Here is a 57,671-nt window from a genome sequence, read left to right as displayed (position 1 = left end):
TCACCCTCCCAAACTCCGCCAATGCACAAAAACCTGTATTTAAAGAAGTCAGCGTCCATGACCCTTCCATCATTGAAACAAATGGCACTTTTTATGTTTTTGGATCTCATCTCGCTTCAGCAAAAACAAATGACCTCATGCAATGGCAGCAGCTGACCACCAGCGTAAGCAATGACAACCCACTGATTCCGAATGTCTATGAAGAATTAAAAGAAACCTTCGAATGGGCGCAATCCGATACTCTTTGGGCGGCTGACGTCACGCAGCTGGCGGACGGCAAATACTACATGTACTACAACGCCTGCCGCGGCGACTCGCCAAGATCCGCCATGGGTGTTGCCGTTGCTGACAACATCGAAGGCCCATACAAAAATAAAGGCATCTTTTTGAAATCAGGAATGGAAGGCACAAGCAACGATGGAACACCGTATGACGCAACCAAACACCCGAATGTCGTCGACCCGCATACCTTCTTTGATAAAGACGGCAAACTGTGGATGGTGTACGGATCATACTCAGGCGGCATTTTCATTCTTGAAATGAATCCAAAAACGGGCTTCCCGCTTCCTGGGCAGGGATACGGAAAAAAGCTGCTCGGCGGCAACCACAGCAGAATCGAAGGCCCGTATGTTCTCTATAATCCAGACACCCAATACTACTACTTATACCTATCATATGGCGGTCTAGATGCAACAGGCGGCTATAACATCCGTGTGGCCCGCTCCAAGAAACCAGACGGTCCTTACTATGATGCAGAAGGCAATCGAATGCTCGACGTCCGCGGCAAAGAAGGCACATTCTTCGACGACCGTTCCATCGAACCATACGGCGTCAAACTCATGGGCAGCTACACTTTTGAAACAGAAAATGAAAAAGGCACCGGGTACGTCTCACCAGGCCACAACTCCGCATACTATGATGAAAAAACCGGGCGTTCCTATTTAATCTTCCACACCCGCTTCCCGGGCAGGGGTGAAGAACACGAAGTCAGAGTCCACCAATTGTTCATGAACAAAGACGGCTGGCCGGTAGCAACGCCCTATCGTTATGCGGGCGAAACACTGAAAGAAGTAAAACAAAAAGATATCACAGGAACATACAAACTCATCCAGCACGGAAAAGACATCTCAGCCGACATCAAAAAAACCATCAACATCCAGCTCAACAAAAACCACACCATTTCCGGGGAAATGACCGGAACATGGAAGAAAACCGGAAAAAATACAGCCGACATCACGTTAGCGGGCAAGAAGTATAACGGGGTATTTTTACGCCAGTGGGATTCGGAGAGAGAGAAGAACGTCATGACGTTTAGTGTGTTGAATGGCAGCGGTGAGGCTGTATGGGGATCTAAATAAGATGGAGAAGCGCCTTCTAGAGAAGGCGCTTTTTTATGAGCTTTATTGACTATAAGAAATGGTTGAGCGAGAGAAAAAACAGAAGTGATAGCGGGGTTAAAGACCTAAACGAAAAGTCCCCATTATGATGATTCTCCCTCTTACAAAGATATGAAATTGAATTTTTAGCTATTTAGAACCGGGATAAAGTTCCTCAAGACAATCCTTTTTACCTATTTATCCAATATGACCCATCATGTAATATGAAAATAGTCTGTATTGTAAAGAATTGACACAGTTTGATAGAAACACGAGGTGTTGCGGCATGCATAGTGAAATGTTGTTACATTCGGTAAAAGCCGACTTACATGAAAAGCAGGAACAGATCCATCAATTAAAACGAGTGCTGCATGAAATCAGGCAAATCAAACACGAATTTTCAGAGGCCCAGCATCTCATTCACCGGCCTCATCTTAACCGGGAGGCATGGAGAGGAACACATGCTCAGCGGTTTGAAGATATTCGTGAAGGAATGAACAAAGCATATCAGCAAATCAAAAGCGATCAAGTCAGCGGAATCATCGAAAGCATCGAAGGGAAAATCCAATCATTAGAGGGTGATGTCTATTCCATAAGACGCCAAATTAAGAGGATAGAGCATGAAATAGAGAAGGAAAAACATAAAAAGTGAGGTGAGCACAAATGGCACAGGAAATTAAAATGGTGTATGGCACAGTGAAGCAAGGGCTTTCTCAGCTCAAGAATTCAGCTGAACTCAAGTCCTCCTTGCCCGGCCATCTCTCAGGCAGAAACCATTTGAATGTGGTAAAGTCCATCGAGCAATTAAATAAGGACATCAAAGAGCTCACTGAAGCATATGCGTCTGTTCTGGCCAAGCATATCGCACAAACGGAAAGCGCGGTAAACGCCATGAAGGAAACGGACGAAAACATATCATCTTCCATGAAATAAAGCGCGGGAGGACAAGGGATTGAAAACATTAGATGTCCACGCTCTTCACGAGGGCATTCAGCATACGATTGAGAAACTGGACAAGCAAAAACAACAGCTGGAGAAGCTGGAAAAAAGCGTTGAGCACCTGGCAGGCATGAAGGATGCGCTGAAAGGAAAAGGCGGAGATGCCATCCGGACCTTTTACGAGGAGTGCCACAAGCCTTTTCTCCTTTTCTTTGGCATGTTTATCGACGAATACAAAAAAGTGCTGAAACAAACACAGCATGCGATTTCCTCTGTAGAATCTGACTCCCACGGCATGATTGCAGAGGCTTTTCTCTCACACGATGCGAGACATGGGGTCAAGCATGCACGAGAAGTGACAGAGCAGCTCACTGATGCAGTCAATCGCCAGACATCGACCATAGATCACATCGTCAGCCTGCCGACAGTCAATGATTCCTTTTTTCGGATGGAAACAGAACAGGCTGAGCGGCTGATTACAGACACCCTGCATAAGCTCTTTCAATTTGACGGCCAGCAAACCCAAGTACTAGAAACCGCAAAATCAGATTTTCAAACGATGAAAAAATACATGGATCAGCTCGAAACGATGTACACAGGGCCGAAAATTGAAATCACAGGCTACAAAACCGGCTCTATTTTGAAATCACAGGAAGAAGAAAACATCAACCAAACCTTCGGCGCGATTAACCCGCAAATGAAGCAGGCGGATGATTCACCGATGGAGATGATGCTGAAGAAATTAGCCGAGAATGAAAAGTCTAAAGTGGATTCAGTTGTCAAAACGGGTCATTCTAAAAAGGTAAGTAAAAATATCATCGTTATCAATGGTAAAGTGTATAATACGAGTGAACATAGAGAACATATAAAAACTGATTTCTCAAATGCAGAGGTTAAGCAAGTCGTTTATAATGATACACTTTACAATGTATACATATCTGGTAATGACATGAAGCTTGAACCTGTCGTCTCGCTTTCGGACATTAAAGTGGATGAGAATGGATATGTGAAAATTTTAGAGACAGCTGTAGAACTTACCGGCGTGTATGATCTTTTTAAGGCAGCCACGGGCAGAGATCCGGTATCAGGCGAAAAAGTCACAGGGAAAGACCGTGTTGTTGCCTCCATAAACTCAGTACCATTTGCCAAAATAGCTAAGTTAGAAAAGTTAATAGATATTAATAAACTTATTAATGATGGGAAAAAGGCTAAGAAGGCTTCGGAAGTTAAAAACGTTGCTAAGGATAAAGGGAAAATTGCGAATGATGTAAGTGGATCTGCTAATAAAATTAATTCTGATTTAATAAAAAAGTATGCTAGAGATATAGAACAACGCACAGGTAGAGAATTACCTAAAAATCAAATAGATAAATTAAAGGAAGCATTAAGAAATAAAGAATATAAAAAAATGTCACCAATAGAGACTGCAAAACACAGGACTAAATTTGATAAAGTAAAAAATAAAGTTATAAAAGAATGGGAAGAAAACACTGGACAAAAATGGCCTGTTTATAAGGAAAATGTTGTATCTGAAAAAACAGGTAAAATTATTAGAAAAAAAGGGGATAAGTATGATGCTCACCATATAATTGAGAATACTTTTGGCGGAGAACATGAATGGTGGAATATGCATCCAGCAAAATTTCCTAACGAGCATCAAGCTGGGATTCATGGTACAGGCTCACCAGCAAATGAATTATTTAAAGGAGGCAAAAAAAAATGAGTTATAATTTTATAAAAGCAAACAAAGAAAATGATTTTTATCCAGTGAATCAAAGTGAGATTGAAGAGGTTGAAAAAAATTTAAACTTAAAATTACCTAGTGAATTAGTGAATTTTTATTTAGAAGTTGGCTATGGGTTTATTAAAGGATCAGAGTTTAATACTAATCGCATTTTGGATCCATATTCTGTAAGAGACTTTCGATTGAGGATAAATGACTTTGAATTTTATCCTGACATAGAAATATATGATGAGTTTGAGAATGATAAATTAATATTTTTTGAAGGTAGTGAATCGGCATTAATGTCAATTGAATTAAATGATAATAATAAAAATCCGATTTACTATTATGATATTCAAATTGCAACTTCTCTTACCGAGTTCTTAAGAAAAATAGAAGAGAATGATCAGTATTATCTTGATTTATTAGATGATGAATGATTTTAACATTATCCTGTTACCTCTCCCTTAAAGGAGCAAGATGACATGTTATTGATCAATAAACAGAAGGACCCTGTTTTTCAATTTTTAGCTGGGACTTTCCATCAGGATATTGAAACTCCTGATGACGCTATACAAGAGTTATTAACAGAGGAAAGTAAGGAATATTTGGAGGATGCTATTGTCTTTTTAACGGATTTTATTGAAAGTGAGCATTCAGAAAATGAGAAAAACGATTACATTCAATCTTGCGCAGATGGCGTGTATCTTCCTGCGTTTAATTTAGAACCAATAGATTGGCTAAAGAATGTAATAGTACAGATAAAGAAGTCTTTAAAAAAATTTAAACGGTAACGATTCATAACCTTGATTGGAAAAAATGCCTTTCAAGGTTTTTAATTACAATAATTTTTTATTGAAGTTAATACTAAGTTCAAACCTTTATGATTACTTTTGTTCTAGAAACGATAGTCAACACTCAAAAATGAAAGCGTTGACATCCCGCGAATCTAGTGCTAAAGTATACCTACAAACAAATAAAACGACCCGCCAGGATTGTTACTGCGAAAGCAGGCAAAACCTAAATGGTGCAGGTGCAGGAGGAGACTCTCGCAATCTGTGTCATTTAGGTTTTTTTTATTCTCTTTTAGGAGGTGATGCAGCATTTGATACAAAAAAAGCTGGTGAAAGGCGGCCACCTTTCATCCAGCAGTCCCCCATAAAAAGGAGGTATACACATGGATTATGATAAATTATCGAAGGACATATTACAACTCGTAGGCGGTGAAGACAACGTTCAGCGCGTGATTCACTGCATGACGAGGCTGCGTTTTAATCTTCATGACAATTCGAAGGCGGATCGCAGTCAGCTGGAGCAGCTGCCTGGAGTGATGGGCACCAATATCAGCGGCGAGCAGTTTCAAATCATTATCGGAAACGATGTGCCGAAGGTGTATCAGGCGATTGTGCGGCACAGCAATCTCAGTGATGAGAGGAGCGCTGGTTCATCCTCTAAGAAAAAGAATGTGCTGAGTGCGGTCTTTGATGTGATTTCTGGTGTGTTTACCCCGATTCTGCCTGCGATTGCGGGGGCGGGGATGATCAAAGGGCTTGTTGCGCTGGCAGTTACGTTTGGCTGGATGGCGGAGAAGAGCCAGGTTCATGTCATTTTGACGGCTGTCGGTGACGGCGCGTTCTACTTCCTGCCGCTCCTGCTAGCGATGAGTGCGGCGAGAAAATTCGGAAGCAATCCGTACGTAGCGGCAGCCATTGCGGCGGCGATTCTGCATCCGGATTTGACAGCCCTGCTCGATGCGGGGAAACCGATTTCCTTTATCGGGCTTCCTGTAACCGCTGCCACTTATTCGTCAACGGTCATCCCGATTTTGCTGGCGATTTGGATTGCTTCGTACGTAGAAAAATGGATTGACCGTTTTACACACTCGTCTCTGAAATTGATTGTGGTTCCGACATTCACGCTATTGATTGTCGTGCCGCTGACATTGATTACAGTCGGTCCGCTTGGCGCTATTTTAGGAGAATACTTGTCTTCTGGGGTCAATTATTTGTTTGATCATGCAGGGCTTGTGGCGATGATTTTGCTGGCTGGTACATTCTCTTTAATCATTATGACGGGCATGCACTATGCCTTTGTGCCGATCATGATCAACAACATCGCTCAAAACGGCCACGATTATTTACTGCCGGCTATGTTTTTGGCGAATATGGGGCAGGCGGGAGCATCATTTGCCGTCTTCCTTCGCTCCAGAAACAAAAAATTTAAATCACTCGCGCTTACCACAAGCATCACGGCGCTGATGGGGATCACAGAACCTGCGATGTATGGCGTGAATATGCGATTGAAAAAGCCGTTTGCGGCCGCTTTGATTGGCGGTGCAGCCGGTGGCGCGTTTTACGGCATGACGGGTGTTGCTTCCTATATCGTCGGAGGTAATGCAGGTCTCCCGAGCATCCCTGTCTTTATCGGCCCAACGTTTATTTACGCGATGATCGGCCTTGTGATTGCGTTTGCGGCGGGAACAGCAGCTGCGTATTTGCTTGGATTCGAGGATGTGCCTTCTGACGGCAGCCAGCAGCCGGCAGTGCATGAAGGCAGCAGAGAGATCATTCACAGCCCGATTAAGGGAGAAGTGAAAGCATTAAGTGAAGTCAAAGACGGAGTGTTTTCTGCCGGGATCATGGGAAAAGGATTTGCCATTGAGCCTGAAGAAGGAGAAGTGGTTTCGCCTGTTCATGGAAGCGTTACCACCATTTTTAAAACAAAACACGCAATTGGCATTACGAGTGATCAGGGAGCTGAAATACTCATACACATTGGATTGGACACGGTGAAGCTGGAGGGACAATGGTTCACGGCTCACGTCAAAGAAGGCGACAAGGTCGCACCGGGAGATCCGCTCGTGTCCTTTGATCTGGAGCAAATCAAAGCCGCGGGATATGACGTCATTACCCCGGTGATCGTGACCAACACAGACCAATATTCATTTTCGCCGGTAAAAGAGATCGGTAAAGTGCAGACAAAAGAAGCGCTGCTTGCTTTATCTTGAAAAAACTAATGGGGTGATCAATATGAGTTCAAACGCAAAACGATTTCCAGAAGGATTTTTATGGGGCGGCGCAGTTGCTGCCAACCAAGTGGAGGGTGCTTATAACGAGGGTGGTAAGGGGCTTTCGACAGCTGACGTATCGCCGAACGGGATCATGTCTCCATTTGATGAATCAATGACTTCCTTGAATCTGTATCACAACGGGATTGACTTTTATCATCGTTATAAAGAGGATATCGCCTTATTTGCAGAAATGGGATTTAAGGCGTTCCGCACATCGATTGCGTGGACGAGAATTTTTCCGAATGGCGATGAAGAGGAGCCCAATGAAGACGGCCTCAGATTTTATGATGATCTGTTTGATGAGCTGTTAAAGCATCATATTGAGCCTGTCGTAACCATCTCTCATTATGAAATGCCGCTCGGTTTAGTGAAAAATTATGGCGGCTGGAAGAATCGCAAAGTCATAGAGTTTTATGAACGCTATGCCAAAACGGTTTTCAAACGCTATCAACACAAAGTGAAGTATTGGATGACGTTCAATGAAATTAACGTGGTGCTCCATGCGCCGTTTACCGGAGGCGGTCTTGTCTTTGAAGAAGGAGAAAACAAATTAAACGCGATGTACCAGGCGGCACACCACCAATTTGTGGCCAGTGCTCTTGCTGTCAAAGCGGGTCACGACATCATTCCTGATTCGAAAATCGGCTGTATGATAGCGGCAACGACAACCTATCCGATGACTTCTAAACCGGAGGATGTCTTCGCGGCAATGGAGAATGAGCGCAAAACACTTTTCTTCTCAGATGTTCAGGCAAGAGGCGCATACCCGGGATATATGAAACGCTATCTGGCAGAAAACAATATTGAAATTGAAATGGCTGAAGGCGATGAAGAGCTCTTGAAAGAACATACGGTGGATTATATTGGGTTTAGCTACTACATGTCGATGGCGGCGAGCACAGATCCGGAAGAGCTTGCAAAATCAGGGGGCAACCTGCTGGGCGGAGTCAAAAACCCTTACCTCAAATCATCAGAATGGGGCTGGCAGATTGATCCGAAAGGCTTGCGCATCACGCTCAACACCTTATACGACCGTTATCAGAAGCCGCTGTTCATCGTTGAAAATGGCCTTGGCGCTGTAGACAAGGTTGAAGAGGACGGCACGATTCAGGACGATTACAGAATCAACTATCTGCGTGATCATTTAATTGAAGCGCGCGAAGCCATTGCGGACGGCGTTGAATTAATCGGATACACAACATGGGGGCCAATTGACCTTGTCAGCGCATCTACTGCGGAAATGAAAAAACGCTACGGCTTCATTTATGTGGACCGGGACAATGAAGGACATGGAACATTTAACCGTATCAAGAAAAAAAGCTTCAACTGGTATCAGCAGGTCATCGCCACAAACGGAGAGAGTATCTGACAATTTTTTGAAAACTCATGCGCTTCAATTGACAATAACGAAATGCAGGCAGACAATAAAAAAGAAAGATGAACCACCCACAGTCCGAAAGGCGGGAAGAGCATGTTTAACAAAATGTTAGTAGCGATTGACGGATCAGACATGAGTGCAAAAGCGCTTGATGCCGCAGTGCATTTGGCAAAAGAGCAGCAAGCGGAACTAAGCATTCTTCATGTGGGGAGAGAAGCCGTCGTCACGACTTCTTCTCTGACGGGAATTGTCTATGTGCCTGAACACTTTATTGATGAAATCAGGAACGAGGTTAAAAAAGAGGGCCTGAAAATCCTTGAGAATGCAAAAGAAAAAGCAGCCGAAAAAGGCGTTCTAGCTGAAACCATTTACGCGAATGGCGAGCCGGCGCATGAGATACTAAATCACGCAAAAGAGAAAGGCGTCAGCCTGATTGTAGTTGGCAGCCGGGGGATCAGCGGCCTGAAAGAAATGATGCTTGGAAGCGTCAGCCATAAAGTGTCTCAATTATCAACATGCCCGGTTTTGATTGTTCGATAGATTTGTAAAAAAAGCGCCCTTGGGCGCTTTTTTTTATTTAGAATAGAAGTGTTATAATATCTACATGTAAAAAAGAGGAATTCTATGTGTAGATTTCTGAATTCACAAAAAACAGTTTATGCTATGCAGTACTGGAGGTAGAATACGTTTGATGCAACAGGATCTTTCCATATCGTCAAAACAAAAATCAACAGCCGTAATCAAAATGGTCATCTCTATGGTGATTTTCGGCTCCATCGGCTTTTTCTCAGAGCATACCAATCTGCCGTCATTTGAATTGGTCTTTGTCCGCTGCCTTTGCGCGACGCTGTTTTTAGGCCTTTGCTGGCTGGCGTCCGGCCAGTATAAAACTGAAAAATGGAGCAAGAGAGACGTGCTGCAAACATTGGCGTGCGGTTTCTTTCTTGTATTCAACTGGGTGTTCTTATTTAAGTCTTTTGAAGAAACGTCCGTTACAATTGCCATCTCCGTTTATCACCTAGCGCCGGTGCTTGTTCTTCTTCTGGGGAGTTTCCTCTACAGAGAGAAATTAAATGTGATCTCCGTCAGCTCCATTACCATCTGCTTTCTGGGAACTGCGCTGATTTCCGGGATTAACGGCAGCACTTCATTGACACAGCTGATGGGATCAGGGATCATATGGGCAGTTCTCGCCGCACTGTTTTATGCGTTCACCACTTTATTGGGAAAAGGCATTCACAATCTCAGTCCTTACACGACCACCTTCTTGCAGACGGGTTTAGGGGTTATCATCCTGATTCCGTTTATTCACTTTGGCGCTTTTGCTGACCTATCTCAGGGAAACTGGATTATGGTGGTATCTACCGGCATCATCCATACGGGTATTGTATATTTGCTGTTTTTTGACAGTTTGCGATTTTTATCAACGAAATTTATTTCAATCATTGTATTTCTCGACCCCGCTGTCGCGATCGTGCTCGATACCGTCTTCACAGGCTTCCGCCCTGACCTCTATCAAACGCTTGGCATCGTGCTGATCTTTGCGGGCATGGCCTTGACGCTTGTCAGGAGGCAGGGGAAGGCGAATGTGACAGCTGAGGGTACGGAGATTGAACAAATGCAATAATGGAAAATGTAAAAAGGCCTATGCGGCCTTTTTTGATTCTTAAAATAACATAAACATTCTAGAAAAATATTGTAATCCTATTCCAATGAAGCTAACATGTTAAATCAATAATACAGTTATTTCAAATTCTTGGTGCGATTCTCAATTAGTAAAAGGAAAAGTTAATGTACTATTCTTAGTGACTATGATTGGCTTGAAAAAGAATATAAAACAATAGAGCATATAATATATTGAAAACTTAGTTAGTATTAAAAAGCGATAGTAATGATTATATATACTCTGCAAATTTAAAAACTAAGACGAAACGGTCGTGAGACGAGTGTGGATTCTGTCGGATAAAGAGCCGGACTCAGAAGCATTTGATCAGCTCGCGATATCCGAAGAAGGTTTTTTGGTTGGGACGTTCAATTGTTACAGTGAAGAGCTTGAGTCGTTTCTTTATTTAATTTCTGCTGATGTGAGTCAAGAGATGAAAGAGATAACATGCTGTGACTCGAACGGTGGAGCCCTAGACGTTCAACAGCTGAAACTGACAAGTAACGCTGTTTACGCAGTGACCTCATCTGGTGTTTATAAGCATGATATCCAATAAGGTGTAGGGATGAGATTATGATGAATTGGCGCGCTTTAAGTCAGACAAAACAAGACCGCATCTGGTCAGAAGTGAACAAGCTCATCAAATGGAAGCCAGGAAGCAGATGTCATCACATCATCCCGCCTGATCCATATCGAGTGTTTGATATTTCAAATGGGATGAGCGGTAAAGCCGGTTATGATGATGTGAGCTTGAAGATGCAGAGTCATTTTATCGTATTTGGCAAGGGCGTGACTATGAGCGAATCATGATACAAGTGATAACGACTGGTTCATTTATAGAAGACCTGTCCGAGTACTTTGAAGGTCATGCATACAAGGTGACGAAGCTGGCGAAACGAGAATTTCATTTCCAATCTGTATTACAGAAAGCAGACCGGGACATTGCAGGCTTTCTCTTTCTGTTAGCTTCTATCAATGACGATATTTTTCTGATCACTGATCCTCAACCGGATAAAAGCTATTTTTCCGATGGGAAGCTCCAATGCCTAACGGACTCAGGCGAACGGATCATGTGGTTTGAATATGATGCTGCGGACATTTATATGGTTGGCGGTAACTAAAAAGAGGAGGAATTCATTTGAATATCACACAATACGAGAAAATGAAAAAGCATCTTTCTGATGAGGATACAGGTCCATTTACATTAAACGAGTTTTCTTTCTATATGAAAGAAGATGATCGTTATATTCATATTCCTGTGTTTGAATGAAAACTATCTGCTCAAACCTGTGACATTCATTTGCGGTTTGAAGACATTAGTGCATCAAAGCTGGATGACCTTGAATCCATCGATGCGGTTGAGTTGGAGATTGAACCGACTGACGATCAATGGGAAAGACTCCGTTATTATGTGTATGATCAAGAAGATCAGATGAGTTTCTATTGCGGAGGTTGGGATGTGATCAAGTGTGACAAGAAGTCACACTGATTTTCCCCACTTTCCAAGCGTTCTTGCTTTTGTTGCCGCATATGTTACGAGAAATGGAAAAGTCACAACCAGGAAAGCCAAAGGCACCCAATTTGATAATCCTGTTACATAATGGAGTGCAATTGATAAGAGAGTCAGGAAGCTCAAGGTACAGGTTACGTTTCGAACGTCTTTTTCGCTTCTTTTATATTTCTCTCTCATGGTGGATTGATCACTGTATATCGGCGAAGTCCCGGGCTCAGCCGAAAAGATATGCATACCTTGTGAAGAGCAAACATGTTCCCATCCGGCCGCTTCAAACATCACGGTGTATTCCGCCAAGCTTTCTTCCTCAACATCATGATAATCAATACTGTAGATCAATTTCCGCGGCTCAGCTTTTCTAAGCTTATACCCCATAAACGCAAAAGAATCGAGTACCCAGCCTTTGCTGGCCATATCACTTAGTCTCTTCATATCCTTTTCTTCTGAAAAGGCCAATCCTTCAGACATCATAAATTTTTTCTGTTTCATGACTAATCCCCTTTCAATTGTTGAAAAGCACGTTGACCGTGTTCAGCCATCACTTTTCTGCGCTGAATTTCTTGTTTGAGTAGTTCTTGGCCGTGCAAGGTGGTTTGGTACACTTTGCGGCGCGGGTTGTCATTGTTGACAAGCTCAATGATCCCTTCTTGCAGTAATTTCTTTAACAATGTATATAAGGTAGCCGGGCCGATCGTAAAGGAGTCATCGGTCATGTCCTCAATCTCCTGCATGATCGAATATCCGTGTTTTGGCTCCAGCAAGGTTAAGACAATATAATAGGCTGGATCGGTAAGCTGATCCATTTCCTGCGGACGTTGCTTTGGCAAGTGTTCACCTCATTTTCTATATCAACAAATGATATATCATCTATTGATATAATAAAATCTTCCTTTTTGTTTGTCAACGCAATTTTTTTCTGCATTCAGTCATCATAAAGAAACAATCACCGAGTATGCATTAATGTATGCGTTTTCATAGAGGGGGAGTCTTGATGAAAAAATGGATGGCAGCGGTTTTTGTGATGATGCTGATGCTGTGTTTTGGCGGGAATGAGAGTGTGAAGGCAGCGGAGCCGAAGGTGTATCAGTTTGACTTTGGAAGCGGTTCAGTGGAGCCTGATTATATTGGTGTCAGGGCGTCTGATCGGTATGACCGGTCAAAGGGCTACGGTTTTCAAACACCGGAGAATATGAGGGATGTGGCGGCATCCGGGACTGGTGTGAAAAGGGATGCGGTTCAGTTTTTAGCGTATGGGACGAAAAGCAATAACACGTTTAATGTGGATCTCCCGAATGGCCTTTATGAGGTGAAGGTGACGCTTGGCAATACGGCAAGGGCCAGTGTGGCGGCGGAGGGCGTGTTTCAGGTCATTAATATGACAGGGGATGGCGCGGAGGATACGTTCCAAATTCCTGTCACCGACGGGCAGCTGAATCTGCTGGTGACAGAGGGGAAAGCTGGCACCGCTTTTACGCTTAGCGCCTTGAAAATAAAGAAATTGTCTGATCAGCCGGTGACGAATCGAACCATTTATGTCGGCGGCGATTCGACGGTGTGCAATTATTATCCGCTCAACAGCAGCAAGCAGGCGGGCTGGGGGCAGATGCTGCCTCACTATATCGATAAACACACCTTTCAAGTGAGAAACATGGCGTCTGGCGGGCAGATCGCGAGAGGATTCAGAAATGATGGACAGCTTGAGGCGATCCTGAAGTATATTAAACCGGGAGATTATTTTATGTTGCAGCTTGGCATTAATGACACAAATCCGAAGCATAATGAATCTGAAGCGGAATTTAAAGAGATGATGCGTGATATGATACGTCAGGTGAAAACGAAAGGAGCGGACGTCATCCTATCAACGCCCCAGGGCCGGGCGACCGATTTTACTTCTGAGGGCATCCATTCGTCTGTAAACAGATGGTACAGGGCCTCTATTTTAGCTTTGGCCGAAGAGGAAAAAACACATCTCATTGACTTAAATGTCCTCAGCTCGGCATACTTTACATTGATCGGTCCGGAAAAAACACTCGCGCTTTATATGGATGGAGATACGCTGCATCCGAATCGCGCGGGGGCCGACGCACTGGCACGATTGGCTGTTCAGGAGCTAAAAAGCCAGGGAATCGATGGCTTTTAACACATCATATTTTCGACAAAACACATATGCCTTCGTCAATTAGAGTATAATGAGAACATCTGCAAGAGACAGGAGTTTATACATGAGTCATTTTAAAAACTATCAAATCAGTCATGACATTTTACGAGCACTGGAAGGACTAGGATATACAGAACCGACCAAGGTGCAGCAGAGCGTGATCCCCGCTGCCCTTGAACGAAAGGATCTTGTCGTCAAATCACAGACGGGAAGCGGGAAAACGGCTTCGTTCGGAATTCCTCTCTGTGAGCTGGCGGATTGGGATGAAAACAAGCCGCAGGCGCTTATTTTAACTCCAACCCGTGAGCTTGCGGTGCAAGTAAAGGAAGATATCACGAACATCGGACGATTTAAACGGATCAAAGCGACAGCCGTATTTGGAAAATCCTCCTTTGATAAACAAAAAGCTGAGCTTAAGCAAAAAAGCCACATTGTTGTCGGTACGCCGGGACGTGTTCTGGATCATATCGAAAAAGGCACGCTGCCGTTGGATCGTCTCTCTTATTTGGTCATTGATGAAGCGGATGAGATGCTGAATATGGGCTTCATTGAGCAGGTGGAGGCGATTATCAAGCATCTTCCGACTGAGCGTACGACGATGCTGTTTTCGGCGACGCTTCCGCAGGATATCGAGAAGCTGAGCCGTCAATATATGCAAAACCCCGAGCATATCGAAATCAAAGCGGCCGGGCTTACCACAAGAAATATTGAACATGCGGTGATTCAAGTAAGAGAAGAGCATAAATTTTCATTGCTGAAAGATGTGCTGATGACGGAGAATCCCGACAGCTGCATCATTTTCTGCCGAACGAAGGAGCACGTCAATCAGCTGACCGATGAATTGGATGACTTAGGATATCCATGCGATAAAATTCACGGCGGAATGATTCAGGAAGACCGATTCGACGTCATGAATGAATTTAAACGTGGCGAGTACCGTTACTTAGTCGCGACGGATGTCGCCGCGCGCGGGATTGATATTGAAAATATCTCCCTTGTCATCAACTATGATCTGCCGCTTGAAAAGGAAAGCTATGTCCACCGCACGGGCCGAACGGGACGCGCAGGGAACAAAGGAAAGGCCATTTCGTTTGTCACGGCCTTCGAAAAACGGTTTTTAGCCGACATTGAAGAATATATCGGATTTGAGATTCAAAAAATAGAAGCCCCTTCTCAAGAGGAAGTGGCAAGGAAGAAACCAGAATTTCTAGCTAAAATGAATGACCGTCCGGAAAGCAAAAAAGACAAAAGCGAAGAGCTGAATAAAGACATTATGAAGCTGTATTTTAACGGCGGAAAGAAAAAGAAAATCAGAGCCGTTGATTTTGTAGGAACGATTGCAAAAATTGACGGTGTGTTAGCTGACGACATCGGCATCATTACGATCATGGATAACGCCTCATACGTTGAGATTTTAAATGGTAAAGGCCCTCATGTTCTCAAAGTGATGAAGAACACAACCGTCAAAGGGAAAAAGCTGAAGGTGAATAAAGCGAATAAATGATGAATGACCTGCTCCCAGTTATAGGGGCAGGTCATTTTGCTGCTGGCTGACATTGGCGCTGGTCTCCTCCGGAACAAAGGCAAGAATCACAATACCAATTACAAACAAAATGATCAGACTGAACACCGCAGTCGAGGATTTCCCGGTCAGCTGGGCTGTCACGGCAATGAGCAGCGGCCCCATAATTGAGGCGAATTTTCCGAAAATGTTGTAAAAACCGAAGAATTCATTAGCGTGGCGCTTTGGCACAAGCTTGGCGAAATAGGAACGGCTTAGGGCTTGAATACCGCCTTGCGAGGTGGCGACAAGCATAGCCAGTATCCAGAAATCAAGCGTTGTCTCCATAAAATAGGCATACACGCAGACGATCATATAAATGACGATCCCGACGTACAGCATTGTCTTCCCCGTGAAGCGTTCTGCCAGTTTTCCGTATATAATCGAAAACGGCGCGGCGACCACCTGGGTGACAAATAGGATGATCAGAAGGCTTGAGGAGCCGATCCCTAAATCTGATCCATAGGATGTCGACATCGTAATAATCGTGCCGACTCCGTCGATATAAAAGAAATAAGCGAGCAAGAAGAGGAAAAGTGCCCGGTATTGTCTGATCCGTTTCATCGTTTGGCCGAGCCGCTTAAAGCTGTTGATGACAATATGAGGTTCTTTTTTGATGTAATAGCGTTGATGGACATGTTTAATCATTGGGATGGTGAACAGCCCCCACCAGGCAGCCGTTATGAAGAAGGACAGCTGGCTTGCGGCCGATACAGACACTGGAATAGTCTCTGCTTGTGCGAGCAGGATGACAGCAATACTGATGATAAATGGAATCGTGCTTCCAATGTATCCTAAGCCAAAACCCCGTGCTGAGACGAGATTCATCCGCTTCTCAGGCGTGACGTCAACGAGAAAGGCATCATAAAACACATTGGCGCCAGAAAAACCGATAGCCGATATCGTATAAAACAGCAACAATAGCAGCCAATGTTCACTAGGGATAAAGGCGAGCATCGCGGTGCTGGCGACACCGGCTGACACAAAGAAACCGAAGAACTTTTTCTTGCACCCTTCATAGTCGGCGATTGTGCCTAAAATAGGGCCGAGCATCGCAAGAATAAACGTTGAAATCGCAATGGTATAGCCCAGATAGGCAGTCGATTGAGCGGCGCTGACACCGCTTTCCGCAGCTGCTGATTTATAAAATAACGGAAATACCGCGGTGGTCACGACAATTGAGTAAGCAGAATTTGCCCAGTCATATAACACCCAGCTGTTTTCTTGTTTCGTAAAACGTTTCATCATCAGAGCCCCTCTCCGGTAACGATACTTCTATTGTACGAGAAATAGGCCTGAAAAGAATGGAATGCACGTCAATTTTTACAAAATATTTATGTTTTTTCGCTTCAAATCATACTTTTGATTTATTGCTGGGGTTAGGTGTATCTGGTACCATTTAACTATATTTCATGGTATTTTCCAGAAGGGATTCAGCAGAGAGGAGACAGAGCATGAGGCGAATAGGCTTGTGTATAAGCCTGCTGGTCACAGTTCTTGTGATGAGCGCATGCGAAAGTGAAGGTGAGGCTCAGATGTTCGCAGACTGTGATCAAAAGACAGTAAAACAAACCGCAGCCAAACCGATGAGCAGTAAGAAAAAGCAGGATTTCCAAGCCCTCGCAAGCGACAGGCAGCTGGCCATTGTGTTCAGTTCCATGATACAAGTGAGCGAAGCATTTGATTATGGAATCGGCAATCCAGAATACTTCGTGCGAAGCAGCATGACTGAAGAAGAAGCAGACATTGCGAAGGAGAATCTCGAATCGATTAAGCTTGAGAACAAATCGCTCAAAAAACAAAACAGCGAGGCGGTCGCCTTGCTTCAAAAAACGCGTAATCAAGACATGAGCCGCATCGAAATTCAGCAGCTGACAGAAAATAGAGCCGCTTTTTTTGAGACCGCAGACAATATGATCAAACTCATCGGCCAAGTCACACCGAAAAACGCGAAGAAGACAAGACAGCAGCTGGATCAGCTGAAAAAACAATATACACAATACAGCGCCGAAAGCGTCAAAAGCATGAACAGCATTGTCAGAAAGCAGAAAGCTGACAAGGCATCATTTGAACGCCATCTGGAGGCGCTGCTTCAAAAACAGCCCGGACAGCAGGTACGGAGTGAATTGTACTGATCAGCTTCCGTCTTTCCCTGATGATATTGACCTAGTACAAAAAGAATGTACAATCAAGATATAGTCTGTTCTTAGTTGATTGGAGGGACATGTCATGAAAATTGCGAAGGTGATCAACAATAATGTGATCAGTGTGGTCAATGAACAGGGGAAAGAATTGGTCGTCATGGGCAGGGGGCTCGCGTTTCAGAAAAAGTCCGGCGATGATGTCGATGAAGCCCGCATTGAGAAAGTGTTCACGCTCGATAACAAGGATGTATCAGAAAAGTTCAAAACCCTTTTGTATGATATACCGATCGAGTGTATGGAAGTATCCGAAGAGATTATCAGCTACGCAAAATTACAGCTTGGCAAAAAGCTCAACGACAGCATCTATGTGTCGCTGACCGACCATATTAACTTTGCCATCCAGCGCAACCAGAAAGGGCTTGATATCAAAAACGCCTTGCTGTGGGAAACAAAACGGCTGTACAAAGACGAATTTGTGATCGGCAAAGAAGCGTTGGTTATGGTAAAAAACAAGACAGGTGTTTCTCTGCCAGAGGATGAAGCAGGCTTTATTGCTCTGCATATTGTAAATGCCGAGCTGAATGAAGAGATGCCCAATATCATCAACATTACAAAAGTCATGCAAGAGATTTTGAGTATTGTAAAATACCATTTTAAGATTGAATTCAACGAAGAATCGCTTCACTATTATCGGTTCGTCACCCACTTAAAATTTTTCGCGCAGCGCCTTTTTAACGGCACTCACATGGAAAGCCAGGACGATTTTTTGCTGGATACAGTGAAAGAAAAGTATCATCGCGCGTATGAATGCACGAAGAAAATCCAAACCTACATTGAGCGGGAGTATGAGCACAAGCTCACAAGTGACGAGCTGCTGTATTTAACCATTCACATAGAAAGGGTAGTTAAACAAGCATAATGAGAGCGCTGACATTTTTATTTTCGTGTGTTCGTTTTTTTCTTACATTTCCATATGATAATGTTAGGATTGTTACTGATAAAGCAGGCAAAACCTAAATTACAATGAGTGCGGATCATCTCTGTCTGTGCTGATGGTAATTTAGGTTTTTATTTTTTTCAGGGGGAAGATGAAGATAGTTACAGGATTCAAGTAAGTAAGATTCGGTATTATCATTATTTTGACCGATGTTCCCTTTTAAAAGAATCATGTAAGATCAACATAGAAAACGCTTTCAATGAAAGGGGAATGCCAATATGCCTTATCTGAAACGAGTGTTGCTGCTTCTTGTCACTGGATTGTTTATGAGTTTGTTTGCAGTCACTTCTACTGCCTCGGCTCAAACAGGTGGATCGTTTTTTGACCCTTTTAACGGCTATAACTCCGGTTTTTGGCAAAAAGCAGATGGTTATTCGAATGGAAATATGTTCAACTGCACGTGGCGGGCTAATAACGTATCAATGACGTCATTGGGTGAAATGCGTTTAGCGCTAACAAGCCCAGCTTATAACAAGTTTGACTGCGGGGAAAACCGTTCTGTTCAAACATATGGCTATGGACTTTATGAAGTCAGAATGAAACCAGCTAAAAACACAGGGATCGTTTCATCGTTCTTCACTTACACAGGTCCAACAGATGGAACTCCTTGGGATGAGATTGATATCGAATTTTTAGGAAAAGACACAACGAAGGTTCAATTTAACTATTATACAAATGGTGCAGGAAACCATGAGAAGATTGTTGATCTCGGGTTTGATGCAGCCAATGCCTATCATACGTATGCATTCGATTGGCAGCCAAACTCTATTAAATGGTATGTCGACGGGCAATTAAAACATACTGCAACAAACCAAATTCCGACAACACCTGGAAAGATCATGATGAACTTGTGGAATGGCACGGGTGTCGATGAATGGCTTGGCTCCTACAATGGTGTAAATCCGCTATACGCTCATTATGACTGGGTGCGCTATACAAAAAAATAATGCCAAATGTGAAAGAGCCTGCTGCAATATAGCAGGCTCTTATGATTGTAATGAGGAGTTGTTGGCATGAATCTTCTATTCACTCATAATATCCTATTTGATCTTCTCCCCTCTGTACTCAATGCTACGATCAAGCTCATACATTTAGAAAGAAATAATCCCAATCAAAAGCGCCGCAATGGTCATCACAATCGTTGTTCCCACGGCCCATTTAATAGTGAATTTTTGATGGTCGCCAAAGCTGACGCCTGCCATTCCTACCAATAGATAGGTGGAAGGCACAAGTGGGCTGAGCAGATGCACAGGCTGCCCCAGCAAGGAGGCCCTTCCGATTTCAGCGGCGTCTATTCCGTAAGCGGAAGCGGCTTCGGCGATGATGGGAAGGACACCGAAGTAAAAGGCGTCATTCGACATGAAAAAGGTGAAGGGCATGCTGACGATCGCAGTGATCAACGGCAGGTGCGGGCCCATGGCATCAGGGATGAGTGAAACGAGAGAATGCGCCATGGCATCCACCATTTTTGTGCCGGAGAGAATGCCTGTGAATATCCCTGCCGCGAACACCATTGAGACAACGTTTAACGCATTACCCGCATGCGCCGAGATTCGTTTCTGCTGCTCTTTGACATTTGGATAGTTAACCATCAAGGCAACGGCGAACGCAGTCATAAAAAGAACAGGAAGCGGCAGCAGGCTGGTGATCAGTGCGGCCATCAGAGCGACAGTCAGCAGCAGGTTAAACCATTGAAGAGCGGGACGCTTGAGCGGTGCGGCCTCCGGATCGGAAGACGGTGCGTGATCAATCGAAATGACGCCGAGCCGCTTCCGCTCTTTCTTTCCGAGGATATAAGCAACGGCGATCACCCAGAGAATGCCGGCGATCATAGCGGGAATCAGCGGCGTGAAAACCTCTGACGTGTCCAATTTTAAGGAGGCCAAAACCCTCGCAGTCGGCCCGCCCCACGGGATAATATTCATAACCCCCGAACCGAGCATCGCTATTCCCGCTAACACCAAACGGTTCATGCCGAGCCGTTTGTAAAGAGGCAGCATCGCTGCAATGGTAATCATATAGGTTGTTGTCCCATCTCCGTCCAGCGAAATGGTCATGGTCAGAACCGCTGTGCCTACGGCGATTTTTAACGGATCTCCTTTGACAAACGATAAGATTTTGGCAATGAGAGGATCAAACAGACCTGAGTCAATCATAATGCCGAAATACAGGATGGCGAATAACAGCATGATACCGGTAGGGGCGAGGTCTGTAACGCCCTGAATCATCATCTCGCCGAGATCTTTGCCAAATCCGCTGATCAGGGCAAACACAATAGGAACGACAATCAAAGCAATAAGAGCGGAAAGCCGGTTAGACATAATAAGGTACATAAAGACAATCATCATCACAAAACCGAGTATGGCAAGCATGATATGACCTCCCCTATTCAACAGCTTTTTTTAGTAAGCGCTTCCATCCTTTCTTTCTGTGAAGAAGGCTTATTTCAAATGTGTATGACCGCATATTTATATGTAGACCAAAAATCCTAATGAGCGGATTAGCAGTTTATATGAAGAACGCCACGGGTAAATGTGCTGTAGAATGTTTCGTTTTAAAAAGGGGGAGCAGACATGAGTGATGACCAAAACAAACGTGTAAATGAACACTCAAAGGACGAGCAGCTTGAGCAGTACAGGGCCGATAACAGCGGGAAGAAGATGACGACAAACCAAGGCTTGCGGGTGTCAGAGGATGAGCACTCGTTAAAAGCCGGGGTTCGCGGCCCGACGCTGATGGAGGATTTTCACTTTCGGGAGAAAATGACGCACTTTGACCATGAGAGGATTCCGGAGCGCGTTGTGCATGCACGCGGGTATGGCGTGCATGGCTTTTTTCAGGTTTACGAACCAATGACGGAATATACACGGGCCAAATTTCTTCAGGACCCTTCGGTGAAGACACCGGTATTTGTCCGTTTCTCTACGGTTGCGGGTTCTAAAGGCTCCGCAGACACGGTGCGGGATGCCAGAGGCTTTGCGACAAAATTTTATACTGAAGAAGGAAACTATGACCTTGTGGGAAATAACATTCCGGTGTTTTTCATTCAAGACGCAATCAAATTTCCGGATTTGGTTCATGCGTTTAAGCCTGAACCTCACAATGAAATGCCTCAGGCAGCGACTGCTCACGATACGTTTTGGGATTTTGTCGCCAATAACCCTGAGTCGGCTCACATGGTGATGTGGACGATGTCAGACAGAGGCATCCCGCGCAGCTACAGAATGATGGAAGGCTTCGGCGTTCACACGTTCCGTTTTGTCAATGAACAAGGAAAGGCACGTTTCGTGAAATTTCACTGGAAGCCGGTGCTCGGAGTGCATTCTCTCGTATGGGATGAAGCGCAGAAAATTGCCGGGAAAGATCCGGATTTCCATCGCCGTGACCTGTGGGAAACAATTGAAAACGGCGGCAAGGTTGAATACGAGCTCGGCGTGCAGATGATTGATGAGGAAGATGAATTCAAGTTTGATTTTGATATTCTTGATCCGACTAAGCTGTGGCCGGAAGAGCTTGTGCCGGTGAAGATCATTGGGAAAATGACGCTGAACCGCAACCAGGATAATGTGTTTGCGGAAACAGAACAAGTCGCATTCCACCCGGGAAATGTCGTGCCGGGCATCGATTTTACAAATGACCCGCTATTGCAGGGGCGACTTTTCTCTTATACGGATACACAGCTGATTCGTCTTGGCGGTCCGAACTTCCATGAGCTTCCGATTAACCGGCCGGTATGTCCATTCCATAACAATCAATACGACGGTTATCACCGGATGACGATCAATAAGGGACCTGTCGCTTATCATAAAAACTCTCTGCAAAACAATGATCCGTCGCCAGCGACAGCTGAAGAAGGCGGCTACGTCCACTATCAGGAAAAAGTCGAGGGCAAAAAAATTCGCCAGCGAAGCGACAGCTTCAACGATTATTACTCACAGGCGAAGCTTTTCTGGAACAGCATGTCTCCTGTGGAGAAACAGCACATCATTTCTGCTTTCTGCTTCGAGGTCGGGAAGGTCAAAAGCAAAGACGTACAGCGGCAGGTCGTTGATGTCTTCAGCAATGTCGATGCTGATTTAGCAGAAGAAATCGCCAAAGGAGTAGGCGTGGCGGCGCCCGCGAAGCGTAAAGCATCTAAAGAAATTCTTACTTCGCCTGCGTTAAGCCAAGCCCGTACAGTGAAAACCGCGTCAACAAGAAAAGTCGCTGTACTCGCCGGAAACGGATTTCATGAAAAAGAGCTGCAAACAGTGCTGGAAGCCTTAAAGCAAGAAGGAATCACAGTAGATATCATCAGTCAAAATCTGGGGTATATGACAAGCGGCAGCGGACAGCAGCTTGAGGCCAACGGCACGTTCCTGACGGTTGATTCTGTTCTGTATGATGCCGTCTATGCCGCAGGAGGACTGGAGTTAAAAGACAACAAACAAGCGATGGCGTTTATCAGAGAAGCTTACAATCACTACAAGGCAATCGGTGCGGCAAATGAAGGAATTGACCTTCTTCAATCCTCTGTCGGGACAACAGAGGGACCAGGCATCGTAGCGGCTGAAGAAAAACCTGACTACACCGCTTTCAGCAAGGCATTTATCGATGCGATTGCTGCTCATCGCCATTGGGATAGACAGATATAATTTATTAAAAAGAGTATCTTTTATAAGGTACTCTTTTTGTTTTTTCTAAAATCATATTAAGTAGAATATTTATAATGAATATGATAGTCTAAATATGTAAAGTTTTGAATGTTTTCTTTTTAATTCCATAGTTATTATATAAATAGATTGTTGAGGTGGGCAAAAAGGATGATAATTGGAACTTTTATTAATGGGTATAAATCTTATGCAAAATCAATTTTTGCTCCTATTGCAAATAATAATGATCAAAAATACGCTGTCTATATTGGAGCAAACGGAGTTGGGAAAAGTGGTATTTTAGAAGCATTAGATGTTTTTTTCAATGGGCGTGAGTGGAATGCTACAAGAGGTTCTACTCGCGAAGATCGATATATCACCCCGATCTTTTTTATTGAGAAGAAAAGATTTCTAACGTTTTTATTTAACAGTCATCGTTACAGTAAGTCAGATATTGATGTTAATAGGAAACTTTTAAATGATTTAAATAATATAAGTTCTCAATTTTGGAATGGCATACAAGATTCGCTTAAAGGAGCTGCAAGAAGAGAGTATATTAACACATTTTATACATTTCTGTCCACTTTAACTAAGGATACCGACCAAGAAGAATATCTAATATTACCTTCAGGTACAAAATTTAATGGAAAACCGACTTTGGCTCCCTTCGATAGTCATTTTAAAAATTTATTAGGTGACAAAGAGTATGAAAAGAAAATTGACAGGTTAAGAAAATTACTTAGAGATTATTATGCATATGTCTACATTCCTGTTGAACAAAGTGCTGATGAAATTCTAAAGATAGAGGATAGGCAAATGCAAACTTTAATGAATAAAGACGTCCTAAATGAAATTGATAATGTATTAACTACTAAGTATGAAATAGAAGGGAGAAATAAAAGTTTTTTGTCGTTTATAAATGATTATTTAAATACGTTTATGGAAAATATAAATGAATCCATACAACTGATTGATAAACAATATAATTATAGTCCTGAAGCGAATAGTAAAAGAAACTTAACTGTAACAGATATAAGAGAAAAAGTTTTAGAAGCCTATTTTTCTAAAAGACCTTTAAGGTATAAAAATCGTGAAGTAAATAAACTAAGTTCTGGTGAACAAAGAAAGGCGTTAATTGATATATCATATGCATTCTTATCAAATGTAAAAGAAATGGATAGGGAAATTATATTAGCTATTGATGAACCTGAAGTTTCTATGAATGTAATTAACTGTTTTCCACAGTTTGAAAGACTTGAACAGTTATCAAAGGTTTATAATAGACAAGTGCTTATTACTACTCATTGGTACGGGTCTTTACCTATAACGAATAGCGGTCACCTATTTCATCTACATAAAGAAATTGAAGGCGATGTATGTATTTCTAATTTTAGTTTTTTTGATTATTTAGACGAACAAAGAAGATTTCCTAATGATATTGGACTTAAAAGCATGTTTGATTTGGCAACTAGTATAATAAGTTATTCAAAATCTGCTAATAATACTAACTGGATTATTTGTGAAGGGAGTACAGATAAATTATATCTTGAAGAGATCCTTAGGGATAATGGAAACTTCAAGGTATTACCGGTAGGGGGTTGTGCAAATGTTATAAAATTATATGGTCTCCTAAGTTATCCATTAGCAGATAAAACTACAGCTAATGCTATGAATGGAAAAATACTATGTTTAATTGATACGGATTCAAAAAGAATGGAAATAACAAAAGCACCGGAGGGTAATGGAAGAATTGATATAAGAAGATTACAAACGTTAACAAGTAATAATATTCAATCAGTTAGACTGTTAGAGCCTTGGAAACAAGGACAATATTATGAGAAGACTGTTATAGAAGACTGCTTAAATCCGAAAGTTTACTACAATGTCATTAAAGAAATAATTAATTCCGATGCAAATATGACTATTCAACAACTTTTTAGCATGTATCGGTTTAATGAAAATACAAGATTTTCGAGAGTTTTAGACGAATCCTCATCTTTTTTAATTCCTATGAATATAGAGGCAGCTCAGAATAAAATAAAAATAGCAGAATTTTTAGCTGATAAAAAAATCAAAACAAAAGTTGCTTTATTATACAATGAAAAGTGCAAAGAAATGCAATCATCAGATAATCTATTATCCGATGCGATTTGCAAGTATTTCAATATTACTGATAGAATTAATGAAGAAGTATTAACTTAATATTTATTTAACTATATTGCAGGAGTATATAACTATGAACGAAAAACAGCTCGCTGAAGCTTACGAACGCGATGAAAATATGATGATTTTGGTGTTTGCCCAATGGTGCGTGAACCATGATCTTGATCCGATGGAGCTGTACGCCAAAGCGTATCCGCAGCAAAAGCTGAATGAAAGCTTGAAAAAAACCATGGACGATCTGGTCGTGCCAAAACACGAAGCAGAGCACATTCCGGACCAGACTGTCATTGCGGTATTAGAGATGTTCGGAAATACAGATTTGGCACAAGCCGTTCATGAAGCGATTTCTGGGCGCAAACAGTAAAAAAAGAGACATCCTGTGTCTCTTTTTTTATTGGGAAAATCATGCTGTTAGACCTAGAAACTTCTTTCGATTTAATCAGTCTATAAAAGTGTGTATTGCTTAAATAAGGGAATGATAAACAACGACATCAAAGGAGGAGATTGTATGAAATGGAATAAAATGCTGAAAGCCGCGGGCATTGCAGTCTTGCTTTTTTCCGTATTTGCATATGCGGCCCCATCTTTAAAAGCAGTTCAAGCGAAAACACCGACTGTCAGCACCCATACGTACAAAAAGATCAAGGAGTTAACGTATCCACAAGTGCATCACGTCGGGAATGCCGCGTTTGAAAAGAAAATCAATCAAGAGCTGAAAGCCTACATTGAACAATCGTATCAGGAATATCTGAAAAACAAAAAAGCAGGCGAACAGCAGGGCTTTAAAACGGAATATCAAACATCCTTCAGCGTCAAATACAATGCGGCAGACAAGCTCAGCATTCAAACACTCAATTATATCTATTCAGGGGGCGCCCACGGTTTAACGTCTGTCCAGTCCTTCAACTATGACTTGAAAGCACAAAAGCGGGTGACGCTGGATCAGATTCTGAACACCAAAACAAAAGTCAGCAAAACGAGAGATTACCTATATAGCTATATCAAAAAACACGATGAGCTGTTTTTCCCTGATGTAAAGAAAGAGGATATAACCCTAAACAAAGACACAATGTTTTACTTTACGGCAAACGGGATCGCCATCGTCTTCGGCCAGTATGACTTGGGGCCTTATGCAGCGGGAATCCGGGATGTGCAGGTGCCAGCCTCTATTTATCAATAATGAAAAGAGCCATATCCGAAAAGGGATATGGCTCAATGTTTCTACCACACAAACAGGCCGACAATCGCAGCACTTAATAAAGATACCGCAATTCCGCTGACGAGCAGTTTCCACACGTTTCTCCCGATGACCGTTGACTTTTCTCCGTCAAGGATCGAATTGTACGTGCCGTAAATCATGCCGACAGTACTGAAGTTTGCAAAGGACGTCAGGAATGTCGTCGCCACCGCAACGGTGTGAGGCGGAAGGGATTTGAGATTGTTTTTCAAGTCAAGCATCGCAACAAACTCGTTTGTTGCTAATTTCATGCCCATCAGCTGAGCAACATACATCGCATCGTGCACTGGCAGTCCAAGCAGGAATGCGAACGGACTGAACAGATAAGCAAAAATCGTCTGGATGGTCAGGCCGTGTACGAAAACGCCAAGAATGCCATTAACTGCTGACGTTAATGCGACATATCCGATCACCATTGCCAAAATAACGATCACCATGTTCATGCCGACAAGCATACTGTTAGAAATCGTAGAGAAAAAGTCTTTCTTCTCTTCTTTAGGCGGTGTATAGATGATATCTTCATCCTCCGGCACGTGAACAGGATTCAGCAGGTTTGCGATAATCAGCGCGTTTAAGCAGTTCAAAGGAATGGCTGTAAACACGTATGTCGCAGGCACCATTGAAAGATAAGATCCGATAATGGAGCCGCTGATGCTGCTCATGCTCATTAAGCCGAATGTGAGCAGGCGGTTGTTGCTTAAAACCGTTAGCTGCTGGCGGATAACCGCAAGTGCTTCGGTATTTCCAAGAAACATCATTTGAATAGAGAAAAAGCTTTCTAATTTCGGCAAGCGGGAAGCCTTTGAAATCACCCATCCGATTTTATCAATCAGCCAAGGCAAAATGCCGAAATACGTTAAAATATCAAAGAATGTGACGATAAAGATAATTGGAAGAAGCGCACTAAAGAAAAAGTCTACTGTTTCATTCGCCATCACTGACGGAAAGGCAAACGCGATACCGTCACTGGCGCAAGCAATCAGCCAAGTGAAGAAATCACCGATTTTACCGATAGCCCAGCTTCCGACTTTTGTTCCCAGCATAAACCAAGTAATCAGCAATTCCAGAACAATTAACGTAATGATCGGGCGCCACTTGATTTTCTTTTTCTGCGGAGAACATAGGAATACAACTGCCATAATCACAATGAGACCGACAAGGTTTAGTAAAAAGTACATGATAGCAACTCCTATGAGGGTTATTATGGAAACAAAAAAAGCTCTTATTCTTCACAAATTCTGGAAGTGCAGAAAGTGTGAAAAATAAGAGCAAACAGAAAAGAACTTGTCCTTTTCAACTCGTTCAAATTTATTCAAACTTTCTTGTAGTCTAGTTTTTTACGGTTACTAGGTAGAAACAATCAGACCATATTACTGATCATATACAAGAATGTCTTTTTCTAAGATGATAGCAGTATTTTATCCTTTCACTTTTTGAAAATCAACCTTTTTAACTATTTTCACAATAATAAAATTTATATTCTAAAATGAGAAAATAAAGGAAAAACATGCTGGATTGCTATGCTGATATGATGTTGGCGGGATACCAGCATGTCAGTACTGATTTTTCTTCACTATAAGGTTCCAGCTCCTGGATATTTGTTGTATGATGGAAACGGGGAAACCCATAGAGCAGAAAGGGAGTTTTTTTCATGATTATCCAATTCATTCGTTATAGATAATGACAGGTGTAGACAAACTGCCAGACCTGGCCAATTTTTGAGATAGGCCTAGGTTTATTTGTCTATGCCTTTTTCATTTATCTAAAAATGAATGAATGAGGTGTTTTTATCATGAAGCGAACAGTTGATTTCAGCATGTTTCGATGCCCGCTCTGCGTTTCTTCTATGGATGCGGCATCAGGGAAAAGCTTGATTTGTACAGAACGAGGACATACATTTGATCTATCTCGGCACGGCTACGTGAACTTTCTGACGAAGCCGGTCAAAACCAGTTACGGTGCTGAGCTTTTTGAAGCGAGGAGCAGGCTGATTGGAGAATGTGGTTTTTTTGACCCGCTCCATGATGCGATTGCAGAACTCATCAGTCATCCCACATCTGGTCATGAGGCATTCACCATCCTGGACAGCGGTTGCGGTGAGGGTTCTCATTTGAATGCGCTTTGCGGGTTTGATTATGCAGGGAAAGCAGCGATAGGAACCGGCATAGATCTTTCGAAAGATGGGATCTTAAAAGCTTCTAAGGCATTCAAAGATCAGATGTGGGCGGTTGCCGATGTGGCGCGTGCTCCTTTTCATGATCGCCAATTTGATGTTGTTCTGTCTATTTTTTCGCCGTCCAATTATGCAGAGTTTCATAGACTGCTGAAGAATGATGGCATGCTCGTAAAAGTAGTGCCGCGAAGCGACTATTTAATAGAATTAAGGCAATTTTTATATACTGATTCACCAAGGCGCACGTATTCCAATGCGGCAGCTGTTGAGCGTTTTACAGCAAATGCTGCACACAGCCGTCCTGTCAGGCTGCGCTATGTTAAAACGCTTGACCAGCAGGCGATCCACTGGCTTCTCAAGATGACGCCGCTTGCCTGGTCGGCGCCGAAAGATCGAATAAGCCTGCTGAAAGAGATGAAAACAGCCGATATTACGGTTGATGTTGATATCCTAATAGGAATGAAATGAATGGCAGAGGAAAGCTCCGAAAAAAGGGAGCTTTCCTTTTTTAATCGGAATAGTTGGCCCACGCTTCTCGTACATATATGGAAAGGGGACGGAAACAGCCGATGCGGACAGGTTTTTGTAAACGCTTTCTAGTTCGCGGAAACGGGGGATGTGTGTGTGGAACTGATCATCATTCTATTGGCGTTAGGTTTGCTGATGTTTACGGCGTATCGGGGATTTTCTGTCATATTGTTTGCGCCGATTTGCGCGTTATTCGCGGTGCTGCTGACAGATCCAAGCCATGTGCTTCCTTTTTTCTCATCAATTTTTATGGAGAAGATGGCGGGTTTTATTAAACTGTATTTCCCAGTGTTTTTGCTCGGTGCCATTTTTGGAAAGGTCGTTGAAATGGCCGGGCTTGCGGCATCAATCGCGAAAACAATTGTCCGGCTTGTCGGGGCAAAAAGAGCGATACTTGCCATTGTGCTGATGGGTGCTGTCTTGACGTACAGCGGTGTCAGCCTGTTTGTTGTCGTATTTGCCGTATATCCTTTTGCGAAAAACATGTTCCAAGAAGCAAACATACCAAAACGCCTCATCCCGGGAACGATTGCTTTAGGGGCTTTTACGTTTACGATGGACGCACTTCCGGGAACGCCGCAAATCCAAAATGTCATTCCGACGTCGTTTTTCAAAACAGACATTTATGCCGCCCCTTGGCTGGGCTTGATGGGCGCAGTGATTGTGCTGGCAGCTGGGATGCTCTATTTGGAATCAAGGCGGAAAAAAGCGCAGGCATCTGGCGAAGGCTATGGCGGTTTTGATTCGCAGAATGCTCCTGCTCCTGAATCGATCGAGTCCGCGGCTGAACCGGACAAAAGCCCGATTCGGCACGCGCTTGCCTTTGTCCCGCTTATTCTCGTCGGTGCAGTGAATAAATATTTTACCATTTACCTGCCAAAGTGGTATCCGAATGGATTTGATTTTTCTTCCATAGGATTAAAGGAGTTCGGCAGGCTTGATATTTCTTCAGCGGCTGCTATTTGGTCGGTGGAGATTGCTTTAGTGATTGGCATCATCACAACGATTTTATTTGATTGGAGAAGTGTGTTTGCCCAATTGAAGGAAGGGCTGAATGAAGGAATTGGCGGCGCCTTGCTGGCATCTATGAATACGGGTGCCGAGTACGGGTTCGGCGGCATTATCGCCGCGCTGCCGGGGTTTCATAAGCTGAGCAGCGGAATTTCACATACTTTTACCGATCCGCTTGTAAATGGCGCCGTTACGACAACTGCACTGGCGGGAATCACCGGCTCGGCTTCAGGAGGAATGGGCATTGCGTTAAGCGCGATGTCAGAACAATACTTACAGGCGATTCAGGCTTACAATATTCCGCCAGAGGTGATGCATCGGGTCATTTCAATGGCATCAGGCGGGATGGATACACTGCCGCATAATGGCGCCGTTATTACGCTTCTGGCCGTGACGGGTTTGACCCACCGGCAATCCTATCGCGATATTTTTGCGATCACGCTCATTAAAACGGCTGCCGTATTTGCTGTGATCGCGATTTACAGCCTGACTGGTCTAGTGTAGAAGAAAACGAAAGGGGCATCAATATGGGAAAAGTGCTGTCATCAAGCAAGGAAGCTGCGAAACTGATTCATGATGGGGATACGCTGATCGCGGGAGGGTTTGGGCTGTGCGGCATCCCTGAACAGCTCATTTTGTCTATAAGAGATCAGGGAGTAAAGGATTTAACTGTTGTCAGCAATAACTGCGGAGTCGATGACTGGGGGCTTGGTTTGCTTCTGGCTAACAAGCAAATCAAGAAAATGATCGCTTCCTATGTCGGTGAAAATAAAATTTTTGAGCGGCAGTTTTTAAGCGGAGAGCTTGAGGTCGAGCTTGTTCCCCAAGGAACGCTCGCTGAGAGAATTCGTGCAGGCGGTGCAGGCATACCGGGATTTTATACGGCGACAGGCGTCGGCACCTCCATAGCCGAGGGAAAAGAACATAAAACATTCGGCGGCCGGACTTATGTGCTGGAGCGAGGCATTACCGGCGATGTGGCGATCGTCAAAGCGTGGAAAGCGGACACCATGGGCAATTTGGTTTTTAGGAAAACGGCGAGAAATTTCAATCCCATTGCCGCCATGGCAGGCAAGATCACGATTGCCGAGGCGGAAGAAATCGTGGAAGCAGGAGAGCTCGATCCAGATCACATCCATACGCCGGGAATTTACGTACAGCATGTCGTGCTTGGCGCGAGCCAAGAAAAACGGATTGAAAAACGAACAGTTCAGCAAGCATCGGGAAAGGGTGAGGCCAAGTGAAGGAAGCGAGAAAACGAATGGTCAAACGGGCTGTACAAGAAATCAAGGACGGCATGAATGTGAATCTCGGGATTGGAATGCCGACGCTTGTCGCAAATGAGATACCCGATGGCGTTCACGTCATGCTTCAGTCGGAAAACGGCTTGCTCGGAATCGGCCCCTATCCTCTGGAAGGAATGGAAGACGCGGATTTGATCAATGCGGGAAAGGAAACGATCACTGAAGTGACGGGCGCCTCTTATTTTGACAGCGCTGAGTCATTCGCGATGATAAGAGGCGGGCATATCGATTTGGCTATTCTCGGCGGAATGGAGGTTTCGGAGCAGGGGGATTTGGCCAATTGGATGATCCCGGGAAAAATGGTAAAAGGGATGGGCGGCGCTATGGATCTCGTCAACGGGGCGAAACGGATCGTTGTCATCATGGAGCACGTCAATAAGCATGGTGAATCAAAGGTGAAAAAAACATGCTCCCTTCCGCTGACAGGCCAGAAAGTCGTACACAGGCTGATTACGGATTTGGCTGTATTTGATTTTGTGAACGGCCGCATGACACTGACGGAGCTTCAGGATGGTGTCACAATTGAAGAGGTTTATGAAAAAACAGAAGCTGATTTCGCTGTAAGCCAGTCTGTACTCAATTCTTAATGGGAAGGTGTTTGACATGAGAAAACAAGTCGCCTTGGTGACAGGGGCTGCCGGCGGAATTGGATTCGAAATCGCGAGGGAATTCGCCCGGGAAGGTGCCAGCGTCATCGTTTCAGACCTCCGTCCGGAAGCATGTGAAAAAGCAGCCTCCAAGCTTGCAGAAGAAGGCTTTGACGCGGCGGCCATTCCGTATGATGTGACAAAGGAAGCGCAAGTTGCTTATACGGTGAACGTCATCCAAAAACAATTCGGCCGCTTGGATATTCTGGTGAACAATGCCGGTATTCAGCACGTCGCTCCGATTGAAGAGTTTCCGACAGACACCTTTGAACAGCTGATCAAGGTCATGCTGACGGCCCCCTTTATTGCAATGAAGCATGTTTTTCCGATCATGAAAAAACAGCAGTTTGGCAGAATCATTAATATCGCGTCTGTTAATGGTTTAGTCGGCTTTGCAGGGAAATCCGCTTACAATAGCGCCAAGCACGGCGTCATTGGACTCACAAAAGTAGGGGCGCTGGAAGGCGCGCCCCACGGCATAACAGTCAATGCGCTCTGTCCGGGTTATGTCGATACCCAGCTTGTACGCAATCAGCTTAGCGATCTATCGAAAACTAGAAATGTCCCTTACGACTCTGTACTTGAACAAGTCATTTTTCCGCTTGTGCCGCAAAAGCGACTGCTTTCCGTCAAGGAAATTGCGGATTATGCCGTGTTTTTGGCAAGCGAGAAGGCGAAGGGCGTCACTGGGCAGGCTGTCGTCCTTGATGGGGGCTACACCGCACAATGACATAAAAAACACACTTGCTCCGCTAGGGAATCAAGTGTGTTTTTTCTTTGCTTATTTCCAAACATCATTAGCGATCTCAACCACATGGCGGAGCTTCGCCCATTGCTGTTCTTCAGTCAGCTTATTGCCTTCCTCAGTTGAAGCGAATCCGCATTGAGGGCTGAGGCAAAGCTGGTCTAAGCTTACATAACGGGATGCTTCTTCGATACGGCGTTTCACGTCATCCGGATTTTCAAGCTCACCGAATTTAGATGTCACTAAGCCAAGAACAAGCTGAAGATCAGACCGTTTTACGTAACGGAGCGGCTCAAATCCGCCTGAGCGTGAATCATCATACTCTAAGAAAAGTCCGTCAAGATTCAAGCCGTCAAAAATGGTTTCGGCTGCTGCGTCATAGCCGCCTTCCGCTGTCCAAGTGGACTGGAAGTTGCCGCGACAAATATGCATGGTTACCGTCAAGTCATCCGGGCGGTCTGCAATCGCGTCGTTAATAGATTTCGCAAACAGCTGGCGAAGCTCATCAGGCGTTGTTCCGAACGCTTCGATTTGTTTTAAGCCTTTTTCTGATAAGAAAACGGCCCACGCTGTATCATCGAGCTGGAGGTAGCGGCAGCCTCTGTCATAAAACGCTTGAATCGCTTTTTTATATGCTTTGGATACATCATGCTGGAAAAGGTGATAATCTTTTTTATACGCATCCTTTTCCAGTTTTCCGCGGAAAAACAGCATATTCGGGCTTGGAATCGTCATCTTTGGCGTCGCGTCACCGGCAATGCTATGGAGAAATGAATAATCTTCAAGCATTGGGTGAGTTGAAAAGTCGATATCACCTGTGACTTTAATGCCGCGTGCTTTTGTCTGTACGTTATGGAATTGGATTCCGTGCTCAGGAGTAAACGGCTCAACGCCATCTAAGTTTTCCAGGAAATCAAAGTGCCACCACGCTCTGCGGAATTCACCGTCTGTCACGACGTTCAGGCCGGTTTCCTTCTGTTTTTCCACAATGCGGATGATTTCATCGTTTTCAATTTGGCGAAGCTGCTCAGCCGTAATTTCGCCGGCCGCTTTTTGCAGCCGCGCTTTTTTAACGGGCTCAGATCTCAGCAGGCTTCCGACTTGATCCGCGCGAAACGGCGGTTTTTTTCTTTGAAGTGATTTTTGTTCTGCGGGTGTTGTTTGTTGTGACATGTTGTCCATTCCTTCTTTCCATTCAAATATAAAAAAGCTCTTCCTTTGGATAAGGAAGAGCTTGCGTGACAATCTCAACCTTATCTTCAAGAGCAATCATTGCTCTAAAGGATTTAGCACCATTCTGTTAAACAGCGGTTGCCGGGTATCGCAGGGCCAGTCCCTCCACCTCTCTTGATAAGGAAAACCTTTTTATGAAATTTTCTGATAGTATCTATTATTCACACATTTTCTATTTCTGTCAATGATAGATTATCTCCACACATCGTTGGCAATGTCGATGACATGGCGAAGCTTTGCCCATTGCTGCTCCTCTGTCAGAAGGTTGCCTTCTTCTGTAGAGGCGAAACCGCACTGCGGGCTCAGGCATAGCTGGTCCAAGCTGACAAAATGCGCGGCTTCATTAATACGGCGTTTCACATCCTCAGGATTTTCAAGCTCGCCGTATTTCGATGTGATCAAGCCGAGCACAATTTGCAGATCCTTGCGCTTCACAAAACGGAGCGGATCAAAGTTACCGGAGCGGTCATCATCGTATTCCAAGAACAGGCCGTCAAGGTTTAAGCCGTCCAAAATCGTTTCCGCTACAGCGTCGTACCCTCCTGATGCCGCCCAGGTTGAGCGGAAGTTGCCGCGGCAAATGTGCATTGTGATCGTTAAATCGTCAGGCCGGTCTGCGACGGCATCGTTAATTGTTTTGGCAAATATGGCTGGCAATGTTTCTGGATCACCGCCGAGCGCCCGGACAACCTCTCTGCCTTTTTCCTCAAAGAAGAGAGACCATGACGTATCATCAAGCTGGAGATAACGGCAGCCAGCATCATAGAAGGCTTTGATTGCTTTTTTGTACGCTTGGGCCAGATCATGAAAGTATTCCTCTTGATCGTCATAAATCCCTTTATCCGCCTTTTCGCCAAAAAACAGCATATTTGGGCTGGGAATGGTCAATTTTGGCGTCGCGTTACCGGCAATCTCATGTAAAAATTGATAATCAGCAAGCGCTGGGTGGCTCGTAAAATCGAGTTTTCCCGTCACTTTGATGCTGCGCGCTTTCGTTTTTGTGTTATGGAACTGAATCCCCTCAGCCGGGATGAACGGTTCCACACCGTCAAGCCCTTCCAGGAAGTCATAATGCCACCAAGAACGCCGGAATTCCCCGTCTGTTACCACATCGAGACCGATTTCTTTTTGTTTTTCCACGATGCGGATGATCTCTTGATTTTCGATATCACGAAGCTGTTCTGCTGTCATCTCACCAGCCGCTTTTTTTTGCCGGGCTTGCTTTACCGGAACGGAACGAAGCAAACTGCCGACATGATCGGCGCGGAAAGGTGCTTTGCGTTGTTTTTCTGTTTTTTGTCCTGCAACATTCGTTTGTTGAGCCATGTTATTCGCCTCTTTTCTGAAATATTGAGCATGTAAAAAGCTCTTCCTTTGTGTAAGGAAGAGCTTGAACGATCAAATCTCCGCCTCATCTGCAAGAACGCAATGTTCTTAAGGATTTAGCACCATTCTGTTTGAAACAGCGGTTGCCGGGTATCATAGGGCCAGTCCCTCCACCTCTCTTGATAAGGTAAAACTTCATATTCAGATTTCAATTATCTTAATATTATTACTTTTGGATCAATTGTCAATGTTTTTTAGAGAATACTTTCATTTTCATCGTTATATAAAACCATATCAAGCACGATAGCGATGGCAGTGCAAATCAGAACATCTTCCTCGTTTGCAATCTCCAAGTGATAGGAATCACCCCAGCTTAGCCACTTTTTGCTCACTGACATCCGGACATTTTCCCCGTCCGTCAGCTGGAATTCATCCCTCCATAAATCACCATCGATTTCCCAGTTAAGCCCGGAAATCACAAATTTCGGTTTGAAAAACGTTACTTTCTTCGTTACCTCACAAACTGTTTTCCCGCCAATTGAAATCTCATAGCGCGGCAATAAAGACATTAGTTTTTGTTCTATGGAAACGAGCGTTTTCCCAGATGAGTCTGTCATTTGTAATGAGTCTCCTAACGAGAAAAAACGCCCCTCCACCTTGAATGTTTCTTGTTCATCCCGGTCATAAATGTGAAATGCATCTTTAAATGAGAACATTTTTTGTTTCATAAATAACTCGATCATTGCTGAAGTCTCCTTTGGGTTTGCCTTGTATGAAATTACGGATAGGTGGCGAAAAGGTTTCAGGCTCTAAATCAAAACAATTTTAAAAGGCTGCGTGATTCAGCAGCCTTTTCGTTTGAAATATAGAATTAGGAAAGATGCATCCGGCGTTTTTGGCGGATGGCGTCAAGGTCGATTAGGTTGTTGTGATGAGGTGCGGCTGCTGGCAGAGGGCTTGTCTTTTGCGGTTTGCGGCGATTGTCCTTGCTGAAAGAAAAAAGAAGATAGCCACATAATGCGATGATAATAAATAGGATCATATTACATACCTCCCAAAAAAAGTTTTGGTACTCTCTATTGTACGGATAAAATGCCAAAAAGTATTCAAAAAATTCTAAATCAATAAATAACAAGAAACTGTCCCTCTAAAACAGTATAACCTGATGACCTGAAAATAGTCTTGAATCACGCTGTTTGCTCTTGTTGATGATTGGTTCTATAGTTACTATCGACGATAAAATAAATTCCTTTATATAACTTTTAACCTAAGTTTTCGTAATTCAAATTGCCTGTTTTTGGGTGCTGTTTTCTTGCTTGTTTGGTTTATACCCTATTTTGCGGAATTGAACACAAAAAACCCAAATTTCGGAGCATTTGGGCGGTACGGGTGAATACAGATTGTATCTTGGGGATTTGAATGTTTTATTTGAAGAAGCGTTTGAACATTTTTCTGATTTTTTGAAATGGGCTGGATTTCTTTTGCATGTTAAGCGGCCTGGAAATGATCCATTTTTTCAAGAGACTCTTTGCAGCGATTGCATGTTTTGTCATTGTTTTTCCTCCTCATTTGTTGATACTTGTTTTACGGAGGACGCGTTTAAAATGTTTCATTTTCACACAAAAAAGCCAGTCCTTTTTTTGGACTGGCTTTTGGCATTAGGCTTGCGCTTCAAACTGCTTTGCAATCTCAACGATGACATTTACGGCTTTGACCATATTATCAACTGAGATGTATTCAAATTTGCCGTGGAAGTTTTCCCCGCCTGTAAAGATGTTTGGCGTCGGAAGCCCCATGTAGGACAGCTGCGATCCGTCGGTGCCGCCGCGGATGGGGGAAATCTTCGGTTCGATGCCGAGGTTTTCCATCGCTTGCTTGGCAATGTTGACGATTTCGATGACAGGTTCAATTTTCTCTCTCATGTTGTAGTATTGGTCGTTCATATCCAGCAGAATCCGGTCTTGCCCGTATTCGTTTTGAAGTTCTTCAACGGCACGCTTCATTGTTTCTTTTCTGTTTTGGAAATTCTCTTTGTCAAAGTCTCTAATAATGTAGTGGAGCTTTGTTTCCTCTACGTCTCCTTGAATCGACAGCAGGTGATAGAAGCCTTCATAGCCTTCCGTATATTCAGGCGCTTCGTCTGCCGGCAGCAGGCTGTTCAGCTTCATCGCGATTTTCGCAGAGTTGATCATTTTCCCTTTAGCTGTTCCGGGATGTACGTTGTTGCCTTTAATCGTAATTTTTGCGGCAGCGGCATTGAAGCTTTCGTATTCAAGCTCGCCGAGCGGCCCGCCGTCAACCGTGTAGGCAAAGGATGCATTGAACCGTTTCACATCAAATTTGTGCGGCCCTCTTCCGATTTCTTCATCAGGCGTAAAGGCGACTCTGATTGTGCCGTGCTTGATTTCAGGGTGTTTGATGAGGTAATCCATGGCTGTCATGATTTCAGCGATACCGGCCTTATTGTCTGCGCCGAGAAGGGTGGTGCTGTCTGTGGTGATGAGTGTATGGCCCTTATAGCCGGACAGCTCAGGGAATTGATCAGGTGACAGGGTGACCTGCAGCTGTTTGTTGAGAACGATGTCTTTTCCATCATAGCTTTCGATGATTTGCGGATTCACGTTTTTGCCGGTAAAGTCTGTAGCGGTGTCGACGTGAGCGAGAAAGCCGATTGTCGGCACGTCTTTTTCAGTATTGGAGGGAAGAGTTGCCATGACATAGCCGTTTTCATCAATGGCTGCATCCTGCATGCCGATGGACTTCAATTCATCAACGAGCATGTTTCCTAATGTCAATTGGCCGGGTGTGGAAGGACAAGTGTCAACGGATTCATCGGACTGTGTGTCGACTTTTACATATGTAGTAAACCGTTCAATGATTTCTTCTTTCATTTCCAATCATCTCCTTTGTCTTATTTTAGCATGGCGGGATGAGAGATTTCTATTGCACAATACCGTTTCGAATGGCAAATACGACTGCCTGTGTCCGGTCTTGGGCATTGCATTTTTGCAGGATGCGGTGCACGTGGGTTTTCACAGTGCTTTCACTGACGAAAAGCTTTTCAGCAATATCCTCATTTCTCAGTCCGTAGGCCATTTGCTGAAGAACCTCAAGCTCTCTTTTGGTGAACGGCTCTGCCAGTTCTTCGGCATGGGGCTGTTGCTTCGCTCGAAATGTCTCACTGATAATTTTAGCAGCTGTGACTGTACGGAAAATCGCCTCGCCTCTCGCCGCAGCGCGAATCGCATCTATCAACTCCTCAGGAAGTGTATCCTTCAGTAGATAGCCGACTGCGCCCGCACGGATGCCTTCAAATACGTATTCTTCCGTGTCAAAGGTGGTTAAAATGACTATCTTTGTATTTGGAAGTGCGGACATAATGTCTTTCGCCGCTTCGATGCCTGAGCAACGCGGCATCTGGACATCCATGAGGATGACATCGGGTTTTGTTTGTTTTGCGAGTGCTATAATATCGTGACCGTCGCCGGCCTCGCCAGAAACCGTCATATCCGTCTGTGCGTTGATGACGTAGCGGAAGCCTTCACGCACAAGCGGCTGATCATCGGCAAGCGCGACGCGTATTTTATCTTTGTTCATCTTTTTGCTCCTTATTCGTTGTCATGAGCGGCAATGACAGCTCAATTTTCAGGCCGCTCGGCTGTACGGCACTGAAAGTAAGGGAACCGCCTGCTTTTTCTGCGCGCTCTTTCATTCCTGTCAGGCCAAATCCATAAGTAAGGATGCCGGTGAATAGTCCGTCGTCGGTGATTGTGACATAGAGATGGGACTTGTCGTTAGAAATGACGGCCGCCGCATGGGAAGCGTTGGCGTGACGAATGATATTGGTCAGCGCTTCCTGCAAGATGCGGTAGATCGTTTCGCTCACGTTTGGAGGCCAAGACTCTTCTGACAGTCCGGCAGTATCTAAAGAAACGTGCAAGCCGCTCCGTTCCTCCACTTGATGAATGAGCCCCCGCAAAGCGGTAAGCCCCACCATCGATTCACTACGGCCCATTTGGTGAACGACAGACCGTACCTCTTGAAGACATTCCCTGGCGACACTCAGTACATTTTGAATGACTTTTTCTGAATCTTCCTTGCTGCTTTTGAGTATATAGGGAAGAGATTGAAGCTGAACAATCACAGAAGTCAGCTCGTGTCCGATGCTGTCATGAATGTCGCGGGCGATTCTTGTACGTTCCTCAAGGACCGCGTACCTTAATGAAAGAACAGAAGCCTCCTGCAGCTCTGCATGCGCTTTCTGGAGTTCTTTATGAGCATGCTCCAACTGCACATGCATTTTTGCCAATTCAGCATGATTCCGTTCAGCCTCCTTTCTCGCTTCTCGTCTGAAACGCATGGAGGAGAAGAAGACGTAGAGTCCGATCATGATCGAGATGTTGCTGATGATGGTATTCAAGCTTCCTCCATGTGAGGATAGGAGTAATATGTTGCCTCCAATTAAACATGCTGTGAAGATCAAGGATAGCCGTGAAGGGAGTCTAAAGGCGGCATATATCATTAAAAATACAATCAAAAAATAGGCGGCACCCTGCTCTTGGCCGGAAACAGCCCAAAAGAAATCGGTCAGGAGCCAGAGTCCGATGAATATGCTCAAACTAACAGCAGTGGATACCACATAGGGAATGATCCAAATGAATGCTAAGTATACCGCAAATACAAATGCTAACAAAATGGGATCAGCTTTGGCTGGGTGAGATAAAAATTGTATGCAATTCAAAATGAGAATAAGGCTCGGCACAAGCTTCTTATAGTAGTGCCGAGCCGGAGTTTGTCCGTTCATGCTGGTCCTTCTTTCAGTTATTGAATGGATACTTTGCCGGCGGTCAGCCGTCTGTATGCTTTGTAAAGCATGATGTTGCGGGCTGTGATGGTGCCGAGGGGAACGAAGAACATAGAATGAATAATGGCAATAAACATCTCGTTGCTCTCAGGCAGCCATGTTCTCGCGGCCATGCGCAAAGAAAGTATCACTAGAATGAGGATAACACTCCCAAGTGAGCCGCGTGAAGTGACCTTTCCGGTTTCCGGGTGAATCCGCACATTTACCATCTTCCCAATGCCAAACCCGCAGGCCAGCCCGATCAGTAATAAAATGCCGCTGATCGCCACATGTAATACGGAATGAAAATACGCCGGCTGAAACGATGCTGATACGCCCCATAAGAGCAGCAGCGGAATGATCAGCAACTTCCCGGGTCTGACAGCTCTCTCTCGATACATCGATAAAATAATAAGAATCAATACAATAAAAATATATGGGCTCATCGCCATGTCATCAAATCCTTTCTGCATTAAGCATAGCGAAAATAGGAAAGAAAAACGTCAACCGGCAGATTGATTTTTCAGCTCTATACTTGCTCGCTGCATAAAGGTATGAAAATGCTAATAATATATGAAGAAACTATTAATAAACGATTAAACTTCTTAAAAATGGATGTGGACCGGTTCTAAACACTATATAATGAAAACAGGTCATTTTTTAGGAGGGTTTACATCATGGCAATACTTGTTACTGGCGGTGCCGGGTACATTGGCAGCCACACATGTGTTGAACTATTGAACAGCGGCTACGAGATTGTTGTTCTTGATAATCTGTCTAACAGTTCGGCTGAGGCGCTGAACCGTGTAAAGGAGATTACAGGAAAAGATTTAACGTTCTACGAAGCGGATTTATTGGACCGGGAAGCGGTAGATTCCGTTTTTGCGGAAAATGAAATCGAAGCTGTGATTCATTTTGCGGGGTTAAAAGCAGTCGGTGAATCTGTGGCGATTCCGCTCAAATATTATCATAACAATCTGACAGGAACGTTTATTTTATGCGAGGCCATGGAGAAATACGGCGTTAAGAAAATCGTATTCAGTTCATCTGCGACAGTGTACGGCGTTCCGGAAACATCGCCGATTACGGAGGACTTTCCATTAGGTGCGACAAATCCTTATGGGCAGACGAAGCTCATGCTTGAACAAATATTGCGTGATTTGCATACAGCCGACAATGAGTGGAGCGTTGCGCTGCTTCGTTACTTTAACCCGTTCGGCGCGCATCCAAGCGGACGGATCGGTGAAGACCCGAACGGAATCCCTAATAACCTTATGCCGTATGTGGCACAGGTAGCAGTCGGGAAGCTCGAGCAATTAAACGTATTCGGAAATGACTATCCGACAAAAGACGGGACAGGCGTACGCGATTATATTCACGTCGTTGATCTCGCAGAAGGACACGTCAAGGCGCTGGAAAAAGTATTGAACTCTACAGGAGCCGATGCATACAACCTTGGAACAGGCACAGGCTACAGCGTGCTTGAAATGGTCAAAGCCTTTGAAAAAGTGTCAGGGAAAGAGGTTCCGTACCGTTTTGCGGACCGCCGTCCGGGAGACATCGCCACATGCTTTGCAGATCCTGCGAAAGCCAAGCGGGAACTGGGCTGGGAAGCGAAACGCGGCCTTGAGGAAATGTGTGCTGATTCCTGGAGATGGCAGTCTTCTAATGTGAATGGGTATAAGAGTGCGGAATAAGAATGGAGGCCTTCTCAATAGAGAAGGCCTTTAAAGAACAAGGGTGCCTGAACAGGCACCCTTGTTAGCTGTTATTTGATTTTCACAATAACATCATTACTGAATTTTAGTTTCCAAGTGCCTTTTGCATAAGCTTCCTTGTCAACTTCAAATGCTTTTACACCTGTTACTTTAATATTAGGATTTAGATCACTCAAAATTTTAGAGTTATCAACTTTTGTCTCAGTTGCATAGTTTACAGAAGCATCAATATCAGAATCATAAGAAGTACCATCAGCATCAACTAATTTAACAGTTGGAATTGAAAAAGAGCTAATCGGTTTTTTAGATACGTTTTTAATTGTATATTGAACAGCTACAATAGTACCTCCCTCAGATGCTTTCTTTTCAACATATTGAGTACCGACAGTATCTCTGTCCTCTACCTTCGTAACTGTCACTTCAGTTTTTTCAGTTTTTACAGTATCACCGATATTGTATGTTTTTTCAGTTTCTGCTTTGCTGCTGCTTGATGTTTTGGAAGTGGCTTCTGAACCGCCTCCGCCAATCATATTACCGATAATAATGATGACAACAACTGCGAGAATAAACGTAATGATTTTATGTCGCATAAAAAAGTTACGTTGATCCTTACCGCAGTTAGGACATTTTTTTACACCCTTTGCAATTTCTTGACCGCAAGCTTTACAGGGTACTAGTTTTCCTGCCATTATATTTCCTCCTATGTAATAAAATGTACGAAACATATGTACTATAATGCCTATATTATTTCACTTAGTCAATATAAAATTATGAATTTCTCATAATTATTATCATTTATAGTTAAATTCACTTGTAAAATATATGCTTTTTTTCTTATCGGCTATATCTGTTCTTTTTTAATAGATAAATCGTTTTTTTCTTCCAGCTTATCTGATTAAAACTCCGTAAATACCCCTTGAACCAATTCGAACCGTCCCTTATAATGCTAATATTGGAAAGTGAAAAGGATATGATAAAAACAGTGGTTTTCTAGGGTTCCGCAATGCAAATTGGACTGTGACCGAGAGAAAACACATAGCAGCTTGGCTGTTATGACACGGTGGGATAAAAGCCCAGGAGTTTCTGCTCTTTTTCGAGAGCGTTCTCCTGGGTTTTTTTATTTGCTAGAACAGAACAATGAGAAGGAGTGTTTTCGTGATGAAAAAGAGAATGTTGGATGTACTTATGCTTGTGATTGGCGCTTTTTTCTTCGCGCTTGCGGTTAATTTATTTGCGATTCCCAATGATCTTGGGGAAGGCGGAGTCACTGGGATTACGCTGATATTGTATTATCTGTTTCAATGGTCTCCTGGTGTCACGAACTTTATCTTAAATGCGTTTTTGCTTTTAATCGGCTACAAGTTTCTGGATGGAAAAACAACGGTTTATACGATCATTGCGGTTGCGGCAAATTCGCTTTTTCTTCATCTGACACATGGGTGGAGCATTCCGTCTGATGAATTGATCATTAATACGATTTTCGCAGGTGTATTTGCGGGAGTCGGGATCGGCATGATTATCCGGGTCGGCGGGACGACAGCCGGTTCCGCAATTTTGGCCAGAATTGCTAATAAATATTTAGATTGGAATATCAGCTATGCGCTCTTGTTTTTTGATTTAATCGTAGTATTTAGCTCTTATTTTATTATTGGTGCAGAAAAAATGATGTTTACGATCGTGATGCTGTATATCGGTACCAAAGTGATGGACTTCATTATTGAAGGTTTGAATACGAAAAAAGCCATTACGGTCATTTCAGAAAATAAGAGTGAGATTGCAGAGCAGGTAAATACCTTGATGGATCGGGGCGTGACGATTTTATCAGGGAAGGGAAATTATACGGGACAGTCAAAAGAGATTTTGTATATCGTCATTAACAAACAGGAGCTGTCTATGCTGAAAAAAATCATTAGAAGCTGCGACAAAAAAGCGTTTGTGATCGTACATGACGTACGCGATGTGTTTGGCGAAGGGTTTGTGGATATATCTAAATAAAGAAAAATCCCTCTGTACTTGAAACAGAGGGATTTTTTCATTTAGAACGGATATTTGCGGTATTGCTTCTGTATCGAAATCCATTTCGTCACGGTAAATTCCTCGACGACCCACGGATTGCCGAAACGGCCGACACCGCTTGCTTTGTTGCCGCCAAAGGCAATATTCGGCGAATCATTGACGGACTGGTCGTTGACATGGGTCATGCCGCTGTCAATTTGCAGGGCGAACTTTTCGCCTTTTTCTAAATCAGAAGTGAAAACCGCAGAGCTGAGGCCGTATTCAGTATCATTTGCCATGTCAATCGCTTCCTGGTCGCTGCCAGCTTTAATAATGGTTGCGATTGGGGCAAACAGCTCCGTTTGGGCAATTTTGCTGTTGTTGTCCGCACCGACAAAGACGTACGGCGTCAGCACGTTTCCGACGCGTTTTCCTTCAACCGCAAGCTCAATGCCGTCTGTCTTTGCCTGCTCAATGATCTCCAGCGCTTTCTCGATTTGGCGCTCGTTAATCAGCGGGCCGACAACGGTTTTCGGATCGGTTTGATCGCCGTACGGAAGCTGTTTGACACGGGCGGTGAACTTTTCTACAAACTCATCGTATACATCTTGATGAACGATGATCCTGTTGATAATCATACAGATTTGTCCCTGGTGAATAAATTTTCCGAAAATCGCGGCATCCACAGCACGATCGACATCCGCATCTGAAAGAACGGCAAATGGATTGTTGCCGCCGAGCTCAAGTGCCATTCGTTTGAAGGCACGCCCGGCGATTTCACCGATGTGGCGCCCGACTGCTGTTGATCCTGTAAAGCTGATTAATCTCGGGATTGGATTGGTGAGCATGCCGTCCCCGATTTCCTTTACATCCGTCAGCATGACGTTAAGGACACCGGCAGGAAGACCGGCGTGTTCAAACGCTTTCGCAATGATGGTCCCGCCGGAAATAGCAGTTTGGATATCAGGCTTGTGAACAACACTGTTACCCAGCGCAATTGCGGGCGCAATGGATCTCATAGATAAATTCATTGGAAAATTAAATGGAGAAATCGATGAAATGACACCAAGCGGAAGGCGGTAAATCTTATTGGTTTTCCCTTCAATGTCGGATGGCACCTCTTTGACGCCGCCTAATTCACCAGTATACGTCATGGCTTCATCTAAAATCGCAATCGTTTGTTCCAGCTCGATTGTTGATTTAATGATCGTTCCGCCAGTTTCGCGGGCGATCATCATAATGATGTCATCACGGTTTTCGTGTAAATAGCCGCGCGCTTTTTGCAGCACGGCTTTTCGGTCTTCCGTCGTGATCTTGGCCCACTCTTTTTGGGCTTTCTGTGCAATGTCAAACGCATCCTCAAGCTGTTTGCCCGTTGCCAAAGATGCTGTTGTGATCACAGACTGGTCATACGGATTCAAAATGTCCTCCGTACGTCCGCTTTCTCCCCCAGTCCATTTTCCGTTGATAAAACTTTTGTTTAACGTTTCGAAACTCATAAGATGACCCTCCTTTGGTCCTGCATGTCTTCTTCTATTTCCGCTGAAGCCAATATGTAAACGAATGAGGTTTCCCTTTCAGTTTCTCGTCTATCTATACCGGATATACTCTTTTTTAGTGGAGAACATGTGTGTTTCGCCTTATACTGAATATACAGATCCTTACATAAGAGAGGAGACTCTATGAAATCGCTGCTGGCTATTTATCCCGGTTCGATTGTGTCTGAGGAGCTTTGCATAAGGGAAGGCTGTCTATGTTTTTTTGATGAGAGCAATCAGAGATATATCTCCATTCCGAAAACAGAGATCAGTGAAAAAGAAGTATTGGTGCTGCAGGCATTTTTGACGCCTGCGGATGAGGGCAATCAAATGTCTATGAAATCACCTGAGGAAAACAAGTGGTTTTCGTTCCTTTTTTCCAGAGGGGAATTGCCGGCGTACATAAAGAAACGGACGAGATTTGTTCACTTTCATTTGTTCGGCAAAATAGAAAGGACGTCCTTTACGGAAGCGGTTCGCCATTTTTGGCCGGTGTCTTTTGTGATTGTGTGGATCCATGAGGACAGAGGCGTGATTGTCGAGCAGGAAAGTGAAGCGGCGGCGGAGAAGGGCGAACTGGAATCGCTCGCAAAGGTTCTTGAAAGTGATTTCTACTTCAGTGTCCGTTTTTACGCCGGAAGATTTTACGAGCCGGATGAGTGTCTGCGAAAACATTATGCTCGTGAACAGGCGTATTTCCTGTTTGCTGAAAAACGGCTGCCTCAGGTGCAGAGTGTGACCTTTGAGATGATCTTTCCTTTTCTATTATTAGAAACAGAAAAAGAAAAACTGGAAACGCTGCTCTCTGAAGAAGCTGAGCTTTTATTTGGAAGTGAAGCTGAGCTAAGGAAGACCATTAAGCTGTTTATTGAAAACAACTCAAACGTCACATTAACAGCGAAAAAGCTGCATCTGCATCGCAACAGCCTGCAATATCGGATTGATAAATTTATTGAGCGGTCAGGGATAGATATCAAATCGTACAAAGGCGCGCTTCTTGCCTATTTTATCTGCCTGCAAAATGAAAGTTCAGAATAAATTGGAAATATGCACGAAAAATGGCTGGGTGATTTTATGAACGCTGCCCATTTTAGCGAGAGGGAATTGCTGTTACACTCAATATAAGAAAGCGTTTACAATAACAAAGGGGGATGTTAGATGGCTGAATTGCGGATGGAGCATATTTATAAATTTTATGATCAAAAGGAACCGGCGGTTGATGACTTTAACCTTCATATTGCCGATAAGGAATTTATCGTATTCGTCGGCCCGTCCGGCTGCGGGAAATCAACGACGCTGCGAATGGTCGCAGGACTTGAAGAAATTTCGAAAGGCGATTTTTATATTGAAGGAAAACGGGTTAATGATGTAGCGCCAAAGGACAGGGATATCGCGATGGTATTTCAGAACTACGCGCTCTATCCGCATATGACGGTCTACGATAATATCGCGTTCGGGCTCAAGCTTCGGAAAATGCCAAAGCCTGAAATCAAAAAAAGAGTAGAGGAAGCTGCTAAAATTCTCGGGCTGGAGGAATATTTGCACCGTAAACCGAAAGCGCTGTCAGGCGGACAGAGACAGCGGGTCGCGCTTGGGAGGGCAATCGTGCGGGATGCAAAGGTGTTCCTGATGGATGAGCCTTTGTCAAACCTAGACGCGAAGCTGAGGGTGCAAATGCGGGCGGAAATCATTAAGCTCCACCAGAGATTGCAAACTACTACGATCTATGTGACACATGACCAGACAGAAGCGCTGACGATGGCGACACGGATCGTAGTCATGAAAGATGGGAAAATTCAGCAAATCGGGACGCCGAAGGATGTATACGAGTTCCCTGAAAACGTCTTTGTCGGCGGGTTTATCGGATCACCGGCGATGAACTTTTTCAAAGGGAAGCTCACGGATGGCTTAATCAAAATCGGTTCTGCGGCATTAACCGTCCCGGAAGGAAAAATGAAAGTGCTGCGTGAAAAAGGCTACATCGGCAAAGAGGTCATCTTTGGCATCCGTCCTGAGGATATACATGATGAATTGATTGTCGTCGAATCATATAAGAACTCTTCGATTAAGGCGAAAATCAATGTTGCAGAGCTGCTCGGTTCTGAAATCATGATTTATTCGCAGATCGACAACCAAGACTTTATTGCGCGGATCGACGCCCGCCTCGATATTCAATCGGGCGATGAACTGACGGTTGCATTTGATATGAATAAAGGCCATTTCTTTGACAGTGAGACAGAAGTGAGAATTCGATAAGATCAAAAAAACCGGACATGGGGATGTCCGGTTTTTTGCTATTGAAAATCTCAGAATCAAACCGATGAAAAAGGAGGAAGAAATAGACAGAAAGCAGGAGAACGATGAAACGATTGTTTTTAAGCATCTTTCTTTTGGGCAGCTGTTTGGTTCTTGCGGCTTGCGCTGATCAAGAGGCGAATGCAGAGCAGCCGATGCCAAAAGCGGAACAAAAGAAACCGGAAAAAAAGGCAGTACAAGTTCAGAAAAAAGAAGACGATACATCCGTATGGATCAAAACAGAGAAACCGGCAAAGCTGCCGATTTTGATGTACCACAGCATTTCTTCAGGAAACAGCCTCCGTGTGCCAAAGAAAGAATTCGAGGCGCATATGAAGTGGCTTCATGATAACGGCTATCAGACATTAACGCCGAAAGAGGCATATCTCATGCTGACGCAGGATAAAAAACCGAGTGAGAAGTGCGTGCTGATCACATTTGATGACGGGTACACCGACAATTATCAAGATGCGTATCCGGTGCTGAAAAAGTACGGGATGAAGGCAACGATTTTTATGATCGGCAAATCGATCGGACATAGGCACCATCTGACAGAGGAACAAATGAAGGAAATGGCACAGCACGGCATATCGATTGAAAGCCATACGATTGACCACCTTGAGCTGAACGGATTAACGCCTCAACAGCAGCAAAGCGAGATGGCTGATTCGAAAAAGCTGTTCGACAACATGTTTCATCAGCAAACCTCCCTCATCAGCTATCCGGTAGGGCGCTACAACGAGGAGACGCTGAAGACCGCTGAAAAAACAGGCTATCAAATGGGCGTGACGACAGAACCGGGCGCGGCTTCAAGAGACCAGGGAATGTATGCCCTCCATCGTGTGCGCGTGTCCCCAGGCATGTCAGGCTCGGCTTTTGGTGCGTACATCGAATCAATGAAATAAAAAAAGGCGGCGTTTAATCGCCGCCCCCTCCGCCGCCACAGCCGGAATCGCTGAAACCTCCGTCACTGCTGCATCCATCATGGTGTGAGCCGTTGTCTGAATAACCGAAATACCCGCTGTCCGCCTGCTGGCGGCTTTTATTTTCCGATGGCTGCGGCTGAATGACTGAAAGAAAAACAATAATAGATATAAACAATAAGATGATCACAATCACTTCGCGTCACTCCCTTTTTTCACCATATCTGTTATACGGATGAAACGCTGACCGGTTTCATTTCAAAGTGATCGATTCTTTCAGGCGGTCTCTGAGCCAGCGCTTCAGCACCCCATGTCCTTTGTTTGACAATAAAGTGCCGACACGCCAATACATAGGGGGATGAGGAGCGAACTGAAAATCAATCAATCTGAAAAACCAGCTTTTATCACGGGTGAGAGAATCAATTTGAAGCTCGTCTTCACCTGCTTCAGAGCTGTAGGCACTTTGTTTCTGTATGTCCTCATCCTGCCGAACCGCCAAGATTCTCAAGGCTTCAGCCATTTGTTTGTAACCGCCCCCCAGCAATGATGCGCCAAGGTTGTCAGCACGCACCTCCATCCATTGTGAACAAAAGGATTGATAGAGCTGGAACAGGATAATGATTGCCATAATGAAAGCCCAAAGCGCAATTTTGTGGGCCTCGGGGTGGGTGATATGCTGCTCAAACAAGAGGAAAATCCCAACGACAGCTCCAAGAAATAGAAAACGCAAAAGCTGTGATGACAGAACGTCACGTTTTTTGATATGAATTGCCTCATGGGCCAGAATGCCTTCGATGACACGCTGTGGAAGTGTTAGTGTGGCGCTTGTCAGGATGACCATTGACCTCCCGACATTCATGCCTACTGCCATTCCGTTGTAATCATCACTCTCCGTTTCGTATATGCGGACATGGGAAATGCCGGCCGATCGGAAAATCTTATCGGCCGCTGCCTGTACATGCGGATGATGACAAGGCTTGGCGTCCATTGCCGCCCGCAACACACGGTCTGACATATACATGTTGAATACCCAATACAGGATTACGGCAACAGCCATGACCCATGGAGAGGCGTGTAATGCGTATAACGCGAGCACCAATAAGGCGTAAGCGGATACCCCTTTTACGCTGGCGGCAAAATAAAGCTTCCCGAGCAGCCGCTTCACATTTTTTCTATGATAAAACGGCAAAACAGAAATCACATTGTCCACATTGTTTTCTGCATCTGTGTATTCCTGGAGAATTGTTTTCCATTTTTGCGGTTCCTTCACCGTCAGAAACAGTGTTTCGCCGGGAAGAGACAGTTTAATGACTTGCTGAAAGCTTGTTGTCAAATCTAAACGGGATGAATACATCGTCAGAAGCGGATGGAGCTTTAAGAGATCTGCTGTTGATTCAAGCTGAATGTCCTTCAAATCGGAAAGCGGGTATGTACGGGTTTCATAGTGTGAGCTGATATGCAATTTTTCTAAGGCAGCTGAATAAAAAACCTTTACGCTGAAAACATTCAGTATACGCTTCACCAGTGCCCCTCCGCCGGAGATCATGCCGAGAAGGATCACATATTTGAGAGGGCTTGTGTCAGGTCCATAGATGAAAAAAATGACAGCCCCTGCAAACACAATGGCGGTCAGCGTAATGTCTGACAGGAGGCGTGTTTTGTTTTTGGCAAGCTCGATTTCCTGCCAGTCTCCCGAAGGTTTTTCCGCACGCTCTGAAACAATGAGATCCATTGCAGTCCAATAGCAGAAGAACATTGTCGCGATTGAGACAATGCCGTCCATGAATGAGAGATGAGAGAAGATATAAACTGCAGCGCCGACCCAAAGCACAATATCAATCCAGAAGTCTACGGCCGGAATGAGTTTTGCTGCCAGGGCTGATATCAAATAAAATCCCAGCCCGAGAAGCATAAAGAGAAATAGATGAGTTCCCATAGGCATGCCATATTCCTTTCTATCTAGTATTTCCAACTATTACTATAGCATGAGGCGGGAACTTGCAAAAACATGGACATGCAAAAAAGCAAGCTCTTTCGTTTGACGAAGAACTTGCTTGCGGGGATCAATAAAACTGGTGCAGCAGCAATAAGGTTAAGGATACTGTGATCGCTCCCCCGATGCGGGTAGATACCTGGGCGAACGGCATCAACTCAAGCCTTTCAGCGGCGCTTAAAATGGCAACGTCACCCGTACCGCCTTGTCCAGAATGGCACGCATTGATAATGGCGGTTTCAATCGGATACATGTTCAGCCATTTTCCAGTGAAGAAGCCAACGGCCATCATGGTCACAACGACAGACAGAATCGTAATAATATTGCTGAGGTTAAAAGCGGCGACAAGCTTGTCCCACGGCGTCATGGATACCCCAATCGCAAAGAGAAGCGGGTAGGTCACAGCTGTTGAAAAAAAGCGGGACACTCCAAACGCGCCATTTTCAATTGAGGCAGGCACCAATCTGAACAGCTTGATTAGAACAGCCAGTAACAGCATGGCAACGGGTGCCGGAAAACCGAAAAAATCGTGAGCGAGCATGCCGACTAAGTATAAAGAAACAGCAAGGATACCGCCTGACGCAAATAAAGAAAGGTTGAACATTTGCTGTCCGCTTTGTGATTCCTCCAGCGCAGGGGACTCTTCTTCGGAGCGGTCCACTTTGCCGTTGCCTGTCCATTCCGGTTTTTTCTTTCCGATTCGGTTCAGCAATCCCGCTAGAATAATCGCGCACAAGCTGCCCAGCATAATCGATGGCAGAACAAGTGCAAACGCTTCCCCTTGAGAAATGGGCATGATGTCAGAATATCCGATGGACAGCGGGATAGCGCCTTCTCCGACTCCTCCAGCCATGATCGGAATGACAATGTACAGCAGGGTATGCTGAAATCCGAGTCCGAGCAATGTCCCGACAGCCAGTCCGACAATAGCGGCTGTGACAGAACCGACAATAAGCGGAATAAAGATTTTCATGAATGCTTTTACGAGTGTTTCTCTTTTCATGCCGAGAATGCTTCCGACGACAATACCGGCGATAAACAAATATAGAAAGTTTGAGTTTTCTGTAAATTCTGTGGTGGATTTGACGATATCATTAGGCAGCAGGTGATAGTACACGACAGCGGACGGAATAAAAGTAGCTAGGATGGCCGGACCGCCGATAGAACGAACAATCGGTATCGATTTGCCGATTTGGGCAAAGGTAAATCCGAAAAACGCCATGACGGCAATGGATGTCAAAATGTCACTTTTTACATCGTGATGCATAACAAAAACAGTGATTAATATAAACAGCAAGGCATACACAGGAAGCGGTATGATGCCTACTTTTATATTCATGGCTTTCGCAAACCAATTCTCTTTTCGAACCCCTTCGTGAATTGTATCCGTTTGCAATTGCATGTGTGTTTGAAGCTCTCCCATTGAAAAACCTCCCCTATTCTTGATGCAGTGAAATTGTTCACTATGTTAAGTATACTAAAAAATTGAAATTATTAATATATTAAAAATTTACTATTCAACTTTTCTCCACTTGCCGGTTCAAATGAAAAGAGGCATCCTGCCTAAAATCTGTTTATGACGGAGTGCGGAGAAACGAGTGCTGGTGCAGGGCAAGCATTTTGTTCGCAAGGAACGATGTGTTGATGTACGATAATAAAGGGTCATTTATCCTAGCAGCCGACATAAATAAGCAACAAAATAGACAAAAATCCGTCACATAGTGCGGGACTTTTTAGGTATTTTAGGCTTTATTTTTGAAATGAATCGTTGTAAAGTACTTAATATGAACCAGTCAGAGATTGTGTCATTTGGTCAGTCTGGCAATCTTGCATCATATTGGCCGACTTTTTGACACATTTGTGAAATATTGAACAATATTTTTTTCGTCTATTTTGTGAATTACTGATCAAAGTCTCGGTTCTATTTGTGAAGTAGTGAGCAAATTAACAGTTTTAACCGGAAATGGAGGAGAAAGCATGAGTGAATTGGTATTAGCCCGCATACAATTTGCATCAACAACGTTGTTTCACTTCTTGTTTGTGCCGATGTCTATCGGGCTTGTGTTTATGGTTGCGTTGATGGAGACTCTTTATCTTGTAAAGAAAAATGAGCTGTATCTCAAAATGGCAAAGTTTTGGGGACACTTATTCTTAATAAATTTCGCAGTCGGTGTTGTAACGGGGATTTTGCAAGAATTCCAGTTTGGACTGAACTGGTCTGATTACTCCCGTTTTGTCGGAGATGTATTTGGCGCTCCCCTTGCGATTGAAGCATTATTGGCGTTTTTCATGGAATCTATTTTTATCGGATTATGGATTTTTGGCTGGGACCGCCTGCCGAAGAAAATTCACGCTCTCTGCATATGGCTCGTATCATTCGGAACGATCATGTCATCTTTCTGGATTTTAACAGCAAACTCCTTTATGCAGGAGCCGGTCGGTTTTACGATCAAAAACGGCCGCGCGGAAATGAATGATTTTGGCGCGTTGATTACAAACCCTCAGCTTTGGGTTGAATTCCCGCACGTTATTTTTGGTGCGCTTGCCACTGGAGCTTTCTTTATTGCCGGAGTGAGTGCTTTTAAACTGCTGAAGAAAAAAGAAGTGCCGTTCTTTAAGCAATCTTTTAAACTCGCAATGATCGTCGGCCTTTGTGCAGGTCTTGGCGTCGGCCTTAGCGGACACATGCAGGCTGAGCACTTGATGGAATCACAGCCGATGAAAATGGCTGCCAGTGAAGGTCTATGGGAAGACAGCGGTGACCCTGCTGCTTGGACCGCTTTTGCGACGATCGATACAAAAAATGAAAAAAGCTCAAATGAAATCAAAGTTCCTTATGCCTTGAGCTACTTGGCTTATCAGAAATTCAGCGGAAGTGTCAAAGGGATGAAAACCCTTCAGGCTGAGTACGAAAAAATATACGGAAAAGGCGACTACATTCCGCCAGTGAAAACGACATTCTGGAGCTTCCGCATCATGGTAGGAGCAGGTGTTGTCATGATTCTTGCTGCGTTAGGCGGCCTTTGGTTAGACCGCCGCAAAAAGCTTGAAAACAGCAAATGGTATTTGCGCATCATGATCGCGTTGATTTCCTTCCCGTTTCTTGCGAACTCCGCGGGCTGGATTATGACAGAAATCGGACGTCAGCCTTGGACGGTTATGGGGTTAATGACAACCGCTCAATCTGTGTCACCTAACGTAACAGCGGGCTCCTTGTTATTCTCAATCATCGCATTCGGTGTGATGTACATGATTCTTGGTGCACTGCTTGTCTTCTTGTTTATCCGTGAGATTAAAAAAGGTGCGGAGCATAGTGATCATCATGATGTTCCTGTATCAACAGATCCATTTAGTCAGGAGGTATACCATGGCATCTCTTCATGATCTTTGGTTTATACTCGTTGCCGTATTGTTTGTAGGTTTCTTCTTTTTGGAAGGCTTTGATTTCGGGGTCGGCATGGCGACCCGTTTTCTTGGCCATAATGAATTAGAACGCAGAGTGCTGATCAACACGATCGGGCCGTTCTGGGACGCGAATGAAGTGTGGCTTTTGACTGGCGCAGGCGCCATTTTCGCGGCATTCCCAAACTGGTATGCAACGATGCTGAGCGGTTATTACATTCCGTTTGTCATAGTGCTGCTTGCGTTAATGGGCCGCGGGGTCGCGTTTGAGTTCCGCGGCAAGGTGGATCATTTAAAATGGGTAAAGGTTTGGGACTGGGTCGTTTTCTTCGGCAGTCTGATTCCTCCGTTTGTGCTTGGTGTGCTGTTCACGACATTATTCCGCGGGATGCCGATTGATGCCGACATGAACATTCGCGCACATGTATCTGATTATATCAATGTATATTCTATACTTGGCGGTGTGACGGTAACACTTCTTTGCTTCCAGCATGGATTAATGTTTATCACGCTGCGTACGATTGGTGATTTGCAAAACCGCGCCCGGAAAATGGCGCAAAAGATAATGGGTGTTGTTTTTGTAGCGGTTCTTGCCTTCGCGGCCCTTTCTGCGTATCAGACAGACATGTTTACACGCCGCGGCGAGATTACCATTCCGCTCGCTGTTTTGATTGTCATCTGCTTTATGCTCGCGGCTGTATTTATTCGTAAGAAAAAAGACGGCTGGACATTTGGGATGACAGGCGCTGGTCTGGCGCTGACCGTGGGAATGATCTTTATTTCCCTATTCCCTCGCGTAATGGTCAGCTCGCTTCATAGCGCATACGATTTAACAGTAGCTAACGCTTCTTCCGGAGATTATTCGCTTAAAGTCATGTCAATTGCAGCATTAACGCTATTGCCGTTCGTCATCGGCAGCCAGATATGGAGCTATTATGTCTTCCGGAAGCGCGTCAGCCATAAGGAGCCTATGACTTATTAATGGGAAAAGACCTGTTTCGATATAAAGGAATGAAGCGGATTCTCACCGTGATTACTTGTTTAACGCTGATTCAGACAGCCGCCATTATTATGCAGGCAGAGTGGCTGAGTGAGGCTGTAACCGGACTGTTCAACGGGAAGGGCATTACCTCCCTTTTTCCGGTGATCGGCTTTTTCCTCATCGCTTTTATCGCCCGGCACGGGGTGACGGTGGCGCGACAGAAAATCGTCTATCAATACGCCGCCCGGACAGGAGCAGATTTGAGAAAAAGTTTTCTTGATCAGCTGTTCCGATTAGGCCCCCGCTTTGCAAAGAAAGAGGGGACGGGGCAAATGGTGACGCTGGCGATGGAAGGCATCAGCCAGTTCCGCCGCTACCTGGAGCTGTTTCTGCCGAAAATGGTCAGCATGGCGATTGTGCCTGCGGCGGTTGTCATTTATGTGTTTTTTCAGGATCGGACATCAGCCATCATTTTAGTCGCTGCTATGCCGATTCTGATCATCTTTATGATTCTCCTCGGCCTTGTCGCGCAGAGAAAAGCGGATCGTCAGTGGAAATCCTATCAGAGACTTTCCAATCATTTTGTTGATTCTCTTCGCGGGCTGGAGACATTGCGTTTCCTAGGTTTGAGCAAGTCACACAGCAAAAATATTTTCTATGTGAGTGAGCGGTATCGCAAGGCAACGATGAGCACACTCCGGGTGGCGTTTTTGTCATCATTCGCCCTCGATTTTTTCACGATGCTGTCGGTGGCGACAGTCGCAGTATTTCTGGGCCTGCGCCTTATTGACGGCGATATTTTGCTTGGCCCCGCTTTAACGGCTCTTATTCTGGCGCCTGAGTATTTTTTGCCGGTGCGGGAAGTGGGGAATGATTATCATGCAACACTGAACGGCCAGGAAGCAGGAAAAACCATTCAAGAGATTTTGTCGCAGCCAGGTTTTAAAGAAGAGACGCCGCTTCAGCTTGAGGCTTGGTCCGATCAGGATGAGCTGAAGCTGTCAGGCGTGTCAGTCGGCCGCTCGGTGTTTGATATTCATCTCTCATTCAAAGGCAAGAAAAAAATCGGCATTATCGGTGCAAGCGGCGCCGGAAAATCAACATTAATTGATATTCTCGGCGGATTTTTAGAGCCGGATGGCGGGATGATTGAGGTTAATGGTACAAGCCGGTCCCATTTGCAGGACGGCAGCTGGCAGAAGAACCTTCTTTACATCCCTCAGCATCCGTACATTTTTGATGACAAGCTTGGGAACAACATTCGCTTCTACCATCCAAGCGCTTCGGCAGAGGATACAGCCCGTGCTGCTGCTGCGGCGGGACTGGCGGAGCTGGTGGATAGCCTTCCTGAAGGATTAGAGGGGCGGATCGGGGAAGGCGGCCGGGCGCTCAGCGGCGGCCAGGCACAGCGTGTCGCGCTGGCCCGCGCCTTTTTGGGAAACCGTCCGATCCTGCTGCTGGATGAGCCGACCGCCCATCTTGATATCGAAACAGAATATGAAATAAAAGAAACGATGCTGGATTTATTTGAGGATAAGCTCGTCTTTCTCGCGACTCACCGCCTTCACTGGATGCTCGATATGGACGAAATTATCGTGCTGGACAGAGGCAGGGTTGCGGAAATCGGGACTCACAATGAACTGCTGGAGAAAAACGGTGTGTATACCAAACTCGTGAAGGCACAACTGGGGGAAAGAGCATGAAGAAAGAAGAATGGATTTTGCCGTATATCAAGCAAAATGCCCGCCTGTTTGTTCTGGTTATCTTTTTGGGCGCGGTGACGATTTTTTCTGCTGCTTTTCTCATGTTCACCTCAGGTTTTTTGATTTCTAAAGCGGCGACAAGGCCGGAAAACATTCTGCTCATTTATGTGCCGATTGTCGCTGTGCGCACCTTTGGGATTGCGCGGTCTGTGTCGCGATATGTGGAACGGCTCGTCGGGCATCACATCATTTTGAAAATCGTATCCGACATGCGCGTCCGCCTTTACAATATGCTTGAGCCGGGTGCTTTGATGCTGCGTTCCCGTTTTCGCACGGGGGATATGCTCGGCATTTTGTCTGAGGATATTGAGCATTTGCAGGATGCATTCTTAAAAACGATTTTTCCTGCGATCTCAGCCTTGCTCCTGTATGCTGTGTCAGTGATAGCGCTCGGCTTCTTCTCTTGGCCGTTTGCCATATTGCTTGCGCTGTATTTGTTTGTTCTTGTTGTATTGTTTCCGGTTGTGTCTTTGCTCGTGACGAGAGCGAAGAATGCGAAGCTGAAAAGCGGACGGAATGTGCTGTACAGCCGTCTGACAGATGCTGTGATGGGTGTCAGCGACTGGATGTTCAGCGGACGCCGGCATGCTTTTATTGATGCTTATGAAAAAGAGGAACATGATTGGTTTGAGCTTGAACGGAAAAAACAACGCTTTACAAGATGGCGGGACTTTGCTGCGCAATGCCTTGTCGCCGGCC

54 protein-coding genes, 3 pseudogenes and 4 riboswitches (2 of these 61 cut by a window edge) are annotated in these 57,671 nt (G+C 44.5%); of the genes and pseudogenes, 38 read left to right on the top strand and 19 right to left on the bottom strand.

Features of this window, described 5'->3' with window-relative positions; genetic code table 11:
• From abnB to ACZ07B_RS16580, 15 genes and pseudogenes are all read left to right on the top strand, one after another.
• Positions 1–1,358: the 3' portion of an arabinan endo-1,5-alpha-L-arabinosidase AbnB gene (gene abnB / locus ACZ07B_RS16650; RefSeq protein WP_217002724.1), read on the top strand. Its footprint begins 52 nt before the window's first position; 1,358 of the gene's 1,410 nt are visible here — the last part of the coding sequence; its start codon lies off the left edge, out of view; it ends in the stop codon at positions 1,356–1,358.
• A gap of 304 nt (positions 1,359–1,662) precedes the next feature.
• Positions 1,663–2,028, top strand: coding sequence for a YwqH-like family protein (locus ACZ07B_RS16645; protein ID WP_464877450.1), 366 nt, complete (start codon positions 1,663–1,665; stop codon positions 2,026–2,028).
• A gap of 11 nt (positions 2,029–2,039) precedes the next feature.
• A complete protein-coding gene (locus ACZ07B_RS16640) occupies positions 2,040–2,309 on the top strand; it encodes a YwqI/YxiC family protein (RefSeq protein ID WP_003218942.1) in 270 nt (89 codons plus the stop codon).
• A 19-nt stretch (positions 2,310–2,328) separates the two neighbouring features.
• Positions 2,329–4,038 (top strand): LXG family T7SS effector ribonuclease toxin YxiD, encoded by a 1,710-nt coding sequence (yxiD, locus tag ACZ07B_RS16635; protein WP_464877449.1) that lies wholly within the window; start codon positions 2,329–2,331, stop codon positions 4,036–4,038.
• On the top strand, positions 4,035–4,478 hold the full coding sequence (gene yxxD, locus ACZ07B_RS16630) for a type II toxin-antitoxin system antitoxin YxxD (RefSeq protein WP_015714989.1): 444 nt from the start codon (positions 4,035–4,037) through the stop codon (positions 4,476–4,478). The genes yxiD and yxxD overlap by 4 nt, the downstream gene beginning before the upstream one ends.
• 45 nt (positions 4,479–4,523) lie before the next feature.
• Positions 4,524–4,832 (top strand): contact-dependent growth inhibition system immunity protein, encoded by a 309-nt coding sequence (locus tag ACZ07B_RS16625; protein WP_464877448.1) that lies wholly within the window; start codon positions 4,524–4,526, stop codon positions 4,830–4,832.
• A gap of 383 nt (positions 4,833–5,215) precedes the next feature.
• On the top strand, positions 5,216–7,045 hold the full coding sequence (bglP, locus tag ACZ07B_RS16620; RefSeq protein ID WP_464877447.1) for a PTS beta-glucoside transporter subunit IIABC: 1,830 nt from the start codon (positions 5,216–5,218) through the stop codon (positions 7,043–7,045).
• A 22-nt stretch (positions 7,046–7,067) separates the two neighbouring features.
• Entirely contained in the window at positions 7,068–8,477 is a 1,410-nt protein-coding gene (gene bglH, locus ACZ07B_RS16615) for an aryl-phospho-beta-d-glucosidase (RefSeq protein ID WP_464877446.1), read from the top strand.
• A 102-nt stretch (positions 8,478–8,579) separates the two neighbouring features.
• On the top strand, positions 8,580–9,026 hold the full coding sequence (locus ACZ07B_RS16610) for a universal stress protein (RefSeq protein WP_217002730.1): 447 nt from the start codon (positions 8,580–8,582) through the stop codon (positions 9,024–9,026).
• A gap of 151 nt (positions 9,027–9,177) precedes the next feature.
• On the top strand, positions 9,178–10,113 hold the full coding sequence (locus ACZ07B_RS16605; RefSeq protein ID WP_464877490.1) for a DMT family transporter: 936 nt from the start codon (positions 9,178–9,180) through the stop codon (positions 10,111–10,113).
• A 298-nt stretch (positions 10,114–10,411) separates the two neighbouring features.
• Positions 10,412–10,705: pseudogene (locus ACZ07B_RS16600) on the top strand (DNA-binding protein); the annotation flags it as partial.
• A gap of 17 nt (positions 10,706–10,722) precedes the next feature.
• Positions 10,723–10,899: pseudogene (locus ACZ07B_RS16595) on the top strand (DUF2716 domain-containing protein); the annotation flags it as partial.
• Positions 10,893–11,270: pseudogene (locus ACZ07B_RS16590) on the top strand (hypothetical protein); the annotation flags it as partial. The pseudogenes ACZ07B_RS16595 and ACZ07B_RS16590, both read left to right, overlap by 7 nt.
• 17 nt (positions 11,271–11,287) lie before the next feature.
• Entirely contained in the window at positions 11,288–11,419 is a 132-nt protein-coding gene (locus tag ACZ07B_RS16585) for a hypothetical protein (protein ID WP_032680561.1), read from the top strand.
• Between the two features lie 30 nt (positions 11,420–11,449).
• Positions 11,450–11,638 carry a hypothetical protein gene (locus ACZ07B_RS16580; RefSeq protein ID WP_044052424.1) on the top strand — a complete coding sequence of 63 codons (189 nt, stop codon included), beginning with the start codon at positions 11,450–11,452 and terminating at the stop codon, positions 11,636–11,638.
• On the opposite strand, the gene ACZ07B_RS16575 is transcribed toward ACZ07B_RS16580, so the two are convergent.
• Together ACZ07B_RS16575 and ACZ07B_RS16570 are read right to left on the bottom strand one after the other, a co-directional pair.
• The gene (locus ACZ07B_RS16575; protein ID WP_024571831.1) at positions 11,630–12,151 is read right to left on the bottom strand and encodes a DUF2812 domain-containing protein; all 522 of its coding nucleotides are present in this window, start codon (positions 12,149–12,151) and stop codon (positions 11,630–11,632) included. The two genes, ACZ07B_RS16580 and ACZ07B_RS16575, sit on opposite strands and share 9 nt — an antisense overlap.
• Positions 12,152–12,153: 2 nt before the next feature.
• Complete coding sequence (locus ACZ07B_RS16570) at positions 12,154–12,489, bottom strand: PadR family transcriptional regulator (protein ID WP_063336294.1); 336 nt, start codon at positions 12,487–12,489, stop codon at positions 12,154–12,156.
• 164 nt (positions 12,490–12,653) lie between these two features.
• On the opposite strand from ACZ07B_RS16570, the gene ACZ07B_RS16565 reads away from it, so the two are divergent.
• Positions 12,654–13,802, top strand: coding sequence for a rhamnogalacturonan acetylesterase (locus tag ACZ07B_RS16565; protein WP_464877445.1), 1,149 nt, complete (start codon positions 12,654–12,656; stop codon positions 13,800–13,802).
• A gap of 82 nt (positions 13,803–13,884) precedes the next feature.
• The gene (dbpA, locus tag ACZ07B_RS16560) at positions 13,885–15,324 is read left to right on the top strand and encodes an ATP-dependent RNA helicase DbpA (RefSeq protein ID WP_464877444.1); all 1,440 of its coding nucleotides are present in this window, start codon (positions 13,885–13,887) and stop codon (positions 15,322–15,324) included.
• Positions 15,325–15,342: 18 nt separating this feature from the next.
• Here dbpA and ACZ07B_RS16555 read toward each other — a convergent pair whose 3' ends face one another.
• Positions 15,343–16,629, bottom strand: a complete 1,287-nt coding sequence (locus ACZ07B_RS16555; protein WP_077670880.1) for an MFS transporter — start codon at positions 16,627–16,629, stop codon at positions 15,343–15,345.
• A gap of 206 nt (positions 16,630–16,835) precedes the next feature.
• Here ACZ07B_RS16555 and ACZ07B_RS16550 point away from each other — a divergent pair, with 206 nt between their 5' ends.
• From ACZ07B_RS16550 to bglS, 3 genes are all read left to right on the top strand, one after another.
• On the top strand, positions 16,836–17,516 hold the full coding sequence (locus tag ACZ07B_RS16550) for a hypothetical protein (RefSeq protein WP_160832048.1): 681 nt from the start codon (positions 16,836–16,838) through the stop codon (positions 17,514–17,516).
• A gap of 94 nt (positions 17,517–17,610) precedes the next feature.
• Positions 17,611–18,444, top strand: a complete 834-nt coding sequence (gene licT, locus ACZ07B_RS16545) for a transcriptional antiterminator LicT (protein ID WP_160832049.1) — start codon at positions 17,611–17,613, stop codon at positions 18,442–18,444.
• A gap of 296 nt (positions 18,445–18,740) precedes the next feature.
• Positions 18,741–19,469 (top strand): beta-glucanase, encoded by a 729-nt coding sequence (bglS, locus tag ACZ07B_RS16540; RefSeq protein WP_024571825.1) that lies wholly within the window; start codon positions 18,741–18,743, stop codon positions 19,467–19,469.
• Positions 19,470–19,613: 144 nt separating this feature from the next.
• On the opposite strand, the gene citH is transcribed toward bglS, so the two are convergent.
• The gene (citH, locus tag ACZ07B_RS16535) at positions 19,614–20,894 is read right to left on the bottom strand and encodes a citrate transporter CitH (RefSeq protein WP_003227205.1); all 1,281 of its coding nucleotides are present in this window, start codon (positions 20,892–20,894) and stop codon (positions 19,614–19,616) included.
• Between the two features lie 201 nt (positions 20,895–21,095).
• Here citH and ACZ07B_RS16530 point away from each other — a divergent pair, with 201 nt between their 5' ends.
• The 4 genes from ACZ07B_RS16530 to ACZ07B_RS16515 all read left to right on the top strand — a co-directional run bounded on the left by ACZ07B_RS16530 (position 21,096) and on the right by ACZ07B_RS16515 (position 26,496).
• On the top strand, positions 21,096–23,156 hold the full coding sequence (locus tag ACZ07B_RS16530) for a catalase (protein ID WP_217019974.1): 2,061 nt from the start codon (positions 21,096–21,098) through the stop codon (positions 23,154–23,156).
• 168 nt (positions 23,157–23,324) lie between these two features.
• Positions 23,325–25,355 carry an AAA family ATPase gene (locus tag ACZ07B_RS16525; protein ID WP_217017303.1) on the top strand — a complete coding sequence of 677 codons (2,031 nt, stop codon included), beginning with the start codon at positions 23,325–23,327 and terminating at the stop codon, positions 25,353–25,355.
• Between the two features lie 34 nt (positions 25,356–25,389).
• A complete protein-coding gene (locus ACZ07B_RS16520) occupies positions 25,390–25,680 on the top strand; it encodes a hypothetical protein (RefSeq protein WP_014478421.1) in 291 nt (96 codons plus the stop codon).
• Positions 25,681–25,824: 144 nt separating this feature from the next.
• On the top strand, positions 25,825–26,496 hold the full coding sequence (locus ACZ07B_RS16515) for a DUF3298 and DUF4163 domain-containing protein (protein ID WP_217019976.1): 672 nt from the start codon (positions 25,825–25,827) through the stop codon (positions 26,494–26,496).
• Between the two features lie 41 nt (positions 26,497–26,537).
• Here the strand turns inward: ACZ07B_RS16515 and ACZ07B_RS16510 are convergent, their stop codons facing one another.
• Complete coding sequence (locus ACZ07B_RS16510) at positions 26,538–27,731, bottom strand: NupC/NupG family nucleoside CNT transporter (protein ID WP_003227216.1); 1,194 nt, start codon at positions 27,729–27,731, stop codon at positions 26,538–26,540.
• A gap of 127 nt (positions 27,732–27,858) precedes the next feature.
• Positions 27,859–27,960: riboswitch (purine riboswitch) on the bottom strand.
• 385 nt (positions 27,961–28,345) lie between these two features.
• On the opposite strand from ACZ07B_RS16510, the gene ACZ07B_RS16505 reads away from it, so the two are divergent.
• From ACZ07B_RS16505 to ACZ07B_RS16485, 5 genes are all read left to right on the top strand, one after another.
• Positions 28,346–29,194, top strand: a complete 849-nt coding sequence (locus ACZ07B_RS16505; protein WP_100505986.1) for a methyltransferase domain-containing protein — start codon at positions 28,346–28,348, stop codon at positions 29,192–29,194.
• 156 nt (positions 29,195–29,350) lie between these two features.
• Positions 29,351–30,769 carry a GntP family permease gene (locus ACZ07B_RS16500; protein ID WP_003243205.1) on the top strand — a complete coding sequence of 473 codons (1,419 nt, stop codon included), beginning with the start codon at positions 29,351–29,353 and terminating at the stop codon, positions 30,767–30,769.
• A 23-nt stretch (positions 30,770–30,792) separates the two neighbouring features.
• Positions 30,793–31,509, top strand: coding sequence for a CoA transferase subunit A (locus tag ACZ07B_RS16495; protein WP_014481335.1), 717 nt, complete (start codon positions 30,793–30,795; stop codon positions 31,507–31,509).
• The gene (locus tag ACZ07B_RS16490) at positions 31,506–32,156 is read left to right on the top strand and encodes a CoA transferase subunit B (RefSeq protein ID WP_017697224.1); all 651 of its coding nucleotides are present in this window, start codon (positions 31,506–31,508) and stop codon (positions 32,154–32,156) included. Before ACZ07B_RS16495 ends, ACZ07B_RS16490 begins: the two co-directional genes overlap by 4 nt.
• Positions 32,157–32,172: 16 nt before the next feature.
• Entirely contained in the window at positions 32,173–32,946 is a 774-nt protein-coding gene (locus tag ACZ07B_RS16485; protein ID WP_464877443.1) for a 3-hydroxybutyrate dehydrogenase, read from the top strand.
• A gap of 51 nt (positions 32,947–32,997) precedes the next feature.
• On the opposite strand, the gene ACZ07B_RS16480 is transcribed toward ACZ07B_RS16485, so the two are convergent.
• From ACZ07B_RS16480 to ACZ07B_RS16440, 9 genes are all read right to left on the bottom strand, one after another.
• The gene (locus ACZ07B_RS16480) at positions 32,998–34,134 is read right to left on the bottom strand and encodes a 5-methyltetrahydropteroyltriglutamate--homocysteine S-methyltransferase (protein ID WP_024573175.1); all 1,137 of its coding nucleotides are present in this window, start codon (positions 34,132–34,134) and stop codon (positions 32,998–33,000) included.
• Positions 34,135–34,211: 77 nt separating this feature from the next.
• Positions 34,212–34,318, bottom strand: a riboswitch (SAM riboswitch).
• A 68-nt stretch (positions 34,319–34,386) separates the two neighbouring features.
• Positions 34,387–35,520 carry a 5-methyltetrahydropteroyltriglutamate--homocysteine S-methyltransferase gene (locus ACZ07B_RS16475; protein ID WP_464877442.1) on the bottom strand — a complete coding sequence of 378 codons (1,134 nt, stop codon included), beginning with the start codon at positions 35,518–35,520 and terminating at the stop codon, positions 34,387–34,389.
• Between the two features lie 82 nt (positions 35,521–35,602).
• Positions 35,603–35,709, bottom strand: a riboswitch (SAM riboswitch).
• A gap of 65 nt (positions 35,710–35,774) precedes the next feature.
• A complete protein-coding gene (locus ACZ07B_RS16470) occupies positions 35,775–36,263 on the bottom strand; it encodes an LURP-one-related/scramblase family protein (RefSeq protein WP_042976786.1) in 489 nt (162 codons plus the stop codon).
• A 128-nt stretch (positions 36,264–36,391) separates the two neighbouring features.
• Positions 36,392–36,655 (bottom strand): hypothetical protein, encoded by a 264-nt coding sequence (locus ACZ07B_RS16465; RefSeq protein WP_010886640.1) that lies wholly within the window; start codon positions 36,653–36,655, stop codon positions 36,392–36,394.
• Positions 36,656–36,944: 289 nt separating this feature from the next.
• The gene (locus ACZ07B_RS16460; protein ID WP_003227241.1) at positions 36,945–37,073 is read right to left on the bottom strand and encodes a hypothetical protein; all 129 of its coding nucleotides are present in this window, start codon (positions 37,071–37,073) and stop codon (positions 36,945–36,947) included.
• Positions 37,074–37,178: 105 nt separating this feature from the next.
• Entirely contained in the window at positions 37,179–38,411 is a 1,233-nt protein-coding gene (gene pepT, locus ACZ07B_RS16455) for a peptidase T (RefSeq protein WP_464877441.1), read from the bottom strand.
• Between the two features lie 49 nt (positions 38,412–38,460).
• The gene (gene yxjL / locus ACZ07B_RS16450) at positions 38,461–39,117 is read right to left on the bottom strand and encodes a two-component system response regulator YxJL (protein ID WP_024571477.1); all 657 of its coding nucleotides are present in this window, start codon (positions 39,115–39,117) and stop codon (positions 38,461–38,463) included.
• A complete protein-coding gene (gene yxjM / locus ACZ07B_RS16445; protein ID WP_464877440.1) occupies positions 39,104–40,324 on the bottom strand; it encodes a two-component system sensor histidine kinase YxjM in 1,221 nt (406 codons plus the stop codon). The genes yxjL and yxjM overlap by 14 nt, the downstream gene beginning before the upstream one ends.
• A gap of 17 nt (positions 40,325–40,341) precedes the next feature.
• Complete coding sequence (locus ACZ07B_RS16440) at positions 40,342–40,815, bottom strand: DUF1453 family protein (RefSeq protein WP_017697230.1); 474 nt, start codon at positions 40,813–40,815, stop codon at positions 40,342–40,344.
• A gap of 225 nt (positions 40,816–41,040) precedes the next feature.
• Between ACZ07B_RS16440 and galE the strand changes: the two genes are divergently transcribed.
• Positions 41,041–42,060: a UDP-glucose 4-epimerase GalE gene (galE, locus tag ACZ07B_RS16435; protein ID WP_029318629.1), complete on the top strand. Its 1,020-nt coding sequence runs from the start codon at positions 41,041–41,043 to the stop codon at positions 42,058–42,060.
• 71 nt (positions 42,061–42,131) lie between these two features.
• Here galE and ACZ07B_RS16430 read toward each other — a convergent pair whose 3' ends face one another.
• The gene (locus ACZ07B_RS16430) at positions 42,132–42,671 is read right to left on the bottom strand and encodes a DUF4352 domain-containing protein (protein ID WP_121549361.1); all 540 of its coding nucleotides are present in this window, start codon (positions 42,669–42,671) and stop codon (positions 42,132–42,134) included.
• A 389-nt stretch (positions 42,672–43,060) separates the two neighbouring features.
• Positions 43,061–43,163: riboswitch (guanidine-I (ykkC/yxkD leader) on the top strand.
• A 76-nt stretch (positions 43,164–43,239) separates the two neighbouring features.
• On the opposite strand from ACZ07B_RS16430, the gene ACZ07B_RS16425 reads away from it, so the two are divergent.
• Positions 43,240–44,076 carry a YitT family protein gene (locus tag ACZ07B_RS16425; RefSeq protein WP_003242615.1) on the top strand — a complete coding sequence of 279 codons (837 nt, stop codon included), beginning with the start codon at positions 43,240–43,242 and terminating at the stop codon, positions 44,074–44,076.
• A gap of 41 nt (positions 44,077–44,117) precedes the next feature.
• Here the strand turns inward: ACZ07B_RS16425 and ACZ07B_RS16420 are convergent, their stop codons facing one another.
• Entirely contained in the window at positions 44,118–45,575 is a 1,458-nt protein-coding gene (locus tag ACZ07B_RS16420; RefSeq protein ID WP_217019984.1) for an aldehyde dehydrogenase family protein, read from the bottom strand.
• A 183-nt stretch (positions 45,576–45,758) separates the two neighbouring features.
• Here ACZ07B_RS16420 and ACZ07B_RS16415 point away from each other — a divergent pair, with 183 nt between their 5' ends.
• From ACZ07B_RS16415 to ACZ07B_RS16405, 3 genes are all read left to right on the top strand, one after another.
• A complete protein-coding gene (locus ACZ07B_RS16415) occupies positions 45,759–46,652 on the top strand; it encodes a PucR family transcriptional regulator (RefSeq protein WP_019712848.1) in 894 nt (297 codons plus the stop codon).
• Positions 46,653–46,772: 120 nt separating this feature from the next.
• A complete protein-coding gene (gene msmX / locus ACZ07B_RS16410; RefSeq protein WP_003242648.1) occupies positions 46,773–47,870 on the top strand; it encodes a maltodextrin ABC transporter ATP-binding protein MsmX in 1,098 nt (365 codons plus the stop codon).
• A gap of 104 nt (positions 47,871–47,974) precedes the next feature.
• Positions 47,975–48,814, top strand: a complete 840-nt coding sequence (locus ACZ07B_RS16405) for a polysaccharide deacetylase family protein (RefSeq protein WP_217017293.1) — start codon at positions 47,975–47,977, stop codon at positions 48,812–48,814.
• A 13-nt stretch (positions 48,815–48,827) separates the two neighbouring features.
• Here the strand turns inward: ACZ07B_RS16405 and ACZ07B_RS16400 are convergent, their stop codons facing one another.
• The 3 genes from ACZ07B_RS16400 to cimH form a co-directional block, all read right to left on the bottom strand.
• The gene (locus tag ACZ07B_RS16400; protein ID WP_024571471.1) at positions 48,828–49,028 is read right to left on the bottom strand and encodes a hypothetical protein; all 201 of its coding nucleotides are present in this window, start codon (positions 49,026–49,028) and stop codon (positions 48,828–48,830) included.
• A gap of 57 nt (positions 49,029–49,085) precedes the next feature.
• Positions 49,086–50,774: a M56 family metallopeptidase gene (locus tag ACZ07B_RS16395; protein ID WP_217019986.1), complete on the bottom strand. Its 1,689-nt coding sequence runs from the start codon at positions 50,772–50,774 to the stop codon at positions 49,086–49,088.
• 121 nt (positions 50,775–50,895) lie between these two features.
• Positions 50,896–52,248 (bottom strand): citrate/malate transporter CimH, encoded by a 1,353-nt coding sequence (gene cimH, locus ACZ07B_RS16390; protein ID WP_003227271.1) that lies wholly within the window; start codon positions 52,246–52,248, stop codon positions 50,896–50,898.
• 554 nt (positions 52,249–52,802) lie between these two features.
• On the opposite strand from cimH, the gene cydA reads away from it, so the two are divergent.
• The 4 genes in view from cydA to cydC are tightly spaced (each overlapping or abutting the next) and all read left to right on the top strand, a layout consistent with a single transcriptional unit that may run on beyond the window.
• Positions 52,803–54,209 carry a cytochrome ubiquinol oxidase subunit I gene (cydA, locus tag ACZ07B_RS16385; RefSeq protein WP_217019988.1) on the top strand — a complete coding sequence of 469 codons (1,407 nt, stop codon included), beginning with the start codon at positions 52,803–52,805 and terminating at the stop codon, positions 54,207–54,209.
• Complete coding sequence (gene cydB, locus ACZ07B_RS16380; RefSeq protein WP_217019990.1) at positions 54,193–55,209, top strand: cytochrome d ubiquinol oxidase subunit II; 1,017 nt, start codon at positions 54,193–54,195, stop codon at positions 55,207–55,209. Before cydA ends, cydB begins: the two co-directional genes overlap by 17 nt.
• Positions 55,209–56,912, top strand: coding sequence for a thiol reductant ABC exporter subunit CydD (gene cydD, locus ACZ07B_RS16375; protein WP_217019991.1), 1,704 nt, complete (start codon positions 55,209–55,211; stop codon positions 56,910–56,912). The genes cydB and cydD overlap by 1 nt, the downstream gene beginning before the upstream one ends.
• Positions 56,909–57,671 carry the 5' end (the start) of a thiol reductant ABC exporter subunit CydC gene (gene cydC, locus ACZ07B_RS16370; protein ID WP_464877439.1) on the top strand. Its footprint extends 965 nt past the window's final position, so the window shows 763 of its 1,728 coding nt (coding positions 1–763); the start codon lies at positions 56,909–56,911; the stop codon falls past the right edge of the window. Before cydD ends, cydC begins: the two co-directional genes overlap by 4 nt.

The sequence above is a fragment of the Bacillus sp. 9.4 genome (assembly GCF_055486415.1).
This window is presented reverse-complemented; position numbering and strand designations above follow the sequence as displayed.

Coding starts and splice junctions, on each gene's coding strand:
- ACZ07B_RS16645 (WP_464877450.1), top strand. CDS start 1,663: ATGCATAGTGAAATGTTGTTACATTCGGTAAAAGCCGACTTACATGAA.
- ACZ07B_RS16640 (WP_003218942.1), top strand. CDS start 2,040: ATGGCACAGGAAATTAAAATGGTGTATGGCACAGTGAAGCAAGGGCTT.
- yxxD (WP_015714989.1), top strand. CDS start 4,035: ATGAGTTATAATTTTATAAAAGCAAACAAAGAAAATGATTTTTATCCA.
- ACZ07B_RS16625 (WP_464877448.1), top strand. CDS start 4,524: ATGTTATTGATCAATAAACAGAAGGACCCTGTTTTTCAATTTTTAGCT.
- bglP (WP_464877447.1), top strand. CDS start 5,216: ATGGATTATGATAAATTATCGAAGGACATATTACAACTCGTAGGCGGT.
- bglH (WP_464877446.1), top strand. CDS start 7,068: ATGAGTTCAAACGCAAAACGATTTCCAGAAGGATTTTTATGGGGCGGC.
- ACZ07B_RS16610 (WP_217002730.1), top strand. CDS start 8,580: ATGTTTAACAAAATGTTAGTAGCGATTGACGGATCAGACATGAGTGCA.
- ACZ07B_RS16605 (WP_464877490.1), top strand. CDS start 9,178: ATGCAACAGGATCTTTCCATATCGTCAAAACAAAAATCAACAGCCGTA.
- ACZ07B_RS16575 (WP_024571831.1), bottom strand. CDS start 12,151: ATGAAACAGAAAAAATTTATGATGTCTGAAGGATTGGCCTTTTCAGAA.
- ACZ07B_RS16565 (WP_464877445.1), top strand. CDS start 12,654: ATGAAAAAATGGATGGCAGCGGTTTTTGTGATGATGCTGATGCTGTGT.
- dbpA (WP_464877444.1), top strand. CDS start 13,885: ATGAGTCATTTTAAAAACTATCAAATCAGTCATGACATTTTACGAGCA.
- ACZ07B_RS16555 (WP_077670880.1), bottom strand. CDS start 16,629: ATGATGAAACGTTTTACGAAACAAGAAAACAGCTGGGTGTTATATGAC.
- ACZ07B_RS16550 (WP_160832048.1), top strand. CDS start 16,836: ATGAGGCGAATAGGCTTGTGTATAAGCCTGCTGGTCACAGTTCTTGTG.
- licT (WP_160832049.1), top strand. CDS start 17,611: ATGAAAATTGCGAAGGTGATCAACAATAATGTGATCAGTGTGGTCAAT.
- bglS (WP_024571825.1), top strand. CDS start 18,741: ATGCCTTATCTGAAACGAGTGTTGCTGCTTCTTGTCACTGGATTGTTT.
- citH (WP_003227205.1), bottom strand. CDS start 20,894: ATGCTTGCCATACTCGGTTTTGTGATGATGATTGTCTTTATGTACCTT.
- ACZ07B_RS16530 (WP_217019974.1), top strand. CDS start 21,096: ATGAGTGATGACCAAAACAAACGTGTAAATGAACACTCAAAGGACGAG.
- ACZ07B_RS16525 (WP_217017303.1), top strand. CDS start 23,325: ATGATAATTGGAACTTTTATTAATGGGTATAAATCTTATGCAAAATCA.
- ACZ07B_RS16520 (WP_014478421.1), top strand. CDS start 25,390: ATGAACGAAAAACAGCTCGCTGAAGCTTACGAACGCGATGAAAATATG.
- ACZ07B_RS16515 (WP_217019976.1), top strand. CDS start 25,825: ATGAAATGGAATAAAATGCTGAAAGCCGCGGGCATTGCAGTCTTGCTT.
- ACZ07B_RS16510 (WP_003227216.1), bottom strand. CDS start 27,731: ATGTACTTTTTACTAAACCTTGTCGGTCTCATTGTGATTATGGCAGTT.
- ACZ07B_RS16505 (WP_100505986.1), top strand. CDS start 28,346: ATGAAGCGAACAGTTGATTTCAGCATGTTTCGATGCCCGCTCTGCGTT.
- ACZ07B_RS16495 (WP_014481335.1), top strand. CDS start 30,793: ATGGGAAAAGTGCTGTCATCAAGCAAGGAAGCTGCGAAACTGATTCAT.
- ACZ07B_RS16485 (WP_464877443.1), top strand. CDS start 32,173: ATGAGAAAACAAGTCGCCTTGGTGACAGGGGCTGCCGGCGGAATTGGA.
- ACZ07B_RS16480 (WP_024573175.1), bottom strand. CDS start 34,134: ATGTCACAACAAACAACACCCGCAGAACAAAAATCACTTCAAAGAAAA.
- ACZ07B_RS16475 (WP_464877442.1), bottom strand. CDS start 35,520: ATGGCTCAACAAACGAATGTTGCAGGACAAAAAACAGAAAAACAACGC.
- ACZ07B_RS16470 (WP_042976786.1), bottom strand. CDS start 36,263: ATGATCGAGTTATTTATGAAACAAAAAATGTTCTCATTTAAAGATGCA.
- ACZ07B_RS16460 (WP_003227241.1), bottom strand. CDS start 37,073: ATGACAAAACATGCAATCGCTGCAAAGAGTCTCTTGAAAAAATGGATC.
- pepT (WP_464877441.1), bottom strand. CDS start 38,411: ATGAAAGAAGAAATCATTGAACGGTTTACTACATATGTAAAAGTCGAC.
- yxjL (WP_024571477.1), bottom strand. CDS start 39,117: ATGAACAAAGATAAAATACGCGTCGCGCTTGCCGATGATCAGCCGCTT.
- yxjM (WP_464877440.1), bottom strand. CDS start 40,324: ATGAACGGACAAACTCCGGCTCGGCACTACTATAAGAAGCTTGTGCCG.
- ACZ07B_RS16440 (WP_017697230.1), bottom strand. CDS start 40,815: ATGGCGATGAGCCCATATATTTTTATTGTATTGATTCTTATTATTTTA.
- galE (WP_029318629.1), top strand. CDS start 41,041: ATGGCAATACTTGTTACTGGCGGTGCCGGGTACATTGGCAGCCACACA.
- ACZ07B_RS16430 (WP_121549361.1), bottom strand. CDS start 42,671: ATGCGACATAAAATCATTACGTTTATTCTCGCAGTTGTTGTCATCATT.
- ACZ07B_RS16425 (WP_003242615.1), top strand. CDS start 43,240: ATGAAAAAGAGAATGTTGGATGTACTTATGCTTGTGATTGGCGCTTTT.
- ACZ07B_RS16420 (WP_217019984.1), bottom strand. CDS start 45,575: ATGAGTTTCGAAACGTTAAACAAAAGTTTTATCAACGGAAAATGGACT.
- ACZ07B_RS16415 (WP_019712848.1), top strand. CDS start 45,759: ATGAAATCGCTGCTGGCTATTTATCCCGGTTCGATTGTGTCTGAGGAG.
- msmX (WP_003242648.1), top strand. CDS start 46,773: ATGGCTGAATTGCGGATGGAGCATATTTATAAATTTTATGATCAAAAG.
- ACZ07B_RS16405 (WP_217017293.1), top strand. CDS start 47,975: ATGAAACGATTGTTTTTAAGCATCTTTCTTTTGGGCAGCTGTTTGGTT.
- ACZ07B_RS16395 (WP_217019986.1), bottom strand. CDS start 50,774: ATGCCTATGGGAACTCATCTATTTCTCTTTATGCTTCTCGGGCTGGGA.
- cimH (WP_003227271.1), bottom strand. CDS start 52,248: ATGGGAGAGCTTCAAACACACATGCAATTGCAAACGGATACAATTCAC.
- cydA (WP_217019988.1), top strand. CDS start 52,803: ATGAGTGAATTGGTATTAGCCCGCATACAATTTGCATCAACAACGTTG.
- cydB (WP_217019990.1), top strand. CDS start 54,193: ATGGCATCTCTTCATGATCTTTGGTTTATACTCGTTGCCGTATTGTTT.
- cydD (WP_217019991.1), top strand. CDS start 55,209: ATGGGAAAAGACCTGTTTCGATATAAAGGAATGAAGCGGATTCTCACC.